At 30.2% G+C, this 57,671-nt stretch carries 56 protein-coding genes, 4 tRNA genes and 1 other RNA gene (1 of these 61 only partly in view); 14 read left to right on the top strand and 47 right to left on the bottom strand.

What is annotated here, in order from left to right; genetic code table 11:
• Positions 1-76 precede the first annotated feature (76 nt).
• The 3 genes from bioB to CPJCM30710_RS09925 all read right to left on the bottom strand — a co-directional run bounded on the left by bioB (position 77) and on the right by CPJCM30710_RS09925 (position 2,635).
• Positions 77-1,033 (bottom strand): biotin synthase BioB, encoded by a 957-nt coding sequence (gene bioB, locus CPJCM30710_RS09915; protein ID WP_212904021.1) that lies wholly within the window; start codon positions 1,031-1,033, stop codon positions 77-79.
• A gap of 1 nt (position 1,034) precedes the next feature.
• Positions 1,035-1,595: a biotin transporter BioY gene (locus tag CPJCM30710_RS09920; protein ID WP_212904022.1), complete on the bottom strand. Its 561-nt coding sequence runs from the start codon at positions 1,593-1,595 to the stop codon at positions 1,035-1,037.
• A gap of 272 nt (positions 1,596-1,867) precedes the next feature.
• Complete coding sequence (locus tag CPJCM30710_RS09925) at positions 1,868-2,635, bottom strand: tRNA threonylcarbamoyladenosine dehydratase (RefSeq protein ID WP_212904023.1); 768 nt, start codon at positions 2,633-2,635, stop codon at positions 1,868-1,870.
• A 184-nt stretch (positions 2,636-2,819) separates the two neighbouring features.
• Here CPJCM30710_RS09925 and CPJCM30710_RS09930 point away from each other — a divergent pair, with 184 nt between their 5' ends.
• Together CPJCM30710_RS09930 and CPJCM30710_RS09935 are read left to right on the top strand one after the other, a co-directional pair.
• Positions 2,820-3,677: a CPBP family intramembrane glutamic endopeptidase gene (locus tag CPJCM30710_RS09930; RefSeq protein ID WP_212904024.1), complete on the top strand. Its 858-nt coding sequence runs from the start codon at positions 2,820-2,822 to the stop codon at positions 3,675-3,677.
• A 166-nt stretch (positions 3,678-3,843) separates the two neighbouring features.
• Positions 3,844-4,536: a 5'-methylthioadenosine/adenosylhomocysteine nucleosidase gene (locus CPJCM30710_RS09935; protein WP_212904025.1), complete on the top strand. Its 693-nt coding sequence runs from the start codon at positions 3,844-3,846 to the stop codon at positions 4,534-4,536.
• Between the two features lie 59 nt (positions 4,537-4,595).
• Here CPJCM30710_RS09935 and CPJCM30710_RS09940 read toward each other — a convergent pair whose 3' ends face one another.
• The 13 genes from CPJCM30710_RS09940 to CPJCM30710_RS10000 form a co-directional block, all read right to left on the bottom strand.
• Complete coding sequence (locus CPJCM30710_RS09940; RefSeq protein ID WP_212904026.1) at positions 4,596-5,840, bottom strand: DUF1015 domain-containing protein; 1,245 nt, start codon at positions 5,838-5,840, stop codon at positions 4,596-4,598.
• A 141-nt stretch (positions 5,841-5,981) separates the two neighbouring features.
• The gene (locus CPJCM30710_RS09945) at positions 5,982-6,905 is read right to left on the bottom strand and encodes a D-2-hydroxyacid dehydrogenase (protein ID WP_212904027.1); all 924 of its coding nucleotides are present in this window, start codon (positions 6,903-6,905) and stop codon (positions 5,982-5,984) included.
• A 258-nt stretch (positions 6,906-7,163) separates the two neighbouring features.
• Complete coding sequence (locus CPJCM30710_RS09950; protein ID WP_212904028.1) at positions 7,164-8,240, bottom strand: pyridoxal-phosphate-dependent aminotransferase family protein; 1,077 nt, start codon at positions 8,238-8,240, stop codon at positions 7,164-7,166.
• A gap of 425 nt (positions 8,241-8,665) precedes the next feature.
• The gene (locus tag CPJCM30710_RS09955) at positions 8,666-8,851 is read right to left on the bottom strand and encodes a hypothetical protein (protein ID WP_212904029.1); all 186 of its coding nucleotides are present in this window, start codon (positions 8,849-8,851) and stop codon (positions 8,666-8,668) included.
• A 175-nt stretch (positions 8,852-9,026) separates the two neighbouring features.
• Positions 9,027-10,535 carry a carboxypeptidase M32 gene (locus CPJCM30710_RS09960; protein WP_212904030.1) on the bottom strand — a complete coding sequence of 503 codons (1,509 nt, stop codon included), beginning with the start codon at positions 10,533-10,535 and terminating at the stop codon, positions 9,027-9,029.
• A 45-nt stretch (positions 10,536-10,580) separates the two neighbouring features.
• On the bottom strand, positions 10,581-10,787 hold the full coding sequence (locus CPJCM30710_RS09965; protein WP_212904031.1) for a hypothetical protein: 207 nt from the start codon (positions 10,785-10,787) through the stop codon (positions 10,581-10,583).
• 153 nt (positions 10,788-10,940) lie between these two features.
• Complete coding sequence (locus tag CPJCM30710_RS09970) at positions 10,941-11,972, bottom strand: hypothetical protein (protein WP_212904032.1); 1,032 nt, start codon at positions 11,970-11,972, stop codon at positions 10,941-10,943.
• Positions 11,973-12,647: 675 nt separating this feature from the next.
• The gene (locus tag CPJCM30710_RS09975; protein ID WP_212904033.1) at positions 12,648-12,905 is read right to left on the bottom strand and encodes a pro-sigmaK processing inhibitor BofA family protein; all 258 of its coding nucleotides are present in this window, start codon (positions 12,903-12,905) and stop codon (positions 12,648-12,650) included.
• 187 nt (positions 12,906-13,092) lie between these two features.
• Positions 13,093-13,362 (bottom strand): DUF2508 family protein, encoded by a 270-nt coding sequence (locus tag CPJCM30710_RS09980; RefSeq protein ID WP_212904034.1) that lies wholly within the window; start codon positions 13,360-13,362, stop codon positions 13,093-13,095.
• A 136-nt stretch (positions 13,363-13,498) separates the two neighbouring features.
• On the bottom strand, positions 13,499-14,095 hold the full coding sequence (gene recR / locus CPJCM30710_RS09985) for a recombination mediator RecR (RefSeq protein ID WP_212904035.1): 597 nt from the start codon (positions 14,093-14,095) through the stop codon (positions 13,499-13,501).
• A 100-nt stretch (positions 14,096-14,195) separates the two neighbouring features.
• A complete protein-coding gene (locus tag CPJCM30710_RS09990) occupies positions 14,196-14,540 on the bottom strand; it encodes a YbaB/EbfC family nucleoid-associated protein (protein ID WP_212904036.1) in 345 nt (114 codons plus the stop codon).
• A gap of 105 nt (positions 14,541-14,645) precedes the next feature.
• Entirely contained in the window at positions 14,646-16,289 is a 1,644-nt protein-coding gene (gene dnaX / locus CPJCM30710_RS09995) for a DNA polymerase III subunit gamma/tau (protein ID WP_212904091.1), read from the bottom strand.
• A gap of 180 nt (positions 16,290-16,469) precedes the next feature.
• Positions 16,470-16,928, bottom strand: a complete 459-nt coding sequence (locus CPJCM30710_RS10000) for a DUF441 domain-containing protein (RefSeq protein WP_212904037.1) — start codon at positions 16,926-16,928, stop codon at positions 16,470-16,472.
• A 234-nt stretch (positions 16,929-17,162) separates the two neighbouring features.
• On the opposite strand from CPJCM30710_RS10000, the gene CPJCM30710_RS10005 reads away from it, so the two are divergent.
• Positions 17,163-17,651, top strand: coding sequence for a dihydrofolate reductase (locus CPJCM30710_RS10005; RefSeq protein ID WP_212904038.1), 489 nt, complete (start codon positions 17,163-17,165; stop codon positions 17,649-17,651).
• Between the two features lie 216 nt (positions 17,652-17,867).
• On the opposite strand, the gene ffs is transcribed toward CPJCM30710_RS10005, so the two are convergent.
• The 8 genes from ffs to CPJCM30710_RS10045 all read right to left on the bottom strand — a co-directional run bounded on the left by ffs (position 17,868) and on the right by CPJCM30710_RS10045 (position 25,189).
• Positions 17,868-18,132, bottom strand: an RNA gene (gene ffs / locus CPJCM30710_RS10010) — signal recognition particle sRNA large type.
• Between the two features lie 4 nt (positions 18,133-18,136).
• Positions 18,137-18,226, bottom strand: a tRNA-Ser gene (locus tag CPJCM30710_RS10015).
• 371 nt (positions 18,227-18,597) lie between these two features.
• Positions 18,598-19,374, bottom strand: coding sequence for a prolipoprotein diacylglyceryl transferase (gene lgt / locus CPJCM30710_RS10020; RefSeq protein ID WP_212904039.1), 777 nt, complete (start codon positions 19,372-19,374; stop codon positions 18,598-18,600).
• Between the two features lie 275 nt (positions 19,375-19,649).
• Positions 19,650-20,393 (bottom strand): TIGR03943 family putative permease subunit, encoded by a 744-nt coding sequence (locus CPJCM30710_RS10025; protein WP_212904040.1) that lies wholly within the window; start codon positions 20,391-20,393, stop codon positions 19,650-19,652.
• Positions 20,394-20,407: 14 nt separating this feature from the next.
• The gene (locus CPJCM30710_RS10030; RefSeq protein WP_212904041.1) at positions 20,408-21,310 is read right to left on the bottom strand and encodes a permease; all 903 of its coding nucleotides are present in this window, start codon (positions 21,308-21,310) and stop codon (positions 20,408-20,410) included.
• 12 nt (positions 21,311-21,322) lie between these two features.
• Positions 21,323-21,922 carry a GTP-binding protein gene (locus CPJCM30710_RS10035; RefSeq protein WP_212904042.1) on the bottom strand — a complete coding sequence of 200 codons (600 nt, stop codon included), beginning with the start codon at positions 21,920-21,922 and terminating at the stop codon, positions 21,323-21,325.
• Between the two features lie 97 nt (positions 21,923-22,019).
• Complete coding sequence (locus tag CPJCM30710_RS10040) at positions 22,020-22,982, bottom strand: CobW family GTP-binding protein (protein ID WP_212904043.1); 963 nt, start codon at positions 22,980-22,982, stop codon at positions 22,020-22,022.
• A gap of 350 nt (positions 22,983-23,332) precedes the next feature.
• Positions 23,333-25,189, bottom strand: coding sequence for an APC family permease (locus CPJCM30710_RS10045; RefSeq protein ID WP_246503514.1), 1,857 nt, complete (start codon positions 25,187-25,189; stop codon positions 23,333-23,335).
• Positions 25,190-25,377: 188 nt separating this feature from the next.
• Between CPJCM30710_RS10045 and CPJCM30710_RS10050 the strand changes: the two genes are divergently transcribed.
• Positions 25,378-27,057, top strand: a complete 1,680-nt coding sequence (locus tag CPJCM30710_RS10050) for a SulP family inorganic anion transporter (protein ID WP_212904045.1) — start codon at positions 25,378-25,380, stop codon at positions 27,055-27,057.
• 82 nt (positions 27,058-27,139) lie between these two features.
• Here CPJCM30710_RS10050 and CPJCM30710_RS10055 read toward each other — a convergent pair.
• Positions 27,140-27,228, bottom strand: a tRNA-Ser gene (locus CPJCM30710_RS10055).
• Between the two features lie 426 nt (positions 27,229-27,654).
• Between CPJCM30710_RS10055 and CPJCM30710_RS10060 the strand changes: the two genes are divergently transcribed.
• Both CPJCM30710_RS10060 and CPJCM30710_RS10065 read left to right on the top strand, forming a co-directional pair.
• A complete protein-coding gene (locus CPJCM30710_RS10060) occupies positions 27,655-28,311 on the top strand; it encodes a VTT domain-containing protein (protein WP_212904046.1) in 657 nt (218 codons plus the stop codon).
• A gap of 258 nt (positions 28,312-28,569) precedes the next feature.
• On the top strand, positions 28,570-29,718 hold the full coding sequence (locus tag CPJCM30710_RS10065) for an aminotransferase class V-fold PLP-dependent enzyme (protein WP_212904047.1): 1,149 nt from the start codon (positions 28,570-28,572) through the stop codon (positions 29,716-29,718).
• 93 nt (positions 29,719-29,811) lie between these two features.
• Here the strand turns inward: CPJCM30710_RS10065 and CPJCM30710_RS10070 are convergent, their stop codons facing one another.
• The 4 genes from CPJCM30710_RS10070 to CPJCM30710_RS10085 all read right to left on the bottom strand — a co-directional run bounded on the left by CPJCM30710_RS10070 (position 29,812) and on the right by CPJCM30710_RS10085 (position 32,707).
• Entirely contained in the window at positions 29,812-30,240 is a 429-nt protein-coding gene (locus CPJCM30710_RS10070; protein ID WP_246503515.1) for a nucleoside deaminase, read from the bottom strand.
• Positions 30,241-30,314: 74 nt separating this feature from the next.
• A complete protein-coding gene (locus CPJCM30710_RS10075; protein WP_212904049.1) occupies positions 30,315-31,562 on the bottom strand; it encodes an HlyC/CorC family transporter in 1,248 nt (415 codons plus the stop codon).
• A gap of 131 nt (positions 31,563-31,693) precedes the next feature.
• Positions 31,694-31,768, bottom strand: a tRNA-Arg gene (locus CPJCM30710_RS10080).
• Between the two features lie 105 nt (positions 31,769-31,873).
• Positions 31,874-32,707, bottom strand: coding sequence for a pyridoxamine kinase (locus tag CPJCM30710_RS10085; protein ID WP_212904050.1), 834 nt, complete (start codon positions 32,705-32,707; stop codon positions 31,874-31,876).
• Positions 32,708-33,012: 305 nt separating this feature from the next.
• On the opposite strand from CPJCM30710_RS10085, the gene CPJCM30710_RS10090 reads away from it, so the two are divergent.
• Positions 33,013-33,903, top strand: a complete 891-nt coding sequence (locus CPJCM30710_RS10090) for a phosphatidylserine decarboxylase (RefSeq protein WP_212904051.1) — start codon at positions 33,013-33,015, stop codon at positions 33,901-33,903.
• Between the two features lie 139 nt (positions 33,904-34,042).
• Here the strand turns inward: CPJCM30710_RS10090 and CPJCM30710_RS10095 are convergent, their stop codons facing one another.
• Both CPJCM30710_RS10095 and CPJCM30710_RS10100 read right to left on the bottom strand, forming a co-directional pair.
• Positions 34,043-34,420: a zinc ribbon domain-containing protein gene (locus tag CPJCM30710_RS10095; RefSeq protein WP_212904052.1), complete on the bottom strand. Its 378-nt coding sequence runs from the start codon at positions 34,418-34,420 to the stop codon at positions 34,043-34,045.
• An 84-nt stretch (positions 34,421-34,504) separates the two neighbouring features.
• Entirely contained in the window at positions 34,505-35,659 is a 1,155-nt protein-coding gene (locus CPJCM30710_RS10100; RefSeq protein ID WP_212904053.1) for a Card1-like endonuclease domain-containing protein, read from the bottom strand.
• Positions 35,660-35,840: 181 nt separating this feature from the next.
• On the opposite strand from CPJCM30710_RS10100, the gene CPJCM30710_RS10105 reads away from it, so the two are divergent.
• From CPJCM30710_RS10105 to CPJCM30710_RS10115, 3 genes are all read left to right on the top strand, one after another.
• Complete coding sequence (locus CPJCM30710_RS10105) at positions 35,841-36,083, top strand: DUF1292 domain-containing protein (protein ID WP_212904054.1); 243 nt, start codon at positions 35,841-35,843, stop codon at positions 36,081-36,083.
• 310 nt (positions 36,084-36,393) lie between these two features.
• A complete protein-coding gene (locus CPJCM30710_RS10110; RefSeq protein ID WP_212904055.1) occupies positions 36,394-36,654 on the top strand; it encodes a hypothetical protein in 261 nt (86 codons plus the stop codon).
• Positions 36,655-36,875: 221 nt separating this feature from the next.
• Positions 36,876-37,064, top strand: a complete 189-nt coding sequence (locus CPJCM30710_RS10115) for a hypothetical protein (protein WP_212904056.1) — start codon at positions 36,876-36,878, stop codon at positions 37,062-37,064.
• 110 nt (positions 37,065-37,174) lie between these two features.
• On the opposite strand, the gene CPJCM30710_RS10120 is transcribed toward CPJCM30710_RS10115, so the two are convergent.
• Positions 37,175-37,414, bottom strand: a complete 240-nt coding sequence (locus CPJCM30710_RS10120; protein ID WP_212904057.1) for a YkoF family thiamine/hydroxymethylpyrimidine-binding protein — start codon at positions 37,412-37,414, stop codon at positions 37,175-37,177.
• Positions 37,415-37,867: 453 nt separating this feature from the next.
• Complete coding sequence (locus tag CPJCM30710_RS10125; protein WP_212904058.1) at positions 37,868-38,038, bottom strand: hypothetical protein; 171 nt, start codon at positions 38,036-38,038, stop codon at positions 37,868-37,870.
• 198 nt (positions 38,039-38,236) lie between these two features.
• Between CPJCM30710_RS10125 and CPJCM30710_RS10130 the strand changes: the two genes are divergently transcribed.
• On the top strand, positions 38,237-38,653 hold the full coding sequence (locus tag CPJCM30710_RS10130; RefSeq protein ID WP_212904059.1) for a putative ABC transporter permease: 417 nt from the start codon (positions 38,237-38,239) through the stop codon (positions 38,651-38,653).
• Between the two features lie 254 nt (positions 38,654-38,907).
• Here CPJCM30710_RS10130 and CPJCM30710_RS10135 read toward each other — a convergent pair whose 3' ends face one another.
• The 5 genes from CPJCM30710_RS10135 to CPJCM30710_RS10155 form a co-directional block, all read right to left on the bottom strand.
• Positions 38,908-40,137, bottom strand: coding sequence for an FAD-dependent oxidoreductase (locus CPJCM30710_RS10135; RefSeq protein ID WP_212904060.1), 1,230 nt, complete (start codon positions 40,135-40,137; stop codon positions 38,908-38,910).
• A gap of 104 nt (positions 40,138-40,241) precedes the next feature.
• Positions 40,242-40,775: a YeeE/YedE thiosulfate transporter family protein gene (locus CPJCM30710_RS10140; RefSeq protein ID WP_212904061.1), complete on the bottom strand. Its 534-nt coding sequence runs from the start codon at positions 40,773-40,775 to the stop codon at positions 40,242-40,244.
• Positions 40,776-40,809: 34 nt separating this feature from the next.
• Positions 40,810-41,037, bottom strand: coding sequence for a sulfurtransferase TusA family protein (locus CPJCM30710_RS10145; protein WP_212904062.1), 228 nt, complete (start codon positions 41,035-41,037; stop codon positions 40,810-40,812).
• Between the two features lie 62 nt (positions 41,038-41,099).
• A complete protein-coding gene (locus tag CPJCM30710_RS10150) occupies positions 41,100-41,759 on the bottom strand; it encodes a YeeE/YedE thiosulfate transporter family protein (protein WP_212904063.1) in 660 nt (219 codons plus the stop codon).
• Positions 41,760-41,825: 66 nt separating this feature from the next.
• Positions 41,826-42,599, bottom strand: coding sequence for a hypothetical protein (locus CPJCM30710_RS10155; RefSeq protein WP_212904064.1), 774 nt, complete (start codon positions 42,597-42,599; stop codon positions 41,826-41,828).
• 447 nt (positions 42,600-43,046) lie between these two features.
• On the opposite strand from CPJCM30710_RS10155, the gene CPJCM30710_RS10160 reads away from it, so the two are divergent.
• The gene (locus CPJCM30710_RS10160) at positions 43,047-43,805 is read left to right on the top strand and encodes a hypothetical protein (protein ID WP_212904065.1); all 759 of its coding nucleotides are present in this window, start codon (positions 43,047-43,049) and stop codon (positions 43,803-43,805) included.
• A gap of 266 nt (positions 43,806-44,071) precedes the next feature.
• Here the strand turns inward: CPJCM30710_RS10160 and CPJCM30710_RS10165 are convergent.
• Positions 44,072-44,148, bottom strand: a tRNA-Arg gene (locus CPJCM30710_RS10165).
• 110 nt (positions 44,149-44,258) lie between these two features.
• A complete protein-coding gene (locus CPJCM30710_RS10170; protein WP_212904066.1) occupies positions 44,259-45,515 on the bottom strand; it encodes an Nramp family divalent metal transporter in 1,257 nt (418 codons plus the stop codon).
• Positions 45,516-45,687: 172 nt separating this feature from the next.
• On the opposite strand from CPJCM30710_RS10170, the gene CPJCM30710_RS10175 reads away from it, so the two are divergent.
• Entirely contained in the window at positions 45,688-46,563 is an 876-nt protein-coding gene (locus CPJCM30710_RS10175) for a DegV family protein (RefSeq protein WP_212904067.1), read from the top strand.
• 192 nt (positions 46,564-46,755) lie between these two features.
• On the opposite strand, the gene CPJCM30710_RS10180 is transcribed toward CPJCM30710_RS10175, so the two are convergent.
• The 7 genes from CPJCM30710_RS10180 to CPJCM30710_RS10210 all read right to left on the bottom strand — a co-directional run bounded on the left by CPJCM30710_RS10180 (position 46,756) and on the right by CPJCM30710_RS10210 (position 56,811).
• Positions 46,756-49,893, bottom strand: a complete 3,138-nt coding sequence (locus CPJCM30710_RS10180; RefSeq protein ID WP_212904068.1) for an AAA family ATPase — start codon at positions 49,891-49,893, stop codon at positions 46,756-46,758.
• A 2-nt stretch (positions 49,894-49,895) separates the two neighbouring features.
• A complete protein-coding gene (locus CPJCM30710_RS10185; protein ID WP_212904069.1) occupies positions 49,896-51,107 on the bottom strand; it encodes an exonuclease SbcCD subunit D in 1,212 nt (403 codons plus the stop codon).
• A 485-nt stretch (positions 51,108-51,592) separates the two neighbouring features.
• The gene (locus CPJCM30710_RS10190) at positions 51,593-52,171 is read right to left on the bottom strand and encodes an ANTAR domain-containing response regulator (protein ID WP_212904070.1); all 579 of its coding nucleotides are present in this window, start codon (positions 52,169-52,171) and stop codon (positions 51,593-51,595) included.
• Positions 52,172-52,287: 116 nt separating this feature from the next.
• On the bottom strand, positions 52,288-53,619 hold the full coding sequence (gene glnA, locus CPJCM30710_RS10195) for a type I glutamate--ammonia ligase (RefSeq protein ID WP_212904092.1): 1,332 nt from the start codon (positions 53,617-53,619) through the stop codon (positions 52,288-52,290).
• 274 nt (positions 53,620-53,893) lie between these two features.
• Positions 53,894-55,117, bottom strand: a complete 1,224-nt coding sequence (gene pepT / locus CPJCM30710_RS10200; RefSeq protein WP_212904071.1) for a peptidase T — start codon at positions 55,115-55,117, stop codon at positions 53,894-53,896.
• Between the two features lie 16 nt (positions 55,118-55,133).
• Positions 55,134-55,949 carry a DUF1189 domain-containing protein gene (locus tag CPJCM30710_RS10205; protein WP_212904072.1) on the bottom strand — a complete coding sequence of 272 codons (816 nt, stop codon included), beginning with the start codon at positions 55,947-55,949 and terminating at the stop codon, positions 55,134-55,136.
• Between the two features lie 79 nt (positions 55,950-56,028).
• Positions 56,029-56,811 carry a DUF1189 domain-containing protein gene (locus tag CPJCM30710_RS10210; RefSeq protein ID WP_212904073.1) on the bottom strand — a complete coding sequence of 261 codons (783 nt, stop codon included), beginning with the start codon at positions 56,809-56,811 and terminating at the stop codon, positions 56,029-56,031.
• Between the two features lie 116 nt (positions 56,812-56,927).
• Between CPJCM30710_RS10210 and CPJCM30710_RS10215 the strand changes: the two genes are divergently transcribed.
• Positions 56,928-57,671, top strand: partial view of a L,D-transpeptidase gene (locus tag CPJCM30710_RS10215; protein WP_212904074.1) — the 5' portion only. Its footprint extends 534 nt past the window's final position; the window shows 744 of its 1,278 coding nt (coding positions 1-744); its start codon is at positions 56,928-56,930; its stop codon lies off the right edge, out of view.

Here is a 57,671-nt window from a genome sequence, read left to right on the forward strand (position 1 = left end):
TTTCTTATTTGTTTTCATTTCACTAAGTTAAATCTGACTAAAGCTAAGCCCACTTAATGGTCAGTTAACTTTAATACTAAACATTTAGTCCTAAAGATTCTATAAGTCTTATATCATCCTTGATTTTATTACCACAAGTAGTTAAATAATTTCCTGTTATGGTTGCATTAGCACAAAATTTCAAAGCAGCTTCCCCATTATTAGTTAATTGATTTCTACCAGCAGCTAATCTTATAGATGCTTGTGGGTTTATAAACCTAAATATAGACATTGTTTTTAGTATCTCATCTTCAGTTAGAGGAGCTAATCCCTCTAAAGGGGTTCCCTTCACAGGCATAAGTATATTTATAGGTATTGATGTTGCTTCAAGTTCCTTAAGCTCTAAAGCCATGTTTATTCTATCCACCAAAGTTTCTCCCATACCTATGATACCTCCAGAACATATCTTAAGCCCAACACTCTTCGCAGCTTCAATGGTTTCTATCCTATCATCATAACTGTGCGTTGAACATATATTATTATAATACCTTCTACTAGTTTCAAGGTTATGGTGATACATTTGGACACCTGAATCTTTAAGCTCAGCTAACTGCTTTCTCGATATTATTCCTATAGAGGCACATAATCCTAATGTGCTTTCCTCCGAAAGATTTTTATAGTAATTAGCTACCTTTTCAAAATCCTTTCCCTCAAGTCCTCTACCACTAGTTACAAGTGAAAATCTGTGGACTCCCTCTCTCTCATTTTCCTTAACTAATTCAATTATCTGCTCATAGCTTACTAAGGGATAAGAAGTTATTCCTGTGCTGTAATGAGCTGATTGTGCGCAGTACTTACAATCCTCAGAACAACTTCCGCACTTTGCATTCATTATAGAACATAAATCCACTCTGCTTCCACAAAAATACTCTTTAATATCTTGTGATGCCTTAAGTAGGATATCTAAATCTTCATCCCATAACTTAAAGGCATCCTCAAAAGTTAGAGAATATCCATCTTTTACTTTTTCACATAATTGAAATGCGTAATTCATTCTAAACCTCCACTAAACCTGATTTTCTTAATGCAGGTAGAAGTTTTAAGCAAATCAAAGCTATAATCACACTTTTCAATAAATCTCCACCTATTGTAGTCAAAAATCCAGCATAAAATACAAACCAAATAGTTGCTGGCTTTGCTAGATAAAAATTCATTATTATATAAAAATAGATAAGTCCAATAGTATAGATAAAGAAAAGACCTGCTAGACTTGCACCGAAAATATTGAAAAAGTTTATCTTTTTTAGTCTCTCTGTAATTAGTCCAATAACAAAGGCTCCTACTATAAAACCAATAAGATATCCGAAAGATGGTTTAAAAATATAGGTCAATCCTCCTCCTTGTGTGAAAATTGGAAGTCCAGATAATCCAAGTGCAACATAAAGAATCTGTGAAAATGCTCCTAGTCTTGAGCCTAATAGTATTCCTGCAAAAGCACAGAAAAAATATTGAAGGGTTATTGGAATATATGGGATAGGAATTTTAATAAATGCTCCTATAGCTGTTAGTGCAGTAAATAATGCAACTAAAATCATATCCTTTGCTCTTAATTTCATACTAATTCTCCTCTACAAATAATATTTAATATAAGTATATTTTTTATGATAATGTTCCATACCAAATTTGTCAACTAAACCTATTAGTTAGGTTTACAATTAGCATAAAGCAGACTTCTCTGGTTTACTTTAAATAATATAATACCTGTAAACCCAAATTTTTTCAAAGACATCTAAAACCTATACCACTTTTCTCATTCATTATATATTAGGTAAACCCGCTAAAAAATAAATAAAGGGTTATCTTAAACGATAACCCTTAACTAAACTTCTTATTTGTTTATGTACTCTTTTATTAAATCTTTCACAACTTCTGATGCCATTATTATTCCTGATACTGGTGGAACGAATGATATACTTCCTGGTATTTGTCTTTTAGCAGAACATTTTTTTGTTCCTCCTGTGCAAACACATCCAGTTTTACAAGTTACTACATCATCTACCTTTGGTTTTAGTGGTTGCTCCTCTGAATAGACTACTTTAAGCTTCTTAACTCCTCTTCTCTTAAGTTCATATCTCATAACTTTAGCGAGTGGACAAACTCTCGTCTTATAGATATCTGTAACTTTAAATTGAGTTGGATCAAGTTTATTTCCTGTTCCCATAGAACTAATAAGCTTAATATTCTTCTGCTCACAGAATACAGCAAGAGCAATCTTAGCTGAAACTGTATCTATGGCATCAACTACATAATCTACATCATCTGTTATTATTTCAGGAATGTTATCTTCAGTTACAAAAACTTGATGAGTTATAACATTGCACTTTCTGTTTATAGAAAGCACTCTTTCCTTCATAACTTCTACTTTGTTCTTACTGATGGTATCAAAGGTAGCATGTATTTGCCTATTTAAATTAGTTAAACAAACTGTATCATCATCAACTAATATTAATGTTCCAACTCCTGATCTTGCAAGAGCTTCTACTGTAAAGCTTCCAACGCCTCCTACACCAAACACCATAACCTTGCTATTTCTTAATTTATCTAAAGCTTCTTTTCCAATAAGAAGTTCCGTTCTTGATAATGGATGTTGTATCATTTGATTACTCTCCTTTTATCATATATCACTCTAATTTAGCTTTTATTAATCTTTATTATAATATACCACAAATAACTTTTCTACAACAGCTAATTGATAACCCACCTCAGCTCCCTGATATTATTTACATAAATGTGATTAAATGTTAATATATTCCTTATATAATACTTTTTGAGGTGATTAAATGACTTGGCGAAATATAAGAATTTTTAATTGCATATTAGATTTAGAAGAAGAAGTAGTAGATACTAAGAAAATAGGAATTCTGAATTCTATAGGTGCTATATTATTATACATTCTTATTTCAGCATTACTTTTTCTCGCATCCTTTATAGGTTCTACATTATTTTATTCATTATTTGGGAAAAACATCTTAAATATTAAAGGGTACGGAATAATGCCCTTCATTATTCAATTTATTATTGCGCTACTAAGTATATTTATATTATATAAAACTTTTACTTTTAGAACTCATAGGTCATTTCTAACAAAAAAGTTTTCTTATATAGATTTATTAAGTGTGTTTCTTATAATATTAGGTTTTAGGCTGTTTTTTGATGGATCCTTAAATCATATTACATCCCATCTTCCTGTACCAAAATTTATAGAAGAAAGCTTTGACAGTTTATTTGGAAACACAACTTCGGCTATATTAATAACCATATTAGCAGCTCCCTTAGAGGAAGAATTCTTATATAGGGGAATAATACTTAATGGACTTTGCAAAAAATATTCTCCTAAAATAGCTCTTATTATATCTTCATTAGTCTTTGCTGTAGCACACTTAAACTTACCTCAAGGAATTAATGCTTTCTTATTAGGATTACTCTTAGGCTACTTTTATATTAAGACTAAATCTATCATTCTTTGTATGTTTTGTCATGGAATAAACAATCTTATAGCCATACTTCCAATATGGTTTGTAGATGATTTATCTAGAGACTATATGATATTATTTTCTTTAATATTTACAACTTGCGGAATATATCTTATGAAAATAGGATTTGAAATAATGTCTTTGGATAATAGGGATGGAATCTAAATAAAACTAATCATGCATCAAACTTGCTCAGGTCTAACGAGATTTCCCTTTGTTAAATTACATAAAAATAATATACAGAAATACTACCTTTAAATAATAATTGTTTGAGTATAAAATCTCTTTTGGGTATAATTAAGTAGAAATTTTTGAAATGGAGGAATACCAAATGATAATCGGAATAATTGGAGCTATGAGCGAAGAACTTGAAATACTTTTAAAGGACATGAACTTAAAAAAGTCTGAAACTAAGGCAAATATGACATTCCATGAAGGTAACCTTTGGGGTAAAGATGTAGTTGCAGTAGTATGTGGAATAGGTAAGGTTAATGCAGCTATATGTACTCAAATTCTTATTAGTGAATATAATGTAGATAATATTATAAATGTAGGCGTTGCTGGAGGAATAGGCAAGGATATATACCCTGGAGACGTAGTTATAGCTGATTCTCTTGTACAACATGATGTAGATACTACAGTTTTTGGGGATAAGTATGGTCAAATTCCAAGACTTGATACTTTTGACTTCAAGTGTGACTCTAAACTTATAGAAGTTGCACAGCAAGCTTGTAAAGAGCTTTCTGAGATAAAGAGCTTTACTGGAAGAATCGTTACTGGAGATCAATTCATTGCAAGTATAGAAAAAATTCAATGGCTTGCTTCAGAGTTCGAGGCTTTTGCTTGTGAAATGGAAGGCGGTAGCATAGCCCATGTTTGTTACTTAAATCAAGTTCCTTTTGTTGTAATTCGTTCAATATCAGATAATGCAAACAATGGAGCTCACATGGATTTCCAAAAATTCATACCAATAGGTGTTAAAAACTCAACTACAATTCTTAAAACTATGATAGAAAAAATGTAGTCAAAAGCCTCACAGCAATGCTGTGAGGCTTTTATATTCTCGATGTCTTATTAATTTTATTATGTTAACTTATGAATAAACAACCCACTTCTTAGTTTAGGCTCAAACCAAGTAGATTTTGGAGGCATCACTTCCCCAATATCTGCTATGTCCATAATATCTTCTACTGTTGTAGGATATAAGGAAAAAGCTACCTTCATATCATTGTTTGCTCTCTTTTCTAGCTCCTTTAACCCTCTAATACCTCCAACAAAGCCTATTCTTTTATCCGTTCTTTCATCCTCTATCCCTAAGACAGGATAAAGTAGGTTCTTTTGAAGTATCGAAACATCTAACCTTTCTATTGGATTTTCTTCATCAAAAGTACCTTCCTTAGATTCAAGCTTATACCATTTTCCTTCAACATATAGTCCAAAAGTATGTTTGGCTTCTGGTCTATAAGGTTCGTTATTACTTCTAGGGAAAATATAAAAATTCTCTTCCACCTTTTCAAGAAACTTTTCTAACTTAAGACCATTCAGGTCCTTCACTACTCTGTTATAGTCCATAATTCTTAAATGGCTATCAGGGAATATAACAGAAAGAAAAAAATTAAATTCTTCTTCTCCTGTATAATTTGGTTTTTCTTCCCTTCTTAGTAATCCAACTCTCGCCGCTGAGGCTGCTCTATGATGACCATCTGCAATATAGAGATATTGCACCTTCTTAAAAAGAGCTGTTAATCTATCAACAACATTTTTATCATCAATGACCCAAGCTGTATGACCTATACCATCCTCTGCCACAAAGTTATAAACAGGTTGTCTTTCTGTCCATTCATCAATAATTTCAGATATATTATGCTCTTCTCTATAAGTCAAGAAAATAGGCCCTGTATTAGCATCGCAGTAATTTACATGGTTTATTCTATCTTGCTCCTTATCTGGTCTAGTATGTTCATGTTTTTTTACCCTATTATTTATATAATCATCAATTGAAACACAAGCAACAAGTCCAGTTTGACTTCTACCATTCATTGTCTGTCTGTATACATATAAACATGGTTTTTTATCTTCTATAAATACTGATTTTTCAATCATGTTGTGAAGAATCTCTCTAGCCTTTTTATATACGGATTCATCATAAATATTTACAGAGTGTGGTAAATTTACCTCAGCCCTATCTACATGAAGAAAAGAATATGGATTATCTTTAACCATCTCTCTTGCTTCTTCAGAATTCATAACATCATAAGGAAGTGCCGCAACCATATGAGAAAGTTCTTTCGTAGGTCTAACTGCTTTAAATGCCCTTATTGTAGCCATGACTATTACCTCCAATACAAAAACTATATATAAAGGACATCAGCCTTTCATATTATTAAAAGCTGATGTCCTTTACTATAAACTAATATCAGCTATACAATAGACACAAATTTATAAATAAAGAGTTCAATTTGTGTATCTCTATTCGTGTGAAAGCTTAAAGAAATCATTTATTAAACTAACTACTTCTGCTCCTATTCTTTCCTGAGCTTCTTTAGTAGCTGCCCCTATATGAGGAGTTACACTTACTCTTGGATGATTTAAAAGCTTATCATTATGAGTTGGTTCCTCTTCAAATACATCTATTCCAGCACCAGCTAATTTTCCACCGCTTAGTGCTTCAAGTAAAGCATTTTCATCAACAACCTTTCCTCTTGAACAATTTATTATATAACTACCATCCTTCATTATAGATAACTCTTTACTTCCAATTAAAGATCCTGTTAATTCATCGTAAGGAACATGAATTGATATAAAATCTGATTCTTTTAACAACTCTTCAAATTTTCTATACTCATATTGATTAAGATCATTTATAGCACCTAGTCCATCAAAGTAAATTACTTTCATACCAAGAGCTGATGCTTTTTTACTGAGTTCTCTTCCTATTCTTCCCATGCCTATTACTCCAAGAGTCTTCCCATTAAGTTCTATGCCTTTATATTTCTTTTTATTCCACTCACCTTTTCTCATAGTAACATTAGATATATTTATAAACCTCGCTAAGGCAAACATGTGTCCTAAAGCTAACTCAGCTACAGAAGAAGAACTGGCATTGGGAGTATTCATAACTTGTATACCATTTTCTAAAGCGTAGGCTACATCAATATTATCTACACCAACTCCACCTCTTATTATTAACTTAAGTCTTCCTTCCGTTCTTGCCTTATCTATAACATCCTTCTTAATTTTTGTAGCTGATCTTATTACAACAACATCGAAGTCTCTAAGTATAACCCCAAGCTCCTCTTGAGAATAATACTGTTCTACTACTTCAAAATTTAAGTCTCTAAGCTTTTCTATAGCTTCTTTTTCAAGTCCATCTGTCACTAAAATTTTATACATTCACTCTCCCCCTTATATTTCTGTTATTAGAAATTCATCATTGTAAATTACAGAAATTAATACTGTGTGGCATAAAATATCTAACAGTGCCTTATATATAAACGACTTCATAACTGAACTTATATTTCAGAAAACAGTATTGCATTTGAATCTATTTGTTGTCATTTGACAAAATGGAATCTGACTAAAACTGAATAGCTCATATGTCTATTCAATTTTATTTTTTCTAAATTCATTAAGGATTGAAGTTGTTTATATTTACTTTAAGCTAAGAATATCATTAATATTTTCAAGTAGGTTTTTAACATCCTCTACGGTACAGTCTGCCATATGAGCTATTCTAAATGTTTGATCTTTAAGCTTTCCATAACCATTAGAAATCTGTAATCCTCTATTACCGAGCTCCTTATTTAGTGCTCCAACATCAATTCCTCTAGTATTCTTAATATTTGTTAGAGTGTTAGACCAACAACCCTTTTCAGGAAATACTTCAAAATATTCCTCTGCCCACTCTCTAACAATCTCTGCCATATCTATATGTCTTTTAAATCTATTTTCTAATCCTTCTTCATTTAAAATATAATTAAGTTGATAATCTAGTGCGAACATATGTGAAATTGAAGGGGTTGAAGGATATTGATAGTTCTTCTTCTGAATATATTTATATAGAGCAAGCAAATCTAAGTATGTTCCTCTGAACTGAACTTTTTCAGCTCTTTCTTTTGCTTTTTCAGAAAATGTACAAATTGAAAGTCCTGGAGGCAAACCTAATGCCTTTTGAGTTGAAGTTATACAGATATCTATTCCTAACTTATCTACTTCAATTTTAGTTCCTCCTGCAGAACTTACCGTATCAACACAGAAAACTACTTCTGGATATTTTTTTATTACTTCTGCGATTTCCTCAATAGGATTCATAACCCCTGTAGAAGTTTCATTATGAGTTATAGCTATTAGGTCATACTTTCCTGTAGCTAATGTCTTATCAATCTCTTCAGCTTTTAGTGCCTTTCCCCAAGTAGATTCAAACTTATCTGCAGGTACATTATTATTTAGCGCCATGTCGTACCATCTATTTCCAAAAGCTCCAACTGAAAATACAGCAGCTTTTTTTAGTGTACATGATCTAATAGCACCCTCCATAAGGCCACTTCCTGAAGTAGTTGAAAGAAGAATTTCACTATCAGTATAAAATACTTTTCTTAAATTATCACTTATTCTTCTTTGTAACTCTGAGGCTTCCTTTCCTCTGTGGCCTATCATAGGTCTTGACATTTGTTTAAGAACATCTTCTCTTACCTCAACCGGACCAGGAATAAATAACTTTTTGTGCATAAAAACCCCCCTAATATACTTTATAATACCATTGTTATTTATTATCTATTAATTTTATCACCATTAAATTACATATACAACATTAATTAGAAATTTTTCAAATTTATTAACACTATAAGACATGCCTTATAGTGTTAATAAGACTGAAAAGGCATCGAACCTTTCATTACTTATTCAGATTTTAATTTGTAAAACGACGGCAAATAAACTTCTTAATAATCACCAAAATAAAAAAGCTTTGGTACATAAAATATCCAAAGCTCTCATACTAATACTATAAAAATTATTTTCAACACACTTCGTGTTATTCATCTCCACCTTATAAGATGGGAGTAATTCACTCATAATTATACTAATACCTTATCGAATAAACTTACTTAGCATTTATTATATTTAAAATCTTAACATAAGGTAAATCTTCTTACTTAGTTTGTTTTAATCATTATCTTCATAGCATCAAATAAATCCTTAGCGCATTTTCCTTTTATAAAATTACTACAGTTATTACAACTTTGTGCTAATGAACCCATACTCATAATTGACGTTGCACTTCTTGGATTATAACCAATGCAATTTTGTCCAATTATACTTTTCAACTCACTATAATACATATCATTACTCCTGATTATGATTTTTTTACTTTTAGTATTTACCAAAAAATTAGTTTATATTCAATCGGAACATAATTGTTTTTAACAAAATTCACTTATCAGAATGATAGCAAATAGCATAAGAGCTACTTAGATAAAGTCTTCAATGATATTAATAATAAATAACGTAGTAAATTTAGTAATCTAGTTGATAAATATCAGAATACTTTTTATTTAGGTATTCTATAAAATACTTAGCTGTTAATTCTTGCCCTGTTATAATTTTTATCAGTTCTGCAGGCTTATAAACAGAACCATACTTATGAACATTATTATTTAACCACCTATGGATTACACCCAAATTACCATTTTCTATTTCTTCATAAATATTAGGTAGATCTTCTAACATTTTATTAAGCATTTGTGCTCCATAAAGATTTCCAAGCGCATAACTTGGAAAATATCCAAAAGAACCATCTGACCAATGCATATCTTGTAATACTCCTTCTGAATCATTAGAAGGTTCTACCCCTAGATATTCCTTATATTTTTCATTCCATACTCTCGGAAGATCCTTAACTTCAATGATACCATTAATAAGTGCTTTTTCAATCTCATATCTTATAATAATATGCAGACTATAAGTTAACTCATCTGCTTCTGTTCTAATAAGTGATGGTTCTACAATATTTATAGCTTTATAAAAGTCTTCAAGAGATATATCCCTAAATTGAGGAAATCTCTTTTGAGCTTCAGGAAAAAAAACCTTCCAAAAACCCTTACTTCTTCCTATAATATTTTCATAGAATCTTGATTGTGACTCATGTATTCCCATAGAAACTCCTGTAGCAAGACCAGTACCTATAAGTTCATCAGGAATATCCTGTTCATAAATAGCATGGCCTCCTTCATGTATAGAACTAAACAGAGCGCTTCTAAAATCATACTCATAATAATGAGTAGTTATTCTTACATCCCTATTTCCAAAGTTTATAGTAAAAGGATGCACACTTTCATCTATTCTACCAGCCTGAAAATCATAACCCATTTCTTCAAGAATGAATTTACCAAATTCCTCTTGATCCTCCTTTGTAAACTTTTCTTTTAGAAAGGAATCCTCTATCTTAATCTTACTACCTTTCACTTTATTTAATAATTTTACTATAGCATCTCTAAGTTCTCCGAATACCTCATCAAGTCTTTTAACAGTTATTCCTCTTTCATAATCATCTAATAAACAATCATATTTATTATCAATATAACCCTTATACTCAATAAACTCTCTTTGAAAGTCAACAATCTTTTCTAAATGAGGTCTAAAAATTTCAAAGTCACCTTTTTCTTTAGCTGCTTCCCATGCAGCTTCAGATTTAGAACAAGCTATTACAAATTCTTTATATCTATCCTCAGGAATCTTTTTTACATCTTCATATTTTTTCTTTAATTCATTAATCATAGCTTTTTCAACTACAGTAAGCTGATCCATATAACACTCAAAAAAATCTATAAATCTTTTCACCTTATTACTAGTAGCCAGTTTATAACCTTCTGATGAAAGATATCCTATAAGCTCTGATCTTTGCTCTACTGCCTTTTTAGGCATTCCTACTCTCATATCCCAATAAATAATTCCTGTTGCTTGATCCAAAAGTTCCATATTTTTTATATAATTCTTTAATTCCTGTAGCTTTTGTTTAACCTTCATAAATCCCCCCCCTTTTTTAACTCATTACCCTACAGATATTTATTATTAATCTCCATAAATATCTCTACCGTCGTCTTCTCGTTCTTCATCAAAAATCAAAATTGATTCTGTTTCTCTGCAGTATTTAACACATATACATTGCCCTAAATTTCTTGGACATTCTCTACATAAGCAATTCTTTTCATTACTATCACATTTATTATTTTTATAATCTGGACAATGCTTACAGTTTATCTTTGTGCCTCTTGTCATATCCTACCTCCAAAGTGCAAATTACTTTTATTATATCATCATATTAAGTTAAGCTAAAGTTAGGGTTACTTTCCAAAAATAACAAAAACGGGCATGGTTAATCAACCAATACCCTAAAAACTCTTATATTGAGACATTATTGTATACTTATACTTATGCAACTTCCTGATCCAATATTAATTTAGGAATATAATATTTAAAAGCTACAAAAAATGCAGTAGAAATTAATAAAATAGCATTAAACATCAATTTTCCATCTTCTATAGAAATACCTTTAAAAAAGATTGTTAAAACAGATGATATTGTAAAGGCAATTAAATAGCTAATAGTTACTCTTGTAGATATATAAACTATACTACTAACTAAATTAAAATAATAATTTTCATTAATCTTGTCTTTTCTAACTTTCAAATAAACTAAATAACCTAATAAAAGTAGAAGAACAGAAAAAAGAATTATAACTATGCCAATCATTACTTGAATTGTTATAGGTAATGATTCTATTCTATAGTCATGTGTGGTATTTATTATTAATTTATCTACTAAACCTGCATTAATAAAAGAAAGAATATATTTTAAAAACACTAATTTTTCACTTATAAAAATGGTCGTTGCACCCAAAAGTAAAACTATAACTTCTAAGAAAAACAGAGGAAATAACACGGCTAAAAGATTTTCCTTAAAAAACATATTGGCAGAAAATACTACGCTACACCCAAAAAGAGCAAAGGATAACTGAATAAAAAAGAACATAAACACTGAATCTTGCCCTACATTTCCTAAAGTATTAAAAAAATAAAAACCTTTTTTATATACTATCAACTTAACTAAAAAAACTAAAAATAATCCTATTGTTGTAGAAGTTATAACTGCCAAATACTTAGTAAAATATAAAGCTAATTTTTTATCTTCATTTTCAGTAAAAAAAGTACTAGTCTTATCTTTAAAGAACATAGATACCACTATTCCATAAATTAGGTACATAAGTAAAACTTTTAATGTATTAATTGATAAAAATTTATTTATAATCTCCTTACCCCCAAGGATATTCTTTATATTAGGCGGATTTGCTACATATAATATCATTTTATGTGTATTTGTAAGGAAAAAAGCTGTAATAAAAACAATAAAAGTTGCTAAAATTATTTGTACACGATAACTTTTCAAATATTGCTTAAAACCCAACTTAACCATCCCCTTTTATTACTTATATATTTAATCTCTACCACACACTTATTTTATTGAAATTTTTACCATATACCATTAATTAATTATACCATCTATTTTCATTATTTGTAAATTTATTGCTATATTTAACAGTTTTAAGATTAATTTTACAAAAACTCTATACTAAGTACTAAAATTTTAATCTTAAAAGTAATTTTATGCTTTTTAATTTAAAAAACTTTACATAATAACATATTTTTTTAATTTATATATAATTATTGCTGTAAGAGAAATTTTGCACTTTTCCTAAATATATTCTTATGAAAATCCAAGTATGATCTGCATTATTTTCTATATTTCACTGCTATTTATAAAATAAAAAGAAAACAGGTGTGCTGTTTAGCCACCTGTTTTCTTATTACTGTGATTTCATAAAGTGAGATCTGGCTCAAATTTAATAGGCTAGATACCTATTAAATTTTATTTCCGTTAATTGTTTAATATTTAAATTTGGTTACCTTTAGTAAGCTCAATTTCTGATCAACTTTATTAAATTTACTTAACTATAAAATATAAAACATAGTACTATAGTTTTAAACCTTACACTACTAAAGTGGCGTGATTCATAGGTAGTCTCTCCTATTAGAAAGAAATTTACTAAGCTATCAGTTCCTAGAGTTCTATATCAATTAACTATAGAAACAATCTAAATACTACCAAAAAAATAACTCCTGGAATGCCAAAAAATCCTGCAATTAATGCTGTAATAGGATTTATGCCAATAGTAAAATTAAAAAATGTTCTTGTTATGTAGTTTGTTATAAAAAGCAAAATTACTCCTAAAACACCATTAGCAACAAGCTTTAGGAGAATTTTAAATGGCCATGAGAATACCCTAACTAAAATTATTAATAAAAATATTCCCACAATTGAATAGGTTAATACATCCATTTCCCTCATCCCTTTACACCATTCTATAATATACAAATCTACAATTTAGCTTAGAAATTTCTAAAAAACACTGAAACTTGAGCTTATCTGCTCTCTTTTCACTAAATGAATCTAACTAAAAGTTAATAGACTATATACCTATTAACTTTGTCTTCTAAACTTCATTACAGATTGAACTTGTATGTGTTTACTTACATTGATTTAGAAATATATATTCATAGCCTATCTTTATGCCTTTTTTTCTTGCCTCTGTTAATAAATATTCGTATCTTGTCCTAGCAGCCTGTTCAGAATAGATTGCAAATTCAATAAGTTTTGGATCACTTACATAATCAAATATTTCTCTAATCTCATTAAGTTGTATTCTTGCTTCTTCAATCTGATTAAGTAAATCCTGTTTTTCCTTTGAATCATCTATTCTATTCATAACATATTCAATAATAAATTTTTTATTCATAAACTCCTCCAAAATATGTTTTTTATATTATTAACATATTTTAGGTGTTATATTCCTTCTCTTTCTTTACACAATAAAAAGGTACCAATAAATACCTTAGTGTAAAATAATAATCTTTTATGATTAATTACTATTGTCAAATTTCCTTTCTTCCTTCAAGGGCTTTTGAAAGTGTTACCTCATCAGCATATTCTAAATCTCCGCCAACGGGAATTCCTGCAGCAATTCTCGTAACCTTCACATCTAAGGGTTTTAAAATCTTAGATATATACATAGCCGTTGCTTCACCCTCTATAGTAGGATTAGTTGCAACTATAACTTCTTTTATATCTCCAGACATTCTTGCTACTAATTCTCTTATTCTAATATCTTGCGGGCCTCTACCTTGCATTGGAGAAATATTTCCATGAAGTACATGATAAACTCCATTGAATTCCTTTACCTTCTCCATAGTCATTATATCCTTCGGTTGCTCCACTACACAAATAACAACCTTCTCTCTACTAGGATTTGAGCATATGGCACAAGGATCTTTGTCCGTATAGTTTCCACAAATTGAACAATACTTTATAGTTCCTCTTGCCTTCACAAGTGCATGAGCAAATTCTTCTACCTCTTCCTTGGGGAGGTTTAATATATGTAAAGTTAATCTCTGAGCTGTTTTTTGTCCTATACTTGGTAACTTTGCGAATTCTTCTATTAACTTTTCTATAGCAACTGGATAAAACTCCATTATTCTTCGCACTTCCTTTCTAATATTTTAGGCATACAGAGAACATCAATTCACTGTATGCCTAAATAAACTACATTATTTTATATAACTAAAAAGCAACTTAGAACATTCCTGGTATATTTAATCCACCAGTTAATTTACCCATCTTATTTGCTGATTCCTCCTCAGCCTTTCTTAAGGCCTCGTTTACTGCTGAAAGAATTAAATCTTCTAGCATTTCAACATCATCTGGGTCAATAACTTCTGGCTTTATAGCTATACTTGTAACTTCTTTTTTACCGTTAGCCTTAACCATAACAGCTCCACCACCAACTGAAGCTTCAAACTCTGTATTTTCAAGCTCTTTTTGCACTTCTTCCATTTGTTTTTGAAGCTTTTGAGCCTGCTTTATCATATTGTTCATGTTTCCTCCGCCGAGACCACCTGGGAATCCGCCTCTTGCCATTTGCTAATCCTCCTTAATTTAAAATCTCTATTTATTATATAGTATTTTTTATTTCAATACTATATCCCTATACTTATTATTATGTGCAAAAATAAAATTTGTTTATTATTCATCTAAAATTTCTAAGATATCTTCTCCAAGGACATTAATTAACATTTCTTCTGTAGAGTTTTTTTGTACTTCATTCTTATTTACCCTATATTTTACTTTTACTTTATCTCTTAATACTTCAGAGAAAACATCATTTATTAACTTAATATTATCGCCTTTTTCCAGTCTCACCTTATTAAAAGCATACTGTTCTTCATATTCTACCTCTATTACTCCATTATTACAAGCAACTGGCTTTCCTGTAACCAGAGACGCATAGATAACCATACATCTTCTAGCCTTAAAACCTTCTAAAATATCTTTCCATGCTCTCTTGATGTCGTCTAATGTTATTGAAGAATGTTCATTATGTTCTAAAGAATCACTTGAAGCAAGTTCTTCTGCTTCATTAGTTTTTGCAATACTCTTTCCTGATGAACCCTTTGACGTGACTTCCTGTACTGATGATACTTCCCCATCAGATTTGGGCTGAGTCACTCTTATTTTGCCACTTTTAATAATCTCCTCAAGCTTATTAATTCTTGCAAGAAGCACTTCTTTAGAAGTATCATACTCTATTTTGCACATCTTTATGACTGCAAGTTCAAGATATAGTCTTGCCTGCTTACTCATCTTAGCATTATCTTCTGCTTCCTGAAGAATCCGTATAGCTCTCATTATCTCCTCTATTCTTACCCTTGAAGCTTGTTGCTTTATAATTTCTATATTTTCAAGAGACATATCTAAAACTTCCTCTGGATTGTTTGTAACCTTTACCATTAAAAGATTTCTGTAATGCGAAATCAAATCTTTTATAAAAATATGTATGTCCTTTCCTGAAAACGTAATATTCTCTATTATGTTCATTGTTTTTTCAATATTTCTTTCAATTATAGTATCCGTAATATTAAACAAATACTCATTTGTTACAAGCCCAAGCATTGATATTAGCTGTTCATAATCTACTTTACCATCCCCCATAGAAATGGCTTGATCTAGTATACTTAAAGAATCTCTCATAGCTCCATCTGAAATTCTAGCAATAAGATTTAAACTTCTATCGTCAGCAAATACTCCTTGCTCTTTAATAATTCTTCTAAGTCTACCTGAAATATCATTAGTACTTATTCTCTTAAAATCAAACCTCTGACATCTTGATAGAATAGTTATAGGAAGCTTTTGAGGATCTGTAGTTGCTAGAATGAAGATAACATTTTTTGGTGGCTCCTCGAGAGTCTTAAGAAAGGCATTAACAGCACCTTGAGAAAGCATGTGTACTTCGTCCATTATATAAACCTTATATCTTGCTTCTTGAGGTGGATACTGTACATCATCTATAATATCTCTTATTTTATCTACTCCATTATTTGAAGCTGCATCTAGTTCTGTTATATCTATTGCTAAACCATTGTTTATTTTTTTACACATATCACATTGATTACAAGGTTCTCCATCCTGCAAGCTTAAACAATTTAAAGCTTTAGCCATAACTTTTGCAGTAGAAGTTTTTCCTGTGCCCCTTGTTCCACAAAAAAGATATGCATGGGCAATTCTATCGTTTAATATCTGATTTTTTAGAGTAGTAGTTATATGCTCCTGACCTACCACATCCTCAAAACGTCTTGGTCTCCATTCTCTATATAACGCTGTATAAGCCAAGGCCTTCACCTTCCCAACTTCCTAAAATCTTATAGTTATCTATCATTATTATACATCAAATAAATCATTTAAACCAAATGAAATATAATCCTAGAAAATGTATTAGAATTAAAATAAAATTCTAATTGTTAACTCACTCTAAATCATTATAACCTAAATGCATTTACTATTTATTATAAGTTATTTCCTAGAAAATAACTTAACTATTAATGCAAGTATTCCTGAAGTAATAAAAGGACCTACAGGTACCCCCCCTAAAAAGGCTGCTGCAATAACTGCTCCTAAAATTAAAGCTGGCATTATATCGCTATGACCTTGGACTGTTAAGAATTGAACTCCTAATCCACTTAAATATGTAGTCAGCAAAGAAAGTAATAATGCAATTATACCCTTCCAAGAAGTAAAAGACTTTAACAAATCATTATAATTAATATTCCCCTTAGCAATAGGAATTAAAATTGCAGCAATAAGTATTACTAACCCTGAAAAAACCCCTTTATCCTGTATAAAAGGAAAGATATAGTTATCAAAGTGCAAAATTTTTATAATCAATAATATACAAGTAGCTAAAGCTACTGAATCAGCATGTCCAACCATAGAGACTATTAATATTATCCCAAGCACAATAGAAGATTCCACTCACTATTCCCCCTATAACAATTAATTTATTAATATTCCTTAACTTACTTTAAAATATATTAAATCATCATAAAAATATTACATAATAACCCACTTAAATAATAATAAAATAATCACTATTACGATAAAACCACTTAATAATTATAGAAAGCACTTAAAATAAGAGTTATTATGATAATATAAAATTATAGACTACAAATATCACTCTAAAATTAATATGGAGGTGGAATTATAATGCTATCGATAATAGTAGCAGTAGCCCAAAACGGAGTTATAGGAAAAAATAATGACCTTATTTGGCATCTTCCAGAGGACTTAAAGAGATTTAAGAAAATCACTCAAGGACATAAAATAATAATGGGAAGAAAAACCTTTGATTCTCTGCCAGGAGTACTTCCAAACAGACATCATATAATACTTACAAGAGATAAAAATTTTACTATAGATGATACTAATATAGAAGTTGTTTATTCTGTGCAACACATTATAGAAACATATAAGGATACCGATGAAGAAATATTTATTATTGGTGGAGGTGAAATATATACTCAACTTCTTCCACATACTAATAAACTATACTTAACTAAAGTAAAAAAAGATTTTGAAGGGGATACACATTTTCCTGAAATTAATTTTGATGAGTGGAAGGTAGTTGATAGACAAATCGGTGTTGAGAATGAACAAAATAAGCTGCCTTATGAGTTTCTAATTTTAAGCAAGTAAAATAAAGATGTATTACTACATAAATTAGTACAAACTTAGCCCCTACATTTTTAAAATATAGGGGTTTCTAATTAATCTAAAAGATTATCATTTTCAATAAACTAAATTTTTACTAAGGTGGTAAACTATCACTATTAGTTATATTTTACTTTTTCAAATGTTATCAATAAAAAAACCTTTCAGATTTCTCTGAAAGGTTTAATATACTTGGTAATGTCGTGCACCCCACCTCGACAATAGCCTATGAGCGTTACCCATGCAGTTAGCTCGGGCCAGGTTGCTCCACGGCACACGAGAGGGACCGCTTATCGCTGCTTCCTTCCGGACCTGACGAGGTTCACGGGCTCTCGTTGCGTGGGACCCAACCGTCAACACCACTTACATGGGGCAGAGCCTCACAGGCTAAGGCCTCAATGGGGGATTCAACCCTGCTGTAGCGGATTGCAGGTACAGGGCACCGCTAACTCCCCGTCTAGCACGACAAATGGCGGAGAGAGCGGGATTTGAACCCGCGGTAGAGTTTCCCCTACACACGCTTTCCAGGCGTGCTCCTTCAACCACTCAGACATCTCTCCATATTAGCGACTTTTTAATACATCTCAACCGTTACTAACGGTTCAAAGCTTATTTACTTGTCACGATATTTATTATAATAAATAATACGCAACATTTCAAGTGATTCTTTTATCAATTTAAAAGGAAACATAGGATAATTGTTCCCGAATTAGATAAATTATTTTGATTTCTATTTCTCACTTTAGGATTTTTTTTAATTATTCTATATCCTTGTGACATCACAAAAGGAATACTATGTAAATTAATCATTCTTTATATAAGCTCATTGATATAACTTTAAATAAAAATATATACTGTGTTATCTTACATTAATTTATGTAAAAATAAGCTCCTATCAATAAAAAGAAGCAGCTCTAGAGGCTGCTTTAAATCATACAAATATACCATTTTTTCTTTTTGCTATCATTAATATAAATATTAACCCTAAAATTATACCAGCAATGCTTACAAGCTGAGCTGTTCTTAAACCCATAAAATATAAGCTATCTGTTCTTAAGCCTTCTATAAAGAATCTTCCTATTGAATATAAAATCATATAACTAGATATAACAATTCCTTTACTCTTTTCTTTTCTTTTGTGTAGAATTAATATAAGTATCAAACATATTATTAGGTTCCAAATAGATTCATATAGAAAAGTTGGATGATAATACGTGCCATCTATATACATTCCCTTTTGTATAAAATCAGGAAATCTACTTATAAAATCATAAGATACCTTACCACCATGAGCTTCTTGATTGAAAAAGTTTCCCCATCGTCCTATAGCCTGAGCCAATATTATGGAAGGTGCAGCTATATCCACATACTGTAGAAAATCCATCTTCTTACTTTTAGTGTATATGTAGGCTGCTAGAAATGCAAAAATTATCCCTCCATGAATCGCCAATCCACCCTGCCTTATGTTAATTATCTCCAAAAGGTTATTCTTGTAGTAATCAAATTCAAAAACTACATAGTATAATCTTGCACCTATTATAGCTATTGGAAAAGCTATAATAAAAATATCTATAAAATTATCGAAGCTTATCCGTTTTCTGCTACAATTCCAATAAGCTAAAACTAAAGCAGCTAAAACTCCCAAAGATATCATAATTCCATACCATCTTATATCATAACCAAAAATACTAAATGCCACTTGATTCAAATACTTCTCCCCCTTTAGTTTTATTTAAATTATTATACATTAGATATGTGTAATTTTATTGATAAATATGTGAACTCTTATTAACACTTCTACAGTTATTATAAAACATAATTTCCCACAAAAACAAACTGAATTTTTAATAAAATACAGAATTATTTGTCTTTAATTATAAAATAAATTATTAATTTTAAAAAGCATACCTTGATAATCTATCAAAAAGATATGCCTTAAAACAAAATATATATTTTTTATTATTATTTGATAATATATTAATATCATTCTTGATAAATATATAGATTATTAGGTTTATCCATCTTCTTTAAGGAAGCTACATCAATTTTAGGCACTTCAACTATCTTCCTATCCTCTAAAACTTTAGTTTTTCCTATAGTTCCTCTCAGTTGAACCCACTGTTCATTAAGATTTACTTCTAAATTTCCACTACATTTTATACCTATAACTTGAGCGTCAGCAGCGCAACAGCTCATAACCATTCTAGCAATTATAAATTCATCTTTTTTCATAGATGGAGTTTTATAAACCATACCTTCTACTATAACTTCTCTTCCTATAAAACCGCTTAGATTCTTTTCTATATCTTCAAGATAGCAGTAGAAATTTTCCTCTCTTAGTTCTATTACCCCTTGAGGAATTTTCTCATTATGATGATGTTTATCACCAATATCTTTCCAATAACTTTTTGTAGATAACTTAATACCCTTAGATGCAATATTGCTTGCACTAATATCTTCTCTACTCACAGTTCCAATCATAATAAGTGCACCCAAAAATACTATAATCCCTTTTTTTATTCCTCCCCTATCAGGTATAGTAAATATCATTGGAACTTGAGCAAGAGATAGCAACACCAATACTACAATAGAAAATATAAGATATTTTGTCATCTTAGGGTGAATCAAATTAAAAATAATAGAAGTTTTTAAAAGATAAAAAATGGTTAATGCCATAAGCAATAGAAACAAAAGCCACAGGAACTCATTTAAATTAAATTTTCTCATGCTACATCACCTCTCTATATGATTACACAACAAGCTATAAAACAAAGAGAAAAAATGCAGAATATAAGCTTAACTACAAAACTCTTTTTAAAAGCAGAAAAAAGCATAGCTGCATTTTTAACATCAACCATTGGTCCTAAAAGTAAAAATGCCATAACTGGTCCCAAATTTAAGCTTCCAAGAAAAGTACTTGCTATAAAAGCATCCGCCTCTGAACAAAGTGATATAAGAAATGCAAACATCATCATTATCCATATTGATAAAACAGTATTGCTTCCAAGAGCTAGTAACTTGTCCCTTGGAATAACAACTTGAAAAAAAGAAGCCACTGCTGCTCCTATGATTAGAAATCTTCCGATTTCATAAAGCTCTTTAGAGGTATGATTTAATATAGAAAGATATTTTGATTTTTTATTTAAGTATCCACTACAACCACAACTACAGCTGTCATTTACAAATAAAGAATTATTCTTTAATACACTTTCTGTACCATTTAATATATCTACTAAATATCCAACTACTACAGCAATTAGCAGTCCAAATAAAGCCCTGTAAGCTACTATTTTTCCACTTCCATTGAAAGCATAATATGTTGACATAAGGACTACAGGGTTTATGATTGGGGCAGCAAGCATATAGGCTAAAGCTATATTTAGTGGTACACCTTTTCTTATAAGTCCTCTTGCAATAGGAACAGTAGCACATTCACACACTGGAAAAATTAAACCTAAAAGTGCTGCTGCTACACCACCTAATAACTTATTATTAGGTGTAACCCTTTCTATCATTTCATTATTTAAAAAGGTCTGCATAAATGCAGAAACTAATGCTCCTATAAGGATAAAAGGAAGTGCTTCTAATATTATGCTTGAAAATATTAGAGAAAAACTTTCAAGAACTCCTACAAAGTTATCCATATAGTCCTCTCCTTAGATTTTCTTTTTAATTATTGAACAATTTTTTAAACTATCTATCATAGTATAGGTAAAGTCAGATTTTAAAATATTAGCATGAAAATTGAGTTCTTTGATCTTATCAATAATGTCTTTTGCAATAGCTTCACTAATTTTAGAACAGTTGCTTACTATTATTAAGTCTGCTGCCTGTATATTGGGAAGGATTAAAGAAGCCATATTTTTAAAAAACATGTTAAATGTACATCCATCAATTATCGTGATTATTGCAGTTACTTTAACATATTTTTTAATTTGTTTTGAATTTAAAAACAAAAGTAACTTATCTAAGCTACAAACTCCATTACTCTCAATTATTAACCTATTAGGAGCATAAAACTTTACTGCCCTAAGAAATTCATTCTCTTTAAGTTCATAGTTGCTTGCGAATTGTTTTACTACAATATTCTTATCACTTGTAAGCTCTTCACTTATGATACCCTTTCCTTTCTCACACTGAAATATTATAATTTCTTCATTCTTTTTTTTCGATATCTTTAAAAAAGAATTTATAAAAGAAGTTTTTCCCGATCCTAGAAAACCTGTAACAATTTCTACCCCTGTCCTCCTAAACATAAATCCCCCTAGAACACTGCTTATTCATTACTATTACTTAAACAACAATCTACTTATTGTATGACTTCATAAAAATGATAACTATATAATATTACCTTTAACCTAAGAATAGCCTTTTTATTTCCTCTTTTCTAAGCTTACTTCCTATAACACAGAGTCTTCCCGTATAATCCGACGATATAGGTTTTATTTGAATTTCATTAGGTACATAATCAAATTGAACCCATCCTTCATTCTTTACTTCTATAATTCCCTTCGCCCTTACTATAAGACCATATTTTTCTTCATCTTTTAAGTTATCCAATATGATTTGTAAATCTTTTTTCATAAATATCTTAGGGGTTTCTGCTCCCCAAGTATCAAAAATATCTGATGCAAGTTTACTTGAATCTCTAGATTGAGATCTTATTACATGTGTTGTATTAAGAGATTTTCTTACAAGGTTTACTTCCTTTAAAATATCCTCAAATCTATTTTCTCCAACTTCTAAAATTCTTTTTGAAGTTAACTTATCCCAGGGAGTTGTTATTATAGAACAGCACGGATTTATCTTTCTTATAGCCATAGCCGCATAAGTAACTTGTCTTTCAGAAGCGAGTTGTGTTCTACTTAATACTATAGTTCTTGCATTAGCTATCTGATTAGTGTAAAAATCACCAAAGTTTGTTATATATGCGTCAAAATTTTGAATATCTATCACTACAACTTGAAGATTTACCTTTAGATTTTTTATACAATCCACTGCTCTTACAGAGCTTATTACCTGAGATAATTTTGCTACTCCTGAAGGTTCTATTATAATTCTGCCTGGATTATACTTTTTTACTATATCCTCTATAGCAGTCCTGAAATCTCCTACAATAGTACAACAAATACATCCAGAAGTTATCTCCTTTACTTCTAGATTTTCTCTTCTCAATAAGTTTCCATCTATACCGACTTCTCCGTATTCATTTTCAATAATTACAATCTTTTCTTTATTAAGTTCTTCTTTTATAAGTTTTTGAATCAATGTAGTCTTTCCTGCTCCAAGAAAACCAGAAATTATATCAATTTTCATTTAAAATTCCTCCTTAATTATAGAGCTACGAAATTGTGTTTTTTATCTTTAGTAATTATATTCACTTAAATTTAGGATTAATACTAAATAAAATTTAATAGGCATCGAGCCTATTAAATTTGAGCTAATTTACTTTGTGAAATTAGCTCAAATAAGTTGTTTTACACTACTTATTTGTAATAGATACAGATAGGATGTGCCTAATTGAAGATAAATTGTATAATATAAAATTGTTTGTCTTTAATAAAAAAATACAGTGATAATAGATAATTTCTAAAACCACTGTAAAACAAACACAAATTGTAAACATAAATTTATCATCAACTTACCTTTGAAATCCTAATATATTACTACTCCTCATCATCTTCTATTACAAAAGGAACTGAAATAACAGATATATTCTTACTTTTAATAAGGGTACTTCTTATAAAAAATGCGGTTTGATTATGTAATATATTTCCCCACCAATGTCCAACAACAAATTGAGGTATGACAACTGTGACTATGTCGTGCTCTTTAGTAGGAAATTCTTTTGATTCAATATAACTTAATAAAGGTTCAACAATTTCTCTATATTCTGATTTTGTAACTATTAAAGGTATATCCATTTTATACTTTTTCCATTTCTCTTCTAAAACCTTTGTTTCTTCATCACTGACAGAAACATGAAAAGCCGTTATATCATTAGAAAGACATTTTGCATAATTTATAGCCTTTATAACAGATTCATTTAAACCTGCAATAGGTATTATAAATCTCCTAATGGTATCACAATCAAACTTAGGAAAATAATTGTTCTCAAGACTTAATTGCTTAGCTACTTTTCTATAATGTCTATTTATCCATTTCATTACTGTTATAAGTAATGGTAACAAAACAAATATAAGCCAAGCACCATGGGTAAACTTATTGATTGCTATTATAATTGCTGTTATAAAAGTTATTAAAGCACCAAATCCATTTATTGAAGCTCTTATAATCCAACCGGTAACTTTACTTCTACTTCTGTACCACTTTACAACCATACCTGTTTGAGAAAGGGTAAAAGATATAAACACCCCAACTGCATAAAGAGGTAATAAGAAGTGATTCTCTCCTCTAAACAGTATTACCAAAGTAGCTGCTGCTACAGAAAGAGCAATTATTCCATTGGAATAACTGAGTCTATCTCCTCTTTTACCAAGTTGCCTTGGAGCATATCCGTCTCTAGCTATGAATGAAAGTAGAAGAGGTAAATCTGAAAATGCGGTATTTGCCGCCATTATCAAAATAAGAGTGGTAGCCAATTGCATTAAGTAAAATAGTATCCCTCCCTTGCCAAAAACCTGCTCAGCAATTTGAGATATAACAGTCTTATCTAGACTTGGTACAGCGTGATAAATTGTTGAAAGATAAGAGACCCCCCCAAATATAACTACAATTATTAAAAACAATAATGATAATACGGTTTTGGCACTTTTTGTAGCAGGTTCCTTAAAGTTTGGAACTCCATCACTTACTGCTTCTATACCAGTAAGTGCTGTACAACCTGATGAGAAAGCTCTTAATAGTAAAAGTATTGAAACATCAGTCATACTACTAGATACTCCCGTTACTGGTGGAGATACATATCCAAATACATAAAACTTTATTAATCCATAAACTATCATAAGTAAACACATAAATAGAAAAAAATAAGTTGGCACACTAAAGATTTTTGCTGATTCACTAATACCTCTTAAATTCCCTATAGCCATAAGCAATACTATAAGAAGTGTTATTGTAATCTTAAATGGCAGCAATGCCGGAAAAGCTGAAGTTATAGCAGCTACCCCTGCTGTGGCACTTACTGCTACTGTTAGAATGTAATCTATTGTTAAGGATGCTGCTGCAATAAGACTTGGTGTTGTTCCTAAGTTATCCTTGGAAACTATATAAGATCCTCCTCCCCTAGGATAACTTTCTATAGTCTGTCGATATGAAAAAATTAAAATACTCAAAAGCACTACTATAGAAATAGTTACATAAAAAAGATATCTATATGATAATAATCCTATTGCAGGTATTAAGACCCACAGTATTTCTTCACCAGCATAAGCTACAGATGAAATTGCATCACTCGATAATATAGGAAGACCCTTAAAAACACTATATTTTTCATGATGAATTTGTGAAGTCTTCAAAGGTTCTCCAATTATATATTTTTTTATGTTTATTGGCACTTTCATCACCTCTTTCTTATTATAGTATTGCTATTTTTTTTAATTTAATAACTAGAAAACGTATTCTTTAATTGGCTTTAGCTCTTATTGACTTTAAAGCATTTTGACTTTGTAATAGCTTAGGAGTATGATTTAATTGTAACTTATACAATTAATTACAAATAATTACATTTAAGTAAAAAGGAGGCTTTTAAATGAAACCAAAAATACTTCGTATGTTACAACGAAAAGATTTGACTAAAGAACAAATAGTCAAAGATATTATTGCTGGTATCATAGTAGCAATAATAGCTCTACCTCTATCAATCGCTCTTGGAATATCCTCAGGAGTATCACCAGAAAAGGGGCTTATCACCGCCATTATTGCAGGATTTTTCATATCCTTTCTTGGCGGAAGTAGAGTGCAAATAGGGGGACCTACAGGTGCTTTTGTGGTGATAGTTTACGGAATAATTCAAAATTATGGCCTAGAAGGGTTAATCCTTGCAACCATAATGGCTGGTATAATTCTGGTTATAATGGGATTTCTAAAACTTGGAAGCGTAATTAAATTTGTACCTCATCCAATAACAGTTGGTTTTACTAGCGGTATTGCAATTACCTTACTTTCAACTCAAATAAAAGATCTTTTAGGATTAAAGATTAATAATGTTCCTGCTGAATTTTTTGAAAAGTGGCAAAGTTATTTAACTAATATACATAGCTTTAATCTTTCAACTTTTTTAGTAGGCTTGGGTTCATTACTTATAATAGTCCTATGGCCTAGAATTAATAAAACTATTCCAGGTTCTCTGATAGCGCTTATAATCGCTACCTTAGCAGTGAAATTTTTAAATCTTCCTGTAGAAACCATAGGTAGTCGTTTTGGTGAGATATCCTCATCATTACCTGCTCCTAAACTAGAGATAGTAGATTTGAATACCATAAAGGAGCTTTTTAAACCTGCTATGACTATAGCAATTTTAGCAGCAATAGAATCTCTTCTTTCTGCAGTAGTAGCTGATGGGATGATCGGCGGAAAGCATGACTCTAATATGGAATTAGTAGCTCAAGGAGTTGCAAATATTACTTCTGGATTATTTGGAGGCATTCCAGCTACAGGTGCCATAGCAAGAACTGCTGCCAATGTAAAAAATAATGGTAGAAGCCCTATCGCAGGTATGGTTCACGCTGTAACATTACTACTAATAATGATTGTATTAATGCCATTAGCAAAACTTATTCCAATGACTTCATTAGCAGCTATATTAATTGTAGTTTCCTATAACATGGGAGAATGGAGCACTTTTAAATCCTTACTTAAAGCTCCAAAAAGCGATGTAACAGTACTTATAACTACATTCCTTTTAACAGTTATTTTTGACTTAGTTGTTGCTATTGAGATAGGTATGATATTTGCAATGTGCTTATTTATGAAAAGAGTAGCGGATACAACAAAGATAAAAGGAATGATTAATGAAATTAGAAACTTAGAGGATAATGACTCCTCATTAAATCTAGATAATATTGATGATATGGTTTTAGTTTATGAAATAAATGGACCTTTTTTCTTCGGAATAGTTCATAAATTTATGGATGTTATGAATGAAATAAAACCTTCAGCAGAAGTTTTAGTTCTAGATATGAAAAATGCTAATGCATTAGATGCCTCAGCCATTGATGCATTAGAAAGATTATATCATCGTTGTGAAAATTATAAAATAAAGCTATTACTTGCCAACATTCAACCACAACCAAAGAAAGTACTTCAAAAAATGGGCTTTCTAAATCTTATAGGAAAAAATTCTATTTTTGATAGTAAAGAAGATGCTTTAGAAGCATCATTAAATATAGCAACGAACAAACCTCTTAATGGACAAACTGCGATTGCATAGTAAATAACCTAATATTATAAAAAGAAAAAACAGACTATATATAGATTTATGATTAATACTAATCTATATACGTCTGTTTTTTTGGCGGAGAGAGCGGGATTTGAACCCGCGGTACCCAGAGAGTACACTTGTTTTCGAGACAAGCTCCTTCGGCCACTCGGACACCTCTCCATGTTAACTATTGATTTGCTACGTTAAGTAGTTTATCTAATAATAACTCTCCCAATATAGTGGCTTAATTATTAATAGAATACATTCCACTAATATGCCTTATTTAAAATATAACATATATGATAATTGCAGTAAATATTTAGATATTTAAATTAAAAAATACTTAAATAATATAATGATCATATTATGTTATTACTGATTAAAAATTTAGTTTCAACTTATAATCTTATCATAAGATATAATTCTATACTATAAATATATAATTCTAATTCAATTATTTTTAGTAATTTACAATTATACTATTATATTTAACAAATTATTCAAAAATGCCATATAACTATTACTTTTTATTTTATTTCTTTCGTGATAAAATGAAAATTATAACCAATAATTCATATGATTACAAAATTTAGTTAGGAGGATATTATGGATTTGATAACGAGCTTTATTGATATCATACTTCATTTAGATAAGTACATAGGTATTATAGTAGATAGTTATGGTACTTTAACTTACCTTTTGTTTTTCTTAATAATATTCTGTGAGACAGGGCTAGTTATAACTCCTTTTCTACCAGGAGACTCTTTCCTTTTTGCTGCTGGAGCCTTTGCAGCTATTGGAGATTTAAACATAACTATTCTATTTATTCTACTTTATTCAGGAGCACTACTCGGAGATAATCTTAACTACTGGTTTGGAAGAAAGATAGGAGCTGGAGTTCTCCAAAAAGAGGACTTAAAATTTATAAAAAAAGAATATCTCTTAAAAGCACATAAATTTTATGAAAAACATGGTCCAACAGCTATAATCATAGCTAGATTTGCACCTATTATAAGAACTTTCTCACCATTCGTTGCGGGAATAAGCGAGATGACATATTCTAAGTTCTTAAAATTTAGCATCCTCGGTGGAGGTCTTTGGGTTTCATTATTCTTACTTGGAGGCTACTTCTTTGGAAATATTCCTCTTATAAAACATAACTTTACTTTTGTTATCTTTGGAATAATAGGAATATCACTACTTCCTGTAATAATTAGCCTTTTCAAACAAAAAAATTCAACAAAAACTTTAAAAGAACAATAATTTATAGAAATAAAAATTCAGTCCACACATAATGGGACTGAATTTTTTTATAATTAAACTTACTAAGCTTATTTAATACTATGTGCTTACTTTAAATTCATTATTTTTATTTTCTTATTATACAAAAAGTGATATTATAGATATAAATATGTTTCCTTTTTATGTAATATTTTCATTTTATAAACATATTTTTTCATACTAATACATCATGTATAAAGAAGTATTTTAACTCTTTATACATTTATTTGGAGGTACATTATGAAAACGGTATATTTAGATAATTCAACAGTATCACTACCAAAGGCACCCAACATGAGCGAGCATATAAGTGAATTTTTATCTAGGTTACAAAACAAGGGGAATCCCTTAGAATATATAAATATAACAAAAAATCTTGTAGAAGAAACAAGAGAACTTGTCTGTAAGTTATTAAAATTTGATAAAAAAGACAATGTTATCTTCACTCAAAACTCAACCTATGCTCTTAACATGATTCTTAAGGGACTACTTAATAAAGGTGATCATGTTATAGTACCTACTTTTGAAACTGATAGTATAATCAAACCTTTAAATAGTTTAATTGGTCAAGGAATAGATATTTCGAAAGTTCCATGTAATTTAAATGGTCATATAGATACAAATACAATAATTAAACTTATAAATAAGCATACAAAAGCTATTATATTATCTCATGTTTCTAATGTTTCTGGTACCATTGCACCTATAGAAGAAATCGGACAGATATGTAAAAGGTATAATTTGTATTTCATTATTAATGCATCTCATAGTTGTGGTGCTATAGACTTTGGATTAGATAAAGTAAATGCAGATGCTGTAGTTTTTAGTGGAAGTAAATATCTTTTAGGATTAGAGGGTATAGGAGGTTTTCTTATTAAAGATTCACTTTCAGAAAATATAAATCCCCTTATAGACGGTACAAGTCGATTGGAAAATGAATCAGGAAACTCTTCTCTTCCATTTAAACTAGAGAAGGGGCCATTAAACCCTTTGGGAATTTGCTCGTTAAACTATTCTTTAAAATTTCTTCTAAACGAAGGTGTAGAAAATATCCAAAAGAAAAATTTTGCATTAACAGAGCTCTTCATTAATAAAATATCAAACATTGATGGTATAAAAATTATAGGTGAAGAAACTATGGATAGAAGAAGTTCTATAGTATCTATTTGTTATAAGGATATTCCTTCTAACAATTTAGAAAAAATTCTTCTAAGAGATTTTTCAATTTACACAAAATCAGGATTCCACTCAAGTATAAATGCTCATAAAGCTTTTGGTACTTATCCTAATGGTACATTAAGATTCAGCTTCGGATACTTTAACAATGAAGATGATGTAATCTATACAATTGATAGTGTAAACTCAGCTTTAAAGTATGGAGTGGCATAAAACTAACCAAGCATCAACTTGACTTAATTGTTAGCTAGATTTCATTTAGTGAAATGGCAGCAAATAAAGGAGGTAGTACAAGTATCACCTCCTTTATTCCCTCATTTTCTTAAAAAAATCTGTTAATATTTCGCTACATCTTTTGTCATAACACCAAATTACATCTCCAAAATAACTAAGATTTCTATTTTGTATTAGATTAACTACTGACCCACAAGCTCCTCCATTAGGATCAAAAGTTCCAATATATATCTTAGATAACCTACTCTGAATAATAGCTCCTGCACACATAGGACATGGTTCAAGAGTTACATACATCTCACAACCATTAAGTCTCCATGTACCTAACTGTTTAGCTGCATTTTCTATAGCTATGATTTCTGCATGAGCTAAAGGTGATTGAAGAGTTTCTCTCAAGTTATGTCCTTTACCTATAATTTCTCCATCTTTTACTACAACTGCACCAACTGGTACTTCTTTTAGATTTTTTGCAATTTTAGCTTCTTCTAAAGCTATATCCATAAAGTTCACACTAATCAACTCCATAAGTATATTTACAAATAAAGCTGAGTAGGCTTAATGCCTGCTCAGCTTTATTAGGTAAAAATCCTAACCTTCTTAATTCTATTTTTATCAATTTCCTCAACAATAAACTTCATATTCTCATAATGAACTTCTTCATTCATTTCAGGCATTCTTCCAAGCTGACCAATAACAAAACCGCCTACAGAATCAAACTCTTCAGATTCCATATTAACTCCAATAAGGTCACTTATATCATGAAGTCTAGCACTTCCATCAACTACATATTCATCTTCTTTAATAACTTCTATTTCCTTATCACTTTCATCATCATATTCATCTTCAATTTCGCCTACTATTTCTTCAACTAAATCCTCTATAGTAACTATACCTACAGTTCCACCATATTCATCTAAAACTACAGCTATATGGTTTCTAGTTTTCTTCATTTCTCTAAAGAGTTCGGTGATTTTCTTAAACTCAAAAGTATAAAATGGATCTCTCATATAGTTTTTAACACTGAACTCTGAATTATCCCGATCTACTAAAATTAAATCTTTAACATTTAATATACCTACAATATCATCAATAGTTTCATTATAAACAGGAATTCTTGAAAACTGTTCTGTTTTTATAACTTTAATTATTTCTTCATAGGATACTTCTGTATCTACTGCTATAATATTAACTCTTTGGACCATTACATCCTTAACTAGAAGATCTCCAAATTCAAAAACATTAAATATCATTTCTTTTTCCTCAACCTCTAGTACCCCTTCTTCTTCACTTACACCTACCATGGTCTTAAGTTCTTCTTGAGTTATAAAAGGTTGACTTCTATCTACATCTCCACCCAAAAGTTTTATAAATAATGCAGAAATCTGACTAAATATCCATACAAAAGGTTTTAATATAATTACAATAAAACTTATAGGCTTTATTACTCTAAGAGCCACTGCTTCTGATTTCTGCTTTGCCAAAGATTTCGGAGTAATTTCTCCAAATATTAAAACCAATACAGTCATTATACCAGTTGCAATAGCAACTCCGGATTCTCCTACAATCTTATAAGCAACAGAAGTTGCTAGAGCTGACGCACCTATATTTACAACATTGTTTCCAATTAAAATACTACCTAAAAGTCTATTAGGATCTTCTGTTAGCCTTTGTATAAGTTTTGCCCCTCTTATACTCTCTTCAACTAAATGCCTTATTGTTATTTTACTTAAGGACATCAACGCAGTCTCAGCTGCTGAAAAGAAAGCTGAAAGAAATAACAAAAATACAAGAACCACTAACTCCCAAGTAAAGCTAGAGTCCAAAAACACCACACTCCTATACTTATAAAAAATTCCAGTTTATTTTATTATATCATATATATAGATTTATTATTAAAGCTTAATTATTAAAAAACAAAATAAACCTCTGTAAATATTTTATATTTACAGAGGTTTGGTATCCCCAGTAGGAATCGAACCTACATTTGTCCCTTAGGAGGGGACTGTTCTATCCATTGAACTATGAGGACTCAGTATTCTTCCTAATGATATTATTTTAATATTTAAAGAATGTACTGTCAACATTATTCTTTTAACCACTCTAACTATAATACTATAAGGCTTTCTATTCTATCTTATAAAAGTTTACTTAAAAACCCTTCAAAAACAATTCCTTCTCTTGAATCAGAATTTAATCTTATAGTTTCTTTTATTACCATCTCAATAAATTTACATCCATTATTTATACTCTCTAAAAGAGGTTCCCCCCTTAAGATACTTCCAATCAGTACACTTGTAAAAGCATCTCCAGTTCCAGGAAACGACTTTGGTATATATTTTCTAGGCATTACAAATATGCTACCTGCTATTTTATCATAACCCACTACATAAATTGTTCCTTCATTAATTACTGCACTGGTTATTATTACTTGGGAAGGACCCAAGTCACTTAACTCTTTGCACCATAAAACAACCTCTTCTATATTCATATCACCTTTTACTCTCTTATCAAGTAGGAAGGCCGCTTCTGTAATATTAGGAGTTATGATGTCCGCAGCTTTTATAAGGTCTTTCATTTTTGAAATCATTTCATTATTCATGCCCTTATATAGCGATCCATTATCCCCTAACACTGGATCTATAACCACTATAGTATCCTTTGTTTTAAACTCATTAATAAAATCATGAACAAGAATTCCTTGCTCCAAGGACGATAAATATCCACTATATATACAATCAAATTTAATAGATAGGCTTTTCCAATGATTCATATACTTAGGTATAAACTTTGTTAAATCACATATAGCTGGAACTCCAAAGCCTCCAGTATGACTAGATAATACAGCAGTAGGAATAGGACAAACTTGAGTACCCATTACAGAAAGTATAGGTATTATTGAAGTTAATGCTGCTCTTCCATACCCACAAAGATCATTTATTACTGCTACCTTTTTAACTATAGTTGACATATTATATCTCCTTTTTGCACCTTGTGATTATTTATAGATAAACAAGTTTATAATTTATTTGTGAACCTTACACCACTAAAGTGGCGTGATTCTTAGATAATGTCTTCTAATCAATCAGTTCACTTTTTGAAAATTATAACATATATTTTAAAATTAAAGATAAATGTAATTAAATTTTAAGTAATACTTTCCTTGAATTATAAATAATAACTTCCTACCTTTTAATTAAAAACTCCAGTATAATCATTAAAAAAGTAATAAAATTGTGATAAAATTAATTATAAAACATAAAAAGTGAGGAAACCATGATCAAGATATATAATAGAAAAACAAAGCAATATGAAGTAGAGCAAGTAGCAGGCTTAAGTTACCTTAAGTGGTGCTATGAATCACCAATAGGTAAGAGTATTACGGAACTTCTTATAAAGAAAAAACTTTTTTCAAAACTTTATGGCTCATTCTGTGACTCATCCACAAGCAAAAAGAAGATAAGACCCTTTATTGAAGAGTTTAATATAGATATGTCTTTAGCAAATATGAAATTGGAGGAGTTTAGAAATTTTAATGACTTCTTCGCTAGAACATTGAATGCTTTTGCAAGACCAATAGCACAAGATAGAGATATACTTATTTCTCCTGGAGATGGAAGGCTTTCTGCTTTTGAAAATATAGATTTAGATAAACTTGTTCAAATCAAAGGACTCACGTATTCCTTAAAAGAGTTAATATGTGATGATAAGGTTGCTAAAGAATATGACGGTGGAGTATGTCTGATACTTAGACTATGTCCCACTGACTATCATCGTTTCCATTTTGTCGATGATGGTATATGCGGAGAAACAAAAAATATAAAAGGCAAATATTACTCAGTAAATCCTATTGCACTTGAAAGAGTACCTAAGCTTTTCTGCCAAAACAAAAGAGAATGGTGTATATTCAAGTCTGAAAACTTTGGAGATATAATACACATAGAAGTAGGTGCTACCTGTGTCGGTACCATAATACAGAGTTATACTCCAAATGTAAAAGTTAAGAAAGGCTATGAAAAGGGGTACTTTAAATTTGGTGGGTCTACAACAATACTTTTCTTTAAAAAAGATACTGTAAAAATTGATGAAGAGATAGTTCATCAAACTTCTCTTGGATATGAAACTAAAGTACTTATGGGAGAAGCAATAGGTAATAAATTTAAGTAGTCAAAATAAAATTTAAAATGTATTAAGCCTATTACTATTAGCTAGATTTCATCTTATGAAATCTAGCTAATAAACTTACGTTAGGAAATATCACTAATAATAATATACTGACCTTACTTTATCATCCTGGTTTAACTTTTTATCTTCTTTTAGTACCACAAAAAGGGCAATACACATAGTTATCATCTAAACTTTTCCCACAGTTATTACATGTAACACTTACTTGATAACCATTGTTATTATATTGATTAATATCCCAATAAGTTATAGCCCCCTCTTGTCCACTCTCTTCTTTAATAGCCTTTTCTATCTTTATATCATAAATCATTCCACACTTCTTACAAAAAGCAAAATATTTAGTATTCCACTTAATAATAGGAATGAAAAAAAGATGAAAGAAGGAATACTCCTTATATAGTTCTAACCCTTCACAATTACAGCCTTTACATTGAATTTGTTTTAAAGGTTTTATTTTTTTCTGCTTTCTATCTATACCAAATATCCCTATAAAAAACATCGTCTTTCTCCCTCTCTATAAATCTTAGTATAATTATAAAAAACTTCTACAAATAAAGCTATGCTTAAGTAGAAGTTTTCTTCATTACATATATTTACGAGTTATTATTTTCTTTAATTTATCTTTAAACTCTTTTCTGTCACCGTTAAATAAAACTATCCATATATTCATTTCTCTTGCCCTATCAAGCACTGATGATTTTATAGGAGGTTTTGTAGCTACTAAAATCTTTATTACACTTTCTCCACCTAATTGATTTCCATACACATTAAGTTCATTTAATGCTACTTCATCATACTTTGCACTATCTTTACATGATATACAAATAAGTACTGAATCCTTTACTGCCACTACATCTAATTCATTCCTAACTCTTCTTTTATCATCATTCCACAGAAACAGTACCCCACTTTTCACATCATCTACAGCTTCAATTTCTTCAACTACCCTCTTAGTAAATACTTCAAGCCATGACCCACTTTTAAAAATAAAGCTCTTCATATATAAATTTAAAAAACGAATTTTTATAAAATTATCTTCTTTCCAATATTTTATTTGATCATAATTACTAAGCATATTTAAAATTTTATAATAAATATCGGTTTCTTGCTTATTAAGGCAACTCATATTTATTTTTATCATAGATGGGTTGCTTTGATCATGTATAAAAATTCTATTATCATAAATTCTGTACTTATACTTTTCCCAAAGAGAAATATTTTTAGCAATCATATTAGTAAACTCTTCTACTGCCTTCTTGCTACATTCCTCCGTAGAATCAACTACTATTGCACCACCTATACTCTCTATCACATCATCTACATCTAAGTTCAGAAAATCATCTTGCATTACTTCAATATTCTTATCATTAAATGTTATCAATTTTTCTTGTTCAATATCTAAATATATTACTTTAATCCCATTCTTACGAGCAAAGTATTCAATGATCAAGCATATAAACTTCTTTCCACCTGTTAAATTAATAATTGTATTTTTATTACTGTAACTTTTTATTATATCTTCAACTTTAGAAAAATCATTATGATTTATTTTCTTCGGAATAAATGTTGTAAAAGGAAATTTATTAAGATAATATTCACTTAACTTCTCTACTTGATCTTCTATATTACAATTTTCTAAATATATAAAAATAACCTCTTTAGGCTTATACTTTGCTGTAGCAAGAATACTTCCCTCATTATGATCATCTAGTATATTTATTAATACATCACAACTCATAATACCATCCTTATTGTATTTTTTATTATCTTTCCCTGATAATTAAAGGTTAATCCATTATTTTCATAAATACACAAATTATAATCTGTAAATATTATATAAATAAAGTTTGGTAAAATAGATTTTTCAATTATGTAAATAATAACTTTATACTTTAATGTAAAGGAGGGTTAATTATAATATGGCAACTGCTACTAATATTATGACCTTTAGAGATGAACAAGGAAACAAAATAGACTATGAAATTTTAGATCAAGTATTAATCAATAAAACAGAATATGTATTAATGTCACCTGTTAAAGACTCTTCTCAAGTAGAGATTTACAAAATCAATTTTGATAAAAATTGGAATGAGTCACTGGAAGTAATAGAAGGTGAAAAAGAAATTAATATGGTAAAGCAACTTTCTAAGGTAAAATTCTAGATTTAATCAATTTATAGCATCATAAAAAACTAGTATAAAAAAGTTTATATACTAGTTTTTTTGTTTCATTATAACTATCATAAATAAATTTTTACTTAACTTCTATTATTATTATAAATCTACCATTGAAAACAATATAACATCTAATCCTATATTAATCATCTATTATATAAGTATCTTAATTTATAACCTAAGAAATATATACTATAAATTGAAAAATGTTTATCTGTATTTGATAAAGAAATGGAGAAACTATAAACGTACTGAATACGATCAGTATAATTTATATATTTGAAAAGGAGAAATAACTATGGATAAACAATACTTACAAGAAACAAAGCAGTTAAATGCTCAATCAAGAGCAGGTCAAGGAACAAGCAGTACTTCAAATGCTGGTATGACTAGTTCTCAAGCTACAATAGCAGAAACAAAACAGTTAAATGCTCAATCAGCAGCAAATAAAGGAACAAGTGCTACTTCAAATGCTGGTATGACTAGTAGTACTAATGCTGCTGACTTACAAGAAGCTAAACAATTAAATGCTCAATCAAGAACTACTGGAATGCAATAATGGCCATACTTCCAACTGAAGGAAGTTAGATAGTTATGTATCAGTAGAAAGAAAAGATGTATTTTAAACAAATCTAAATTTACTTTTATTATCTGAAAACCCCTTAACATGTAAGGGGTTTTCCTTTTATCAAACATATATTTACCTTATGTTTCTTTAATTGAATTGCTATTTAAGGGCTTTGAAAATGTTCTAAATTGGTTATAGAGGAGGTTCATTTTATGACAGCGAACGCAAGAATAAGGGATAATAAAAAAGATAAACTTTCTGCAGGACCTTCTACTACAGATTCTTTAGGTACATCCACTTCATCTAACCTAACTATAGAATCTGCTGGTTCACTAGATAACCCTCATGAAATGCTTCCTGATTCTAATCCTAACACAAAAAATAAATATAACGTCCCTTAGTATATACTATTACTCAATTTATCTATTAAATTATTAAAAAAATAAATCCTTATAATCATTAACGTTATAAGGATTTATTTTAGTATACTTACCTATAATGAAAAACCTTTTTAGTCTGCTGAATTTGTTATTGTAACTACCATATTTATTTCTGAACCACTATTCTCAGCTTCAGTAAACATATGTTGTAAACTATTGAAAATCTCTTCTTTTGAACCTGTAATATGTGTATTCATAGAATTTACACTGTAATTTACATTACTATTATCTAGTGCATGAATTGCATTATTAATAGTACCTGATGCATTTGTAGTTTTTAATGGGTATACAGCAACTTCTGCAGTTATCATTTTAAATTCCTCCTTACACTATTAATTATTATATTCAATAGTAGTATGAGAATATAAAAGATGAATATACCCTAGTATTCTAAATTACAAATAAATACATTTACTGATTCACTTATATTTTTATATATACTTTTTCAATTGTACTCTTGATAATACCACCTTCTATATTTTAATGGATTTCTTGGATTTAGTATTATTTCTTTAAAATTAATGAAATAATCTTATATATTAATATTACTTACTTATTTATTGCAATGCGTTTATTCATATAACTGATATATATCTATATATTTACACATAAAAAATTAGATATTTAGGTGACTATTTTCTGCAATGCAATAATTTAATTAAATAACTAAAATTAATTAATTAATTATTAAAACTGATTGGCTTTAGTCAAACTTCACTTCGTGAAATAATAGCAAATAAAAAAGCTGCATTTTATATGCAACTTCATTTTTTTTCATTATTTTTAATTAAAAAACTATCTAAATACTGTCTTATATGATTTTGTAAATCTTTATACATAAACCTGTTATTCTTTAATAGTTCTGATTGTTTTTCATTAATTCTAAATGTAATGTTTACTCTAAATGCATCTTCTTGTTTTTTTCTCCCTCTCATATGTTACTCCTACCCTATATTCATTTATCTTTAGTTCCATTTTACCATTATTTATGTTTAAGGTAATGAAGAGATTTTTTAATTAGCAAAATAAGTATTAATATAAGATTTTATTAAACTTATATACATTCAGAAGAATTCATCCTGACGTAAATAATATAATAGTATATTTTATATTCAAATACGCAAAATACCTCCATGGTAAAAAGGTTTATAATATATGGACTTTCAGGTCTTTGTGTAGAAGTTTTATGGACTGGTTTTTTTTCTGTGATGAGAGGAGATATAAAACTTACAGGCTGGACATATATCTGGATGTTTCCTATATATGGTCTTGCTATTTTTCTTGAACCAATACATGATAGGATAAGACACCTTTCATTTATTCTAAGAGGAGGTGTTTATACTATTCTAATATTTGTGGTAGAACTTGCAAGTGGACTACTACTTAAGAAAATTCTAGGTGTCTGTCCTTGGAACTATGTAAATGAACCTCTATCAGTTTACGGTATAATTACACTAAGTTATACTCCAGTATGGTTTACTTTAAGCCTTCTATTTGAAAAGATGCACGATACTTTAATACTGATTGAACGCAGAATTAAGGAATACTAAAATTCAATATAAGCTTATATATCTGAATTACAAATTCAGTACGAAGTTGCGTATATATAGCTTTATCTAAATTTTACTTTATGCAACGATAACAATCGAGTAGGAGGTAGATGATTATTTCATCTACCAACCTCTTATAGGCTAGTGATTCCTAGCAAGCCCACAGTGGACTTTAACACCAATTTATTGCCCATACCGGGTACACATAGAAGTGACAGTGGAAGCTTCATTTCCACTGCCATGTTTGTTATTAATTATTTAATTGCCTTTATAAGCTCTAATATATGTTCTCTGGATATGTTCCTGTCAATCTTCACCACTTTACCATTCTTTGTATAAACAAGTGTTGGTGCTTTCGTGGTCCCAAGTCTTGCTGCGAGGGTTGAATTTTTATATACATCTATTTTTTGAACCTTTACAGTTTGGTTCATTTCCTTTTCAAGCTCTTCTATAACTATCAGGTAATTCCTGCAGATTTCATCTAATGGTGACCACAGATATATGAGACCTATCTTTTCTTTTTGCATTATTTCATTTTCAAACACTTCTGATTCAGCGATATATTTTTCAGCTCCTACTCCTGCTATAGCTCCATCGCCTACTGCTGTAGCAACCTGCTTAAGCAATTTGTCTCTAACATCTCCAACAGCAAATACACCCTCAATATTTGTTTCCATCTTTTCATTTGCCATTATATATCCCTCTGGAGTAAGATTAATCTGTCCCCTAAATATTTCAGTATTAGGAACATAGCCTATGAACAGAAAGCATCCATCTACTTCTATTGGCTCAAGTTCACCAGACTTAACATTCTTTAAAACTACTGTATTTAATCTTTCATCTCCTTCGAAGGAATCTACTACAGTATTCCACTTAAACTCCATCTTTGGATTTTTCAATGCCTGCTCCTGTGCGATTTTATTTGCATCCATTATTCCCTTGTCGTGAATCACAGAGACAATAACCTTCTTTGCAAACTTTGTAAGGAATATTCCTTCCTCAATAGCTGCATCTCCACTGCCTATAACCATAACTGTCTTATTCGTGTAGTATGCAGCATCACAAGTGGCACAGAAAGAAATTCCTCTATCGTACAGAAAGCTTTCTTCATTTTCAGCCCTTGTAAGTCTTGGCTTTCCTCCAGTGGAGATTATAACCGACTTTGCGTGATATATTACTCTAAAGGTTTCAACTAGTTTGTCTTTTCCCTCAAGCTGAACACCCTTAACATCAGTCAGCTTAAAATTCACTCCAAAGTTTTTAGCCTGCTTATGAAATAAATTCATAAGCTCTGTACCTGTTATCCCTTCTGGGAATCCTGGATAGTTTGCTATTTCATTTGTATAGGTAGCAAGTCCACCTATTAGAGATTTTTCTATTAACAATGTCTTTAGCCTTGCCCTGCTACAGTATATTGCAGATGTCAGCCCTGATGCTCCACCACCTATTATTACCACGTCATAATATTCATGTTTCTTTTCCAATTAAATCACCTTTATTCCCTTATTGATTTTAAGATGTAGCAATTTAAGAAAAACCAGGTTCTAAAGCTTAAGCTTACTTTGAAAACCTGGTTCATCATCTATAACTATATAAAGTATTTAACTAAAAGCTTACTGCCAATCCATGCACCCAAGAATATGAATATCCAGTATACCCAACCGTGCAGGGACATAGATGCAACTCCGCTGAATAATGCTCCGATGTTACATCCAAAGGCAATTCTTGCACCATATCCCATGAGTAACCCGCCAAGAACTGCAGCCACTACCTGCTTCCAGGATTTTATCTTCTTAATCTTAAACTGTGAGGCCAATAGTGTAGCTAAAAATGCTCCTGCTATTATTCCTATATTCGATACAGAATGTAAATCATCGATAAATCTACCACTTATAGCTACTGCATGAGCCTTCTGCTGAAAATAGAACCATTTTTCAGGATGACCGCCAAGTGCCTGATATAACCATGCCCCCCAATAGGAGAATGGCGTAGTTACTCCCCATGCCTTGGCTGTTGAAGAAAACATAGCTATATTTATAAGACCTAATAATACAGCACCTGTAGTATACGTCCACGGCTCTTTTAATAACTTTTTATAATAAACACTATTTTTAATATCCACTATTCCCCCCCCTGTTTAATCTATAAGGAAATCATTACTTTGTTTTTTCTATATATACTTCCCACTGTCCATCGTCAACTTCTTCAATATCTACATTATGCCCTTCTTTTCTTGCCCATTCCGGTATATTTTTCATTGCACAGCTGTGGTCAATATCCACTATAAGCACATCTCCAACCTTTAAAGCTCCAAGTTTCTTCTGAGTCTTAATAAGCGGCACTGGACATGCCTCTCCTAAACAATCCAATCTATGTTCTGGCATAATAAAACCTCCTAATTATTTCGATATAAATAAACTTTACTAATTTTCAATTTTGAATTTAGCTATTCATTTGATTTTCTGTTTCCAAACCAGTCAGCAAAAATATATATAGCTAGTAAAAGACCAAACTGTATAATTAGTGCTGGCACCCATCCTATAACTTCAGGAAGAAATATACCCTTCTTGGGCATGAATGTATTATTCCACCAACCAAAATTCTTAGCTCCCCATAGTGATCCTATTATGAAAAACACCAGTGCGAGCATCTGCATAAGGAATCCTTCCCCTACTCTCATAAGAGTTCCTGAAGCACATCCTCCTGCAATTACCATCCCTATACCAAACATTGTTGCTCCAACTATTGTGTGGATACCAACCGGAGAAATATTACCTGGTACAGCAACATTTTTAAGTACAGAACTATACTGGATAGCCGCAAAGCCTACTGAAGCAACTGCAATAGCTATTACTACTCCCTTTGTCAACGAAGTACTTCCTGTTAAAACAGGATCTCTTAACGAAGCGGTGAAACAGAACCTTGATCTTTGAAGAGTAAATCCCAATGCAACCCCAAACGTCCACATCAACGCTGCTTTTGGCGAGCTGTTTGCAATGAAGTATCCAGCACCCACAATACAGATGAACAATGCAATTCCGAATGGAATTTGACTAACTCTTTTCTTCTTTACTCTTTTTGGGATTGAGGTTTTAATCTCTGTCATTTGATTGGTCTCCTTTCCATTTAATGTAGTTACATATATTTAATTTAGTTTGTTATTAACATATTATTAAATCTCAACTACAGTACCGTCCTCAAAAACCTTAGCTCTAAATAGAGTTCCACTTCCTCCATTAGCCATCATTGATTTAGACTTAGCTATAATTGAAAAGTATTTCTTTCCATTTTCATATCTAATTTGTGGGTCATATGCATATGCAATATCCGGATTGTTACCGTATTTTTTAATGGCATATTGGATAGCTTTTTCAACAGTAAATTCTTTTTTCTTTTGCTCTTCTTCTGCTTTTTTATCAGCTTCTATTTTAGCTAATTCATCATTCATTCTTTTTACTATTTCAGCTAATTTGCCTCTTTGTTCATCACTTAAATGCTTGCCATTAAGTTCTTGTGATAGAGCTTTGGCTTCATCATACTTTTTATCATTAACCAATATATTTAGCTTTTCTATACTTTGATTTATTTCAGCTATAGTCTGTTGAGCATCTTTTATGTCAGCTTTAAGTTTATCAATATCATCTTTTATAGAAAGATTCATATACTTCTCATTTATACCTTCTACTAGTTTTTTAGACTCATCAAGATTGTTGTTATCATAAGCTTTTTTAGCCTTTAAGTATCCATCAATAATATCTTTTAATTCCTTAGCTTCTTTATTATTACTGTCTTCATCTAACGCTAATTGAAATGATGCTACTGCTTTATCGTACTCTTTATTAGATAGTTCTAATTTCCCTTGCTCTATAGCCTTATCAGCAAGTCTACTTGAACAACCAGTAAAAATAACTATACAAAATATAAGTATTGATAAATATTTTTTCACTTGTAATTCCTCCATCCATTACTCTTTTACACAATTTGCAATGATTTTAAATATTCTATCAACACTTTATATTATGAAACATATCCTCACAAACATGACTCAATAAATTATTCTTTCTGGTCTTTGTCTTATGCTCTACTGGTATAATGATTATTTATGCTACTGCAATAAGTAAAAACCTATACACGCTTAGATAAATGTACTTTTATTCGTATTTAAATAAGGCATTTTCCACTTCACAATCTACAACTTCTTCTTTTGAATTAAAGGTGATCCTATTATTAAACTTAAAATACCGAACAGATATACAAAATTAATTTGCATAATATTAACAATAAGTAAGGAGATTGAGTAAATTTTATGTTGTTGGTTATATGTTGGTTATATCAAGTCATATTAATTAATAGGAATAGTTTGATAAATTGAAATCTAAACATGGAGGTAGCAATGAAATTAAATATTATTTTTAATTTACTTACTATGAGTTCTGCAATTGCAGCACTTTTTTTAGAAAGTAATGAACAAGTCAAGATAATTGCTATAATAATTGCTATAATATCAGGGTTAACTTCTTTGATCATTTCTATTGAAAATCATCAACAAACTGAATATTTTAAAGGAATGTCAGAGAGTATTATAAAATGTATGTCTCCAAAGTCTGAAATGATTGAGTTTATACGACAAACAGTAATTCCGGTAATAACTGGAAAGGAATCAACTGGCAGGTCAATATGGCTTAGGAATGGAGATTTTGTATTTTTGTATGAAAATGAAAAAAACAGAACAGATATTGATTTTGCGGTTTTTATAGAATCTGGTGATATAATGAGGTTATATGTAACTCCGGATAAAATATTAAAAAAGAAAATTAATGAAACATTTATGTCCAAATGGACTAAGGATGAAAGTATTGAAACTGACTGGAATATAATTATTTCAAAAATTGCTTCTTACTGTGCGGCAGCATTAGGTGCCTTAGAATATTCACAATATTACGACCACTTAGCGTTTGATATTAATTATCATGAAAAAATACTCGGAATAATTTTCTATGATGAAAATGATAGTATAATTTTCAAGTTAGAACTATGTAACGAAGATGAACTCAGAGCATTTTTAAAGATTAAACCCATTGATAGATTTTTCTATATACTAGATATTTTAAATGCAGCAATAAAGGATGGTATAAAGTGGGGACAAAAATAGCTTAAAAATAATTTATAGTATTAGTATAAAGTTATAGTCAGAACGCACCAGTGACTTACAAGGGTGTTACTGAAAGTAATAAACCGTACACATATTTTGTACGGTTTATTATTTGTAGAATTTATCATTAAAGACAAGTCATATTAACATCCTCACCCCAAAACTATATAACTTACATTTTTTAGGTAGGCACTTTTTAAGGCACTTTTATATTTTTACAAATAAAAAGAGTTCCAGTAAAATTACTGAAACCCTTCATGTTACTATGGTGCGGCGGAGAGGATTCGAACCCCCGACCAACTGGTTCGTAGCCAGCTACTCTATCCAACTGAGCTACCGCCGCATATATTAATTTAACATATCTATCTTAACATAAATATATATATAAATCAATAAAAAGAATGGAAGGATGTCCAATCGCATAAACATCTCTTCTATATTATATGCATAAATCTATATTAATGCACTTATTAATAGCGTTATATTTAAAATACTTACTATTATTCCTATAATCCAAAGTACTATGTTTTGTAACTTGCTATTCTTATATTGTCCCATAACTTTTTCTGATGATGTTAGATATATCTGAGTAAATATAGTAATTGGCAGCTGAATACTAAGCAGCATTTGTGAATATACCAATCCTTTAAACGGGTTTGATATAAAGAAGATTATAGCCATTGCTAAAAGTATAGTTATTAACACACCAATCTTTGTATGTCTATCACTTATATCATAAGGTTCTCCAAATAATCCTGCAAAGATTGATCCTCCAGCCATTCCAGCAGTAACACTGGATGATATACCTGAGAATAGTAAAGCTATAGCAAAAACTACCGCTGCTGCATTTCCAAGAAGAGGCTTAAGCATAATTTGAGCTTGTTCTAATTCTGTAACAATAATGCCCTTTGAAAAAAAAGATACAGCCACAAGAATCATAGCACTATTTATAGCCCATCCTATTAACATTGAAAATAATGTATCTAAAAATTCATATTTAAGCTGCTTCTCCATAACAGACTTATCTTTAAGGTTCCATTGTCTGCTCTGAATAATCTCTGAATGAAGAAATAAGTTATGAGGCATTACTACAGCTCCAAGTACACTCATAATTATAGGAAGAGACCCATCTGGGAACGAAGGTGTTACCCATCCATTTATAGCTTCTCCCCAACTAACATTTACTAAATACACTTCAAATATAAATGCTAATCCTATTAAAGAAACGAATCCTATAACTAGTTTTTCTATCTTTCTATATGAATTTGAAAATAACATCCATAATACCACTGCTGCTGACATTATGGCACCTATTCTTAGAGGTATTGCAAACAAAAGCCTTAGTGCTATAGAAGCCCCTAATATCTCTGCCATAGCAGTACCTACTGAAGCTAATAGAGCTGAACCTATAATTGTATTTCTTAATTTTGATTTAATGTGTTTAGTTGTGGCTTCTGGTATACATAGTCCTGTAACTATTCCTAAATGTGCTGCATTATGCTGTAAAACTATAAGCATTATAGTTGACAATGTCACCATCCATAAAAGCTTATACCCGTAAGATGAACCTGCCGCTATATTTGATGCCCAGTTACCAGGATCAATGAATCCTACTGTGACAATCAAGCCTGGACCTATATACTTAAAAAAATCATGAGCTGTTAATTTAGGTGTATGATTTTCTTTACTTAACCAATTTTTATATTTCATTTAAATCCCCCCTGATTGAATTTATAATATTATTAAATTAATATAATCTAAAATCTCTATTTTAAGCAGGTATTTTGTTATGCGTCGTATAAATATATATATTATAAATATTATTTAAAATAATGAATTTATGTATAAAACTTATTAACTTTATTAGTAAAGGAGATGTATAATGAAAGACTTTATCATTTTAACAGACTCTGGATGTGATTTATCTCTTCAAATGGTGAAAGAACTTAATATTTCATACATAGGATTAGTTTGTAATTTTGAAGGAAAAGAATATATAGAAGATTGCGGCCAATCACTAGACTATAAAATATTTTACGATGCTATTAGGAATGGAGCTCTTCCTACAACTTCACAAGTTAATACCTTTAGGTTTTACGAGGAATTTGAAAAACATGTTAAAGAAGGAAAAGGCGTTCTCTATATAGCATTTTCATCAGCTTTAAGCGGAACGTATAACAGTTCCTTGGTAGCTAGAAATGATATATTAGAAAATTATCCGAATGCTGATATATCAATTATTGATACTAAAGCCGCTTCTACAGGTGTAGGACTTTTAGTTTATTATGCTGCAAAAATGAAAGCAGAAGGTAAATCAAAGGATGAAATAGTTAGTTGGATTGAAGAAAACAAACTCAATATATGTCACCTTCTTACAGTAAATGATCTTAATCATTTAAAGAGGGGTGGAAGAATTTCTCCAACTACTGCTGCACTGGGAGGTCTCCTTAATATTAAGCCAGTATTATATGTTAATAATGAAGGACAGCTTAAAAACTTTACAAAAGCTAAAGGAAGTAAGGGAGCTTTAAGGATCCTCTTTCAGAAGTTTGAAGATCATGTAATCAACCCTGAAAATCATGTTATTTTTATATCTCATGCTGATAACGCTAAAGGAGCTGAAACCTTAGCTAACATGATAAGAGAAAAATATCCTGTTAAAGATATTATTATAAATTATATAGGATCAGTTGTAGGTAGCCATACTGGTACAGGCTCTATAATATTTATATTTTATGGAACAAACAGGGAACCTTAAAATGAAATTAAACAAGCATAAAACCTATTTAACTTTAGTTAGATTTAGCTTTGTGAAATGACAGCAAATAAAGATATACTATATAAATTACTTTTATCATCTTCTAAGGTATAATACTATCAATTAATAAGATAAATCAAATATAGGAATTCAGCTGTTTACAGGCTGAATTCCCCAATAAAGATTTAACATTTAAATATTAAATTTAGCTTTACTACCTTCTCTAGCAGCGGTTATTTCAAGTCTTACATCTATCCTCTCTCTAAGTTCTGGTACATGAGATATTATTCCCACTAACCTTCCTCCAGTTTGAAGATCTGTTAAACACTGAATAGCATTATCCAACGATTCAGGATCTAGAGTACCAAAACCCTCATCAACAAACATTGTATCTAGAATCACTCCACCAGCATAGGACTGAATCACATCAGCTAATCCTAATGCTAGAGATAAAGAAGCCTTAAAACCTTCCCCTCCGGAGAGTGTCTTAACATGGCGGGCTTTTCCTGTATAATTATCAAAAACTTCAAGTTCTAATCCTTCTTGTTTTCTACCTTTTCCCTTTTCTTCTTTTCTTCTAAGTATAAATCTACCGCCAGCCATCTTATATAATCTTGTGTTAGCTGCCTCAATAATTTCATCAAAATATGCTGCTAAAACATATCTTTCAAAGGTTATTCTTTCACTATTATCACCATTAGCTATTTTAGCAAGTTCAGCTATTACACTATACTTCTTTTCCTTTTCTTCCACATCATTATTTAAAGATTCTATTTTAACTAACAACTTTTTATTGTGCTCTATTCTCGAAAAAACAATTTTTTCCCTATCACTAAGTTCCTTTTCTTTTTCTTTTGTTTGTTGAAGACAGCTATTAAATTGTTCAATATCAATAACTTCTAATCCTTCTGTTTCTTTAGCTGAAGCTTTATACCTATCTTTTAATGATTTAAGATTCTCATAATATAGTTTTATTTCAGTATCATACTTTAAAATTTCTTTCTCGCCTATATAAGAGCTGCTGTAATGATCATAATCCATAAAACCAGAAGATTTTAGTTTTTCATTGAATCTTTCCATAGCTTTATCACGTTCAATTACTGCCTCATTTAAGTTCTGTTCTCTAACATTTAAATCTGCTTCTATTGCCGCCTTAGATGAAGAAGCTGTAGTAAAGTCCTCTTGAGCTCTCTTATATGATTCATTTATCACCTGAAGACTTTTTTCTATTTGGTATATTTTTTCTTTTAATAACGGTATAGAACGTATATCTTCAGGAATCTCTTTTTCTATATTAATTAAAAGATTTTCTTCTACCTTAACCTTACCGAATAAATCTGTATATTCTTCTTCAAGTTTCTCCTGATCATTAATAAGTTTATTGATTTCATCATTAAGTTTACCTAGGTTCTCTTCCAACGTAGCCTTTTCCCTACACTTTTTTAAAATAACATCTAGTTCTTTTTTAAGCTTATTTTCCTCTTCTCTTAATACTATACCTTTTTGCTTAATGTACATTAACTTATCATTAACATTAAGATCGAGAAAATCTTTACTCAGCAGATGATAAAGTTTTTCTTCCTGTTCCTTTGCCTTCTTATAAATTTCCTCGATTGTAGCATAAAGAGTAGAAAGACTTATTAACTTATCATGATATTGTTGATTTAAGGTATCAAATATATCCTTTTGTATTTTTAATTCTTGCTCTGTAGGAATTCCCTCTATCATCACCGCAATCATAGGATGTTGTTTAGAACCACAAACAGGGCACATCATTCCTTCTTCAAGATCTTTTGCTAAAAGTCCTGCCTGCCCCTTTTTAAAAGCATCATCCATAAGCTCATATTTGGACTTTTCTTCTTTATATTTTCTTTCTAAAGATAAAAATACATCTTTTTCCCTTTTATGATTTATTGAACTATTATTATAATCACTATAATAATTAAATAGACTTATCATCTCATTAATAATATTACTTTGTCTTTCAATGCATGCTTCTATTTCCACCTTTAGAATTTCTGCTTTTTGAGATTCTTTGAAATTTCTATCTAATTCTTCAACTGCTTTTCTTGTATCATTTAAGTTATTCTTTATTAAAATCTTCTTTACTTCTTTTTGTTTAAGCTGATTTTTTAAACCAATAATAGACTTATTCTTATCCTCATAGTCCTTAACTTTTGGTTCGAAGCTTTTTAATATAGATATCTCTTCTAGAAGCTTATTTCTTATGGGCTCCTTAGACACTTCATCCTCAAGAAGTTTCTTTGCTCGCTCTAGAATTTCACCAGCTTTAAATAGTGAAGCTTTCCCTTCTTCAAGCTGTCTTTCTCTTTCCCTTTTATTTAATATCTTCTCATTAAAATTGTCTTCTATTAACTTTACCTCAAGTGCCTTTCTTGAGAGTGCTAAAGCTTTTTCCCTTTTTATAAATTCATCTTCCCTAATTTTTTCTATATTTAACATACTTCCAAGCTTAATCTTATCCTGAAGTTTTCTATTAACTTGTTCACCTTCTAATATCCTCTTGTGAAGTATTTCTTGTTCTGCTTTAACCTTTTCTAATTGATCCTTTATTTTAAAAAGCCTCATTTCATCATATCCTATGAAATTACTTGTTTGTTCTATGATAGCTGTTATATTAATATTTTCAGCATTTATACTGTGAAAAAGAATCTCATCCTCCCCACACTCTATATGCTTTATATGAGTATTCCTTTGAGTAATAATATCTGAAATTTTTCCATAAATCTTTTTTCTCTGAGAATCTAGTTGATTTTGTATTTCTAAAAAATCCTGTGTACCAAATATTTTTCTGAATATAGCTTCTCGCTCAACACTCTCTGCTTCCAACAACTTTCTAAATTCCCCCTGAGGAAGCATAACTATTTGTTTAAATTGTTGTTTATTTATACCAAGTATTTCAATAATCTTTTCATCAACGTTATTAACCTTAGTTATTACATTTCCTAATGGAAGTATCAACTCAGCTTCTGCAGTTTTTAATGTGTATCCATCTCCTCTTGCCTTTTTTCTCATTTGTTGAGGAACCCTCTTTATCTTGTAGAACTTTCCTCGAAGTTCAAATTTCAATTCAACAAAGGTAATCTGATCATCAGAAGCAAAATCACTTCTTAAACTGTCCTTATCTCTACTACTGCCGGATGCTTCTCCGTATAATGCAAAACTTATAGCATCAAATATTGTTGTTTTCCCTGCACCTGTAGGACCAGTTACTAAAAATATGTTTCTATCACCTAGAGCATTAAAGTCTATAACTTCAACTCCAGCATAAGGTCCAAAGGCTGCCATTGTAAGCTCTACTGGTCTCATCTCTACCTCCCCTCTCTTTCTACATCCTCTATAACATCCCTTATAAAATCAAGCTTTTCTTCAGTAATCTCATTAGGTGAAATAGCTTTATAGAATTCTTTGAAAAGATCAATTTTACTCTTGGTTTTATATCCATTCCCAGCTGAGGTTTTACTTTCCTCCTTTTTCCTAGAATTTTCTCTATTTAGCCCCATTATATTAGGATAAACTGCTCTAAGTTTTGATATAGGATCTATAAGTTCTCCCTCATCTGTCAATATAGCAAAAATATAATCTTCTACATTAGCCCCATTATAAACTTCTTGCTTTATAAGTTCATTTAAAGGCCCTCTTATAACTCTCATATCTCTTATTGGATAGAACTCTTTAATCTCTACATCCACTGCTCCTTTTTCATCTACATTTACTATTGTTACACCTTTTCTTTGACGTATCTCAGAAAAAGAATACTTTAGCAGTGAACCTGAATATCTTATCCTATCTGATCCTACTTTCTGAGGACCATGAAGATGACCTAAAGCTGTATATGTAAAGCCTTCAAATAACTTTCCACTTATTAAATCTGTTCCTCCTATTGTTAGTGGCCTTTCTGAATCTGACACCTCAAGACCAGCTCTCTTTTTATATTCCTGTCCAATGTCATCTATAGCCACTTCCTCCTCATCACCCATAAAAGAAACATAACCATGAGCTACAATTACATTTCTATCTCCATAATTCATCTTACTTTTTACTTCTTCTAAGAGCTTTCTCATAGCATCATCATGAGTCCGTATATTACAATCCTGATACATCTCTCTTAATTCAGCAGGATCAGCATAAGGAATTAGAAAGAAATTCACCTTTCCGTAGTCATCCTCCAGTATAACTTTTTTAAACTCCTTGCTTAACGCTCCTTGTATGTGTAGCCCATTCCTAGTTAAAATACTAGATGCAAAGGATAACCTTTCAGCACTATCATGATTACCTGCTATAGTTAATATAGGAGTTTTAAGATCTAAAAGTACTTTGGTAAAAATTATATCTAAAAGCTCAACTGCCTCTACTGACGGCACCGATCTATCGTAAATATCTCCAGCTATGATTAAAGCATCTGGTTTTTCTTCCTGTATTAGTTCTACAAGCTGCTCTAATATAAACTTTTGATCTTCAATCATACTAATTTCATTAACTATTTTTCCTATATGCCAATCTCCCGTGTGAATAAACTTCAATAAAAATCACCTCCAACAACGTATACTTACTATTTCTACATCTAATTTAATTCCCCTTCAAAGAATCTATAAGCTTTATTGTAATCTTAACAATACAATGTTTCTTTATAAATACACAAGAATAAATACTATAATTTTTATCTTAATTATTAACTTATCTATCTATATATTAAAAAATCTCTCTTATAAATGAAAATAAACCTATGGCATAAATCCATAAGTTACTTACTTTCTGTCATTTAACAAAGTACAATCTGACTCAAATTTACTAGGTTTGATATCTACTCAGATTTATTAGCATATTATAAAAAATTCCCTAGCAGGGACTCTTAATAGAGTTATCTATAAATTGCAAACTTTATAATTTCCTATAAAGTAAAAAAGACACTATGAGTGGTATTTCATATTGTCTTCGCTATTTGCTGTCATTTCATAAAGTGACTTCTTACTAAAAATGAATAGGTTCAATACCTATTCATTTTTATTTAACCATATAATTTTAAAATGCTCTTTGCAACTTCAAGCATAGGTAATTTCTTATCCATACTATCCTTTTGGATTTTTCTATAAGCCTCATTTTCCTCAAGATTATATGCTTTCATAAGAAGCATTTTTGCCTTATCTATAATTAATTTCTGTTGTATACTTCTTCCGTTAGATTCTTTGCTAGTCTTACTAGCCTTTCTACTTTCAGTGATCTGTTGAAAAACTTGGTTTACTAAATTTAAGAACCCACTTGGCTTTATAGGTTTTTGCATACATACTATGCCCATTTTTTCTGTCCAGTTTGAGATTAAATTGTATTGTGCTGAACTACATAATAGTATCACTTTGCTTATTGCTTCACCACTTAATATTTTTGCCACTTCTGCTCCATTTGTATCTGTTAATTCATAATTAATTATAACTAATTCCGGTCTTGTTAGCCTACATTTTCTTATAAGCATACTTCCGGAAGTGCAGATGCCATCTACATTAAAACCCCTCTGAAGAAGAAGACTCTTAATTTGTCCGCCTGCTTTTAATGTACTTGAACCTAATAAAATTCTATAATTATTCAGCATGCACTTCCCCCCAAAGTATTATTATAGTTAAATAAGTTCTTAATTCACAATTTTAGAAATTGTATTGAAATTAACTACTCTATTCTGAGATTCATCAAGGATAAATATTTTTAGTTTTAAAATTTACTTAAATATTGTTCAACTTCCCACTGATGAACCCTAGTTCTATATTCATCCCACTCAAGAGTCTTAGCTTCTATATAAACATGAGAAGCATGCTCTCCTAATGTAGCTTTTACAAATTTATCTTTCTTTAATTCTTCAATAGCGTCATATAGGTTAGCTGGCAAACTTTCTACTCCAGCTGCATCTCTTTCTTCTTCAGTCATAGCAAATATATTTCCCTCAATACTTGGAGGAGGAGTTGCACCTCTCTTTATACCATCAAGTCCTGCTGCTAGACATATTGCTAATGTAATGTATGGGTTACATGATGGATCAGGATTTCTTAACTCTACTCTTGTAGATTCGCCTCTAGCCATAGGTATTCTTATAAGAGGGCTTCTATTCTTAGCTGACCACGCTACGTGAACAGGAGCTTCATATCCTGGTACTAATCTCTTATATGAATTTACTAGTGGATTTGTTATAGCGGCCATACCTTTTACATGCTCTAATACACCAGCAATAAAACTGTACGCAATTGAACTTAGTCCTAATTCATCTGATGGATCATGGAATGCATTTTCTCCATCCCTTGACAGTGACATATTAACATGCATTCCCGAACCACTTATTCCAAATATAGGTTTAGGCATAAATGTAGCATGCAAGCCATGAGCTTGAGCTATAGTCTTTACTACAGACTTAAATGTCATAATATTGTCCGCTGCCTTTAAAGCATCATCATACTTAAAGTCTATTTCATGTTGACCTGCTGCGACTTCATGATGTGAGGCTTCTATTTCAAATCCCATTTTTTCAAGAGCTATACACATATCTCTTCTTGCTTCTTCACCTAAGTCTATATGTCCTAGGTCAAAGTATCCTGCATTGTCATGAGTTATAGTTGTCGGATTTCCTTCACCATCAGTGTGGAATAAAAAGAATTCACACTCTGGTCCAACATTAAAAGTGTACCCCATATCTTTGGCTTCTTTTAGAACTTTTCTAAGAATATATCTTGGATCGCCTTCAAATGGTTTTCCATCTGCTGTATAAACATCACAAATAATTCTTGCAATATTTCCGTCTGGAGTTGACCATGGAAGAATCTCAAATGTATCTACATCTGGAGCTAAATACATATCTGATTCTTCAATTCTTACAAATCCTTCTATAGATGAACCATCAAAAAAACATTCATTATTCAATGCCTTCTCAATTTGTCTTGATGTTATGGCAACATTTTTCATTGTACCGAATATATCTGTGAATTGTAGTCTTATAAATCTAACATCATTTTCTTCTACCAGTCTTATAATATCTTCCTTTGAGTATGTCATAATAAGTACCTCCTTTTATTTTAGGTATATACCATTGTTGGATAATATATGTATTAACCAAATCCCTATTTCATTGTAGCATATCTTAAAATAAAAAAATAAGGCATTCTATAAAGGAGTTATAACTCCTTTATAGAACACCATCGTTCCAAACAATTATTTAAATAGTTAACTTATATTAATTATATTATTCGTTACGTGTCTCTTTGTCAACTATAAATGTAAAAAAATTATGATTTTTATATAGTTTTGGCAAGTTTATTTTACATTTTATATACTATATAGCATAACTAGATATTATATTAAGTATTACTTCTACAGATTTGTTCATAGACTCAATTGGTATATATTCATACTTTCCATGGAAGTTCTCCCCACCAGCAAATATATTTGGTGTAGGAAGTCCCATAAACGAAAGTCTCGCACCATCTGTACCGCCCCTAATAGGTTTAACCTTAGGTTTTACTCCCGCTGTTTTCATTGCTCTTATAGCAGTTTCAACCATATGCATAACCGGTTCTATCTTTTCCTTCATATTCTTATATTGTTCTTTTATTGTTATGTCAACAGTTCCTTCACCATACTTTTTATTTAGAACATCTTGAATTTCCTTAAATTTGCCTTTTCTTTTACTAAAATTATCTTCGAAAAAGTCTCTTATAATGAAAGACATAAATGTCTCTTCTACACTACCCTTAATATCAGTTAGATGAAAGAAACCTTCATAATTCTCTGTCTTTTCTGGTACCTCATCTGAAGGAAGCATGCTTAAAAATTCATTTGCTACTAACATTGAATTAATCATCTTATTCTTTGCATATCCAGGATGAACATTTCTTCCACTAATTTTAACTTTTGCACCTGCAGCGTTAAAATTTTCGTATTCTAACTCACCTATAGCTCCTCCGTCTATAGTGTATGCAAAGTCAGCACCAAAGTATTTTACATCAAAGTGATTTGCACCCTCACCAATTTCCTCATCTGGAGTAAAAGCTACTCTTACCTTACCATGCTTAATCTCTGGATGTCTCTTAAGGTACTCAATAGCAGTTATGATTTCTGCTATTCCTGCCTTATCATCTGCACCTAAAAGAGTAGTTCCATCCGTGGTTATCAAAGTATTTCCCTTATATTGCAAAACTTCTGGAAATTGTTTTGGTGAAAGTATAACATTTAAATTTTTATTTAACACTATATCTCCACCCTGATAATTATGAAATATTTGAGGATTAACATTTTCTCCGCTCATGTCTGGTGAAGTATCCATATGAGCTATAAATCCTATAACTGGAGTCTTTTTATCTAAATTAGATGGTAATGTTGCATAAACATATCCATATTCACTTACAACAACCTCTTGAAGTCCTATTTTGTTAAGTTCCTCTTCTAGAATATTTGCTAAAGCAAGTTGGCCTTTAGTACTTGGAGTGATACCTGTAGTTTCATCTGATTGAGTGTTTACTTTGATGTATCTTAAAAACCGTTCTACTAATGCAGTCATAAAAATTCTCCTTTTCTTAAAATTCTCTAAAATCTTCTACAGCTTCATTATGATCTTTTATAATCTTAATTACAAATATCATGTAAATAGTTGCACCAAGAATATATATTTTATAAAAATGAGGTACTGATAATGCTAAAGAACTTCTTATCACATCTACTATAGTTGGAAGAGTAAGAGCATATATTGAAAGTTTATAGGTATTTGAAAACTTCAATTTAACTTTCATAAATGCACTTATTAATAAAGCAAAGACTCCTACTATTAAACCAGAAAACATATGGCCTAAGAACATACCTACTATTAAGAATAATACAATAAAGATAGATACCCACTTAAGTGCATTAATCAAACTTATAGCACTACTCTTATTAAACTCAAGATTACCTAAATCACTATATTTTATCTCCTGGTTTTCGCGAAACTGTTGACTTATAATCATCTTGTCTTTAAAAATAAACATTACATTTCCTTTATTATTAGTATCATATGCTTTTAAAGAAGTATTATCAAATTCACTTGCTTTTTTTGTAGTATCTATAAAAATAAAATTTCCTTCATCACTAAAGATATAAGGACTCTTTGATATATATAATTCTCCATTCTTTAAGTAAAAATCAATATTATTTTTTTGAAGTTCCTGAGAAGCTTTATTTAATTCATAATTATAATCATATATTGGTCTTATGCTTTTTATAGTACCTAAAAGTAAAGACATAAAAAGAAGGTATAAAATAGCTCTTCCTACAGACTCTTTGTTAAAATTAATGTAATATTTTACGTCTATGATAGCCTTTATAAACTGCCTAAAAAAATTATTGTCTTTTTTCATAATAATCCCCCTTATCAATTTACATTATATAGAAATTATACTATATCAAATAAACAAAAAGAATAGCCTCCTTAAATAGCTATTCTTCCAAGTTTCTTGTTTGTTCTAAGATAATATTCTTTATTGCTATAAAGAGATATATAAATCCTATAAATATGTAAATATGGTTAATAAAAGGTATTGATATATCAATAATTCTTATAGTACAACTTATCAATATTGGCAACGTTATTGAATAAATACTAAGCTTATATAAATCTTTATATCTTATTCCTGCCTTTAAAACTGAATTTATAAGAGCTCCTAAAAGAGAAACATAAAAAGCTAAAAACATATTTGCAATAAACAATAGTATAGGAGTAACAATTATAATAAGAATAGTACCTGTTTTAAATATAGATATGTATTTTATTAGGTCGCTCTTATCAAAATCTATACTTTGTAAAATATCAAAACTAGCTTCATCTACATTATAATTGTTCTTCTTATAATAGACTCTATCCTTTAGGACCAATATCATACTCTCATGCTCACTTAAAACACTTTCTGTTGTATTTCCTGTTGTATCAATTAATATATATTTATTATTTCTTTGAAGTATTAAAGGCTGATTTCCATCTATGTGTAAGGTGCCACTTATAAAACTAAATTCTGGAAAATCTTTAGTTATATTATTATATATAATATCTAAAAACTTATAATAATCATATGCTGGCCGGATATAACTTATGGCTCCTAATAATAGTGTTATAGCCAACAGATATTTTAATGAATTTCTTAATGATAACTTATAAAAAAGTATATAACTTTTAGGTTTAACTATACTTTTATATATCTTTATAAAAAAGGATATATTCTTCATGAAATCACTCCTTCAATATATTTTGACCATGAGACTAAATAATTTATACTCTTTATGTTTATACTGGAATTAAATTGTCAATAATTCAAATGTAAGGTTTGAAAGGAGGGGTATTCATGAAGAAAAACCTTCAAGGAAAGTGGAGCATCATGCAATCAACTTCTAATAACAAAAAAAGATTGTTTTTGTATTTAACTCTTATAATGTTATCATTATGTACTACTTTTTATTTAATTTATTCTTATAACAAGTTATTTGAAGATTTTAAGATAGCCTTTGAAAATAAAAATTATTCAAAAGCTAATGCTGTATTAATTAATAATGGAACATTTAATCCATTAAAGAAATTCTTACTTAATAAAAAGTTAAATACTTATTTTTCTTCCTGTGCTGAAGATTTGTATACTGATTACCAAGAGAATGAACTTTCTGAGTTTGCTACTCTTTCTATATTAAATGAGATTGAAAGGTATAACATAATTAATGATAAAATAACAAAAATTAAAAATAATATACCTTCAATTAAGGATTCTAATAGTGCTTACATGCAAGGTTTGCAATTATTCAATGAAGAGGAATATGAAGGTGCTTTTTCTACTTTCCAAAAGGTAATTCCCTTTGACAAAAACTACCTAACAGCACAAGAATATGAAGCAGATTCATTAAAACGTATAAAGGACAAACTTTTGCAAGAGGCTAATGACCTTGTCTCAGAAAATTATTTTACTAAAGCAATATCCTTACTAGAAGAAAACATAAAGTACTATGAAGCTGATACAGATATATTAAATAAAATAGATGAATATAAAAAAGATAGGGATGACTTTCTATCAAAAAAATCAAATACTAACGAAGAAAGT

It is taken from the genome of Clostridium polyendosporum, assembly GCF_018332455.1.
GTDB lineage: Bacteria > Bacillota > Clostridia > Clostridiales > Clostridiaceae > Clostridium_AY > Clostridium_AY polyendosporum.

What these genes read in the sequence shown, in the direction of transcription:
- bioB (WP_212904021.1), bottom strand. Translation starts at nt 1,033, where the DNA reads ATGAATTACGCATTTCAATTATGTGAAAAAGTAAAAGATGGATATTCT.
- CPJCM30710_RS09920 (WP_212904022.1), bottom strand. Translation starts at nt 1,595, where the DNA reads ATGAAATTAAGAGCAAAGGATATGATTTTAGTTGCATTATTTACTGCA.
- CPJCM30710_RS09925 (WP_212904023.1), bottom strand. Translation starts at nt 2,635, where the DNA reads ATGATACAACATCCATTATCAAGAACGGAACTTCTTATTGGAAAAGAA.
- CPJCM30710_RS09930 (WP_212904024.1), top strand. Translation starts at nt 2,820, where the DNA reads ATGACTTGGCGAAATATAAGAATTTTTAATTGCATATTAGATTTAGAA.
- CPJCM30710_RS09935 (WP_212904025.1), top strand. Translation starts at nt 3,844, where the DNA reads ATGATAATCGGAATAATTGGAGCTATGAGCGAAGAACTTGAAATACTT.
- CPJCM30710_RS09940 (WP_212904026.1), bottom strand. Translation starts at nt 5,840, where the DNA reads ATGGCTACAATAAGGGCATTTAAAGCAGTTAGACCTACGAAAGAACTT.
- CPJCM30710_RS09945 (WP_212904027.1), bottom strand. Translation starts at nt 6,905, where the DNA reads ATGTATAAAATTTTAGTGACAGATGGACTTGAAAAAGAAGCTATAGAA.
- CPJCM30710_RS09950 (WP_212904028.1), bottom strand. Translation starts at nt 8,240, where the DNA reads ATGCACAAAAAGTTATTTATTCCTGGTCCGGTTGAGGTAAGAGAAGAT.
- CPJCM30710_RS09955 (WP_212904029.1), bottom strand. Translation starts at nt 8,851, where the DNA reads ATGTATTATAGTGAGTTGAAAAGTATAATTGGACAAAATTGCATTGGT.
- CPJCM30710_RS09960 (WP_212904030.1), bottom strand. Translation starts at nt 10,535, where the DNA reads ATGAAGGTTAAACAAAAGCTACAGGAATTAAAGAATTATATAAAAAAT.
- CPJCM30710_RS09965 (WP_212904031.1), bottom strand. Translation starts at nt 10,787, where the DNA reads ATGACAAGAGGCACAAAGATAAACTGTAAGCATTGTCCAGATTATAAA.
- CPJCM30710_RS09975 (WP_212904033.1), bottom strand. Translation starts at nt 12,905, where the DNA reads ATGGATGTATTAACCTATTCAATTGTGGGAATATTTTTATTAATAATT.
- CPJCM30710_RS09980 (WP_212904034.1), bottom strand. Translation starts at nt 13,362, where the DNA reads ATGAATAAAAAATTTATTATTGAATATGTTATGAATAGAATAGATGAT.
- recR (WP_212904035.1), bottom strand. Translation starts at nt 14,095, where the DNA reads ATGGAGTTTTATCCAGTTGCTATAGAAAAGTTAATAGAAGAATTCGCA.
- CPJCM30710_RS09990 (WP_212904036.1), bottom strand. Translation starts at nt 14,540, where the DNA reads ATGGCAAGAGGCGGATTCCCAGGTGGTCTCGGCGGAGGAAACATGAAC.
- CPJCM30710_RS10005 (WP_212904038.1), top strand. Translation starts at nt 17,163, where the DNA reads ATGCTATCGATAATAGTAGCAGTAGCCCAAAACGGAGTTATAGGAAAA.
- CPJCM30710_RS10025 (WP_212904040.1), bottom strand. Translation starts at nt 20,393, where the DNA reads ATGAGAAAATTTAATTTAAATGAGTTCCTGTGGCTTTTGTTTCTATTG.
- CPJCM30710_RS10030 (WP_212904041.1), bottom strand. Translation starts at nt 21,310, where the DNA reads ATGGATAACTTTGTAGGAGTTCTTGAAAGTTTTTCTCTAATATTTTCA.
- CPJCM30710_RS10035 (WP_212904042.1), bottom strand. Translation starts at nt 21,922, where the DNA reads ATGTTTAGGAGGACAGGGGTAGAAATTGTTACAGGTTTTCTAGGATCG.
- CPJCM30710_RS10040 (WP_212904043.1), bottom strand. Translation starts at nt 22,982, where the DNA reads ATGAAAATTGATATAATTTCTGGTTTTCTTGGAGCAGGAAAGACTACA.
- CPJCM30710_RS10045 (WP_246503514.1), bottom strand. Translation starts at nt 25,189, where the DNA reads ATGAAAGTGCCAATAAACATAAAAAAATATATAATTGGAGAACCTTTG.
- CPJCM30710_RS10050 (WP_212904045.1), top strand. Translation starts at nt 25,378, where the DNA reads ATGAAACCAAAAATACTTCGTATGTTACAACGAAAAGATTTGACTAAA.
- CPJCM30710_RS10060 (WP_212904046.1), top strand. Translation starts at nt 27,655, where the DNA reads ATGGATTTGATAACGAGCTTTATTGATATCATACTTCATTTAGATAAG.
- CPJCM30710_RS10065 (WP_212904047.1), top strand. Translation starts at nt 28,570, where the DNA reads ATGAAAACGGTATATTTAGATAATTCAACAGTATCACTACCAAAGGCA.
- CPJCM30710_RS10070 (WP_246503515.1), bottom strand. Translation starts at nt 30,240, where the DNA reads ATGGATATAGCTTTAGAAGAAGCTAAAATTGCAAAAAATCTAAAAGAA.
- CPJCM30710_RS10085 (WP_212904050.1), bottom strand. Translation starts at nt 32,707, where the DNA reads ATGTCAACTATAGTTAAAAAGGTAGCAGTAATAAATGATCTTTGTGGG.
- CPJCM30710_RS10090 (WP_212904051.1), top strand. Translation starts at nt 33,013, where the DNA reads ATGATCAAGATATATAATAGAAAAACAAAGCAATATGAAGTAGAGCAA.
- CPJCM30710_RS10095 (WP_212904052.1), bottom strand. Translation starts at nt 34,420, where the DNA reads ATGTTTTTTATAGGGATATTTGGTATAGATAGAAAGCAGAAAAAAATA.
- CPJCM30710_RS10100 (WP_212904053.1), bottom strand. Translation starts at nt 35,659, where the DNA reads ATGAGTTGTGATGTATTAATAAATATACTAGATGATCATAATGAGGGA.
- CPJCM30710_RS10105 (WP_212904054.1), top strand. Translation starts at nt 35,841, where the DNA reads ATGGCAACTGCTACTAATATTATGACCTTTAGAGATGAACAAGGAAAC.
- CPJCM30710_RS10110 (WP_212904055.1), top strand. Translation starts at nt 36,394, where the DNA reads ATGGATAAACAATACTTACAAGAAACAAAGCAGTTAAATGCTCAATCA.
- CPJCM30710_RS10115 (WP_212904056.1), top strand. Translation starts at nt 36,876, where the DNA reads ATGACAGCGAACGCAAGAATAAGGGATAATAAAAAAGATAAACTTTCT.
- CPJCM30710_RS10120 (WP_212904057.1), bottom strand. Translation starts at nt 37,414, where the DNA reads ATGATAACTGCAGAAGTTGCTGTATACCCATTAAAAACTACAAATGCA.
- CPJCM30710_RS10125 (WP_212904058.1), bottom strand. Translation starts at nt 38,038, where the DNA reads ATGAGAGGGAGAAAAAAACAAGAAGATGCATTTAGAGTAAACATTACA.
- CPJCM30710_RS10130 (WP_212904059.1), top strand. Translation starts at nt 38,237, where the DNA reads ATGGTAAAAAGGTTTATAATATATGGACTTTCAGGTCTTTGTGTAGAA.
- CPJCM30710_RS10145 (WP_212904062.1), bottom strand. Translation starts at nt 41,037, where the DNA reads ATGCCAGAACATAGATTGGATTGTTTAGGAGAGGCATGTCCAGTGCCG.
- CPJCM30710_RS10150 (WP_212904063.1), bottom strand. Translation starts at nt 41,759, where the DNA reads ATGACAGAGATTAAAACCTCAATCCCAAAAAGAGTAAAGAAGAAAAGA.
- CPJCM30710_RS10160 (WP_212904065.1), top strand. Translation starts at nt 43,047, where the DNA reads ATGAAATTAAATATTATTTTTAATTTACTTACTATGAGTTCTGCAATT.
- CPJCM30710_RS10170 (WP_212904066.1), bottom strand. Translation starts at nt 45,515, where the DNA reads ATGAAATATAAAAATTGGTTAAGTAAAGAAAATCATACACCTAAATTA.
- CPJCM30710_RS10175 (WP_212904067.1), top strand. Translation starts at nt 45,688, where the DNA reads ATGAAAGACTTTATCATTTTAACAGACTCTGGATGTGATTTATCTCTT.
- CPJCM30710_RS10180 (WP_212904068.1), bottom strand. Translation starts at nt 49,893, where the DNA reads ATGAGACCAGTAGAGCTTACAATGGCAGCCTTTGGACCTTATGCTGGA.
- CPJCM30710_RS10190 (WP_212904070.1), bottom strand. Translation starts at nt 52,171, where the DNA reads ATGCTGAATAATTATAGAATTTTATTAGGTTCAAGTACATTAAAAGCA.
- pepT (WP_212904071.1), bottom strand. Translation starts at nt 55,117, where the DNA reads ATGACTGCATTAGTAGAACGGTTTTTAAGATACATCAAAGTAAACACT.
- CPJCM30710_RS10205 (WP_212904072.1), bottom strand. Translation starts at nt 55,949, where the DNA reads ATGAAAAAAGACAATAATTTTTTTAGGCAGTTTATAAAGGCTATCATA.
- CPJCM30710_RS10210 (WP_212904073.1), bottom strand. Translation starts at nt 56,811, where the DNA reads ATGAAGAATATATCCTTTTTTATAAAGATATATAAAAGTATAGTTAAA.